The sequence below is a fragment of the Buchananella sp. 14KM1171 genome (assembly GCF_041380365.1).
In the GTDB taxonomy this organism is placed as follows: domain Bacteria; phylum Actinomycetota; class Actinomycetes; order Actinomycetales; family Actinomycetaceae; genus Buchananella; species Buchananella felis.
The window spans coordinates 1,786,849-1,844,519 of the sequence record NZ_CP159981.1 but is presented as its reverse complement, the minus strand read 5'-3'; the positions used below and the strand labels follow the sequence as shown (position 1 = coordinate 1,844,519).

47 protein-coding genes (2 of these 47 only partly in view) are annotated in these 57,671 nt (G+C 69.7%); 19 read left to right on the top strand and 28 right to left on the bottom strand.

The features are described 5' to 3' along the window. The 8 genes from ABYF38_RS07120 to ABYF38_RS07085 all read right to left on the bottom strand — a co-directional run. On the bottom strand, positions 1-226 hold the beginning of the coding sequence (locus tag ABYF38_RS07120; RefSeq protein WP_371151694.1) for an ABC transporter ATP-binding protein. Its footprint begins 497 nt before the window's first position; only the first 226 of its 723 coding nucleotides appear in the window; its start codon is at positions 224-226; the stop codon falls past the left edge of the window. Between the two features lie 3 nt (positions 227-229). Continuing rightward, positions 230-1,105 (bottom strand): ABC transporter permease, encoded by an 876-nt coding sequence (locus tag ABYF38_RS07115; RefSeq protein WP_371151693.1) that lies wholly within the window; start codon positions 1,103-1,105, stop codon positions 230-232. After that, entirely contained in the window at positions 1,102-2,265 is a 1,164-nt protein-coding gene (glf, locus tag ABYF38_RS07110) for a UDP-galactopyranose mutase (protein ID WP_371151692.1), read from the bottom strand. Before glf ends, ABYF38_RS07115 begins: the two co-directional genes overlap by 4 nt. A gap of 244 nt (positions 2,266-2,509) precedes the next feature. Further along, positions 2,510-4,423 carry a DUF6541 family protein gene (locus ABYF38_RS07105; RefSeq protein WP_371151691.1) on the bottom strand — a complete coding sequence of 638 codons (1,914 nt, stop codon included), beginning with the start codon at positions 4,421-4,423 and terminating at the stop codon, positions 2,510-2,512. After that, positions 4,424-6,304, bottom strand: a complete 1,881-nt coding sequence (locus tag ABYF38_RS07100; RefSeq protein WP_371151690.1) for a glycosyltransferase — start codon at positions 6,302-6,304, stop codon at positions 4,424-4,426. Positions 6,305-6,355: 51 nt separating this feature from the next. Beyond that, positions 6,356-8,617, bottom strand: coding sequence for an acyltransferase family protein (locus ABYF38_RS07095; protein ID WP_371151689.1), 2,262 nt, complete (start codon positions 8,615-8,617; stop codon positions 6,356-6,358). Between the two features lie 104 nt (positions 8,618-8,721). After that, the gene (locus tag ABYF38_RS07090; RefSeq protein WP_371151688.1) at positions 8,722-11,823 is read right to left on the bottom strand and encodes a cell wall-binding repeat-containing protein; all 3,102 of its coding nucleotides are present in this window, start codon (positions 11,821-11,823) and stop codon (positions 8,722-8,724) included. A gap of 211 nt (positions 11,824-12,034) precedes the next feature. Beyond that, a complete protein-coding gene (locus ABYF38_RS07085; RefSeq protein ID WP_371151687.1) occupies positions 12,035-13,324 on the bottom strand; it encodes a nucleotide sugar dehydrogenase in 1,290 nt (429 codons plus the stop codon). 93 nt (positions 13,325-13,417) lie between these two features. Here ABYF38_RS07085 and wecB point away from each other — a divergent pair, with 93 nt between their 5' ends. Continuing rightward, positions 13,418-14,488 carry a non-hydrolyzing UDP-N-acetylglucosamine 2-epimerase gene (gene wecB / locus ABYF38_RS07080; protein ID WP_371151686.1) on the top strand — a complete coding sequence of 357 codons (1,071 nt, stop codon included), beginning with the start codon at positions 13,418-13,420 and terminating at the stop codon, positions 14,486-14,488. A gap of 747 nt (positions 14,489-15,235) precedes the next feature. Here the strand turns inward: wecB and ABYF38_RS07075 are convergent. The 6 genes from ABYF38_RS07075 to ABYF38_RS07050 all read right to left on the bottom strand — a co-directional run bounded on the left by ABYF38_RS07075 (position 15,236) and on the right by ABYF38_RS07050 (position 22,910). Beyond that, positions 15,236-17,314 (bottom strand): acyltransferase family protein, encoded by a 2,079-nt coding sequence (locus tag ABYF38_RS07075; RefSeq protein WP_371151685.1) that lies wholly within the window; start codon positions 17,312-17,314, stop codon positions 15,236-15,238. Positions 17,315-17,335: 21 nt separating this feature from the next. Then, complete coding sequence (locus tag ABYF38_RS07070; protein WP_371151684.1) at positions 17,336-18,946, bottom strand: glycosyltransferase; 1,611 nt, start codon at positions 18,944-18,946, stop codon at positions 17,336-17,338. Positions 18,947-19,004: 58 nt separating this feature from the next. Continuing rightward, positions 19,005-20,147 (bottom strand): glycosyltransferase, encoded by a 1,143-nt coding sequence (locus ABYF38_RS07065; RefSeq protein WP_371151683.1) that lies wholly within the window; start codon positions 20,145-20,147, stop codon positions 19,005-19,007. A 73-nt stretch (positions 20,148-20,220) separates the two neighbouring features. Next, positions 20,221-21,198, bottom strand: a complete 978-nt coding sequence (locus ABYF38_RS07060; protein ID WP_371151682.1) for a Gfo/Idh/MocA family protein — start codon at positions 21,196-21,198, stop codon at positions 20,221-20,223. Further along, complete coding sequence (locus tag ABYF38_RS07055) at positions 21,198-22,307, bottom strand: DegT/DnrJ/EryC1/StrS family aminotransferase (protein ID WP_371151681.1); 1,110 nt, start codon at positions 22,305-22,307, stop codon at positions 21,198-21,200. The genes ABYF38_RS07060 and ABYF38_RS07055 overlap by 1 nt, the downstream gene beginning before the upstream one ends. Next, on the bottom strand, positions 22,308-22,910 hold the full coding sequence (locus ABYF38_RS07050; RefSeq protein WP_371151680.1) for an acyltransferase: 603 nt from the start codon (positions 22,908-22,910) through the stop codon (positions 22,308-22,310). It abuts the gene before it with no gap. A gap of 113 nt (positions 22,911-23,023) precedes the next feature. Between ABYF38_RS07050 and ABYF38_RS07045 the strand changes: the two genes are divergently transcribed. Genes ABYF38_RS07045 through ABYF38_RS07030 form a run of 4 tightly spaced genes read left to right on the top strand, consistent with a single transcriptional unit; the run spans position 23,024 to position 27,204 of the window. Further along, the gene (locus tag ABYF38_RS07045) at positions 23,024-23,707 is read left to right on the top strand and encodes a glycosyltransferase family 2 protein (RefSeq protein WP_371151679.1); all 684 of its coding nucleotides are present in this window, start codon (positions 23,024-23,026) and stop codon (positions 23,705-23,707) included. A gap of 11 nt (positions 23,708-23,718) precedes the next feature. Then, positions 23,719-24,276 carry a DUF2304 domain-containing protein gene (locus ABYF38_RS07040; RefSeq protein WP_371151678.1) on the top strand — a complete coding sequence of 186 codons (558 nt, stop codon included), beginning with the start codon at positions 23,719-23,721 and terminating at the stop codon, positions 24,274-24,276. Continuing rightward, positions 24,273-25,463, top strand: a complete 1,191-nt coding sequence (locus tag ABYF38_RS07035) for an LCP family protein (RefSeq protein WP_371151677.1) — start codon at positions 24,273-24,275, stop codon at positions 25,461-25,463. Before ABYF38_RS07040 ends, ABYF38_RS07035 begins: the two co-directional genes overlap by 4 nt. Then, positions 25,456-27,204, top strand: a complete 1,749-nt coding sequence (locus ABYF38_RS07030; RefSeq protein ID WP_371151676.1) for an LCP family protein — start codon at positions 25,456-25,458, stop codon at positions 27,202-27,204. The genes ABYF38_RS07035 and ABYF38_RS07030 overlap by 8 nt, the downstream gene beginning before the upstream one ends. A gap of 361 nt (positions 27,205-27,565) precedes the next feature. Here the strand turns inward: ABYF38_RS07030 and galE are convergent, their stop codons facing one another. The 3 genes from galE to ABYF38_RS07015 are packed head-to-tail and all read right to left on the bottom strand — an operon-like array spanning position 27,566 to position 30,197. Continuing rightward, positions 27,566-28,552: a UDP-glucose 4-epimerase GalE gene (gene galE, locus ABYF38_RS07025; protein WP_371151675.1), complete on the bottom strand. Its 987-nt coding sequence runs from the start codon at positions 28,550-28,552 to the stop codon at positions 27,566-27,568. Positions 28,553-28,569: 17 nt separating this feature from the next. Continuing rightward, complete coding sequence (gene purE / locus ABYF38_RS07020; RefSeq protein ID WP_371151674.1) at positions 28,570-29,073, bottom strand: 5-(carboxyamino)imidazole ribonucleotide mutase; 504 nt, start codon at positions 29,071-29,073, stop codon at positions 28,570-28,572. 2 nt (positions 29,074-29,075) lie between these two features. Beyond that, positions 29,076-30,197, bottom strand: coding sequence for a 5-(carboxyamino)imidazole ribonucleotide synthase (locus ABYF38_RS07015; protein WP_371151673.1), 1,122 nt, complete (start codon positions 30,195-30,197; stop codon positions 29,076-29,078). A gap of 40 nt (positions 30,198-30,237) precedes the next feature. Between ABYF38_RS07015 and ABYF38_RS07010 the strand changes: the two genes are divergently transcribed. Further along, positions 30,238-30,744, top strand: coding sequence for a GtrA family protein (locus ABYF38_RS07010; RefSeq protein ID WP_371151672.1), 507 nt, complete (start codon positions 30,238-30,240; stop codon positions 30,742-30,744). Positions 30,745-30,871: 127 nt separating this feature from the next. On the opposite strand, the gene ABYF38_RS07005 is transcribed toward ABYF38_RS07010, so the two are convergent. The 4 genes from ABYF38_RS07005 to ABYF38_RS06990 form a co-directional block, all read right to left on the bottom strand. Next, on the bottom strand, positions 30,872-32,170 hold the full coding sequence (locus ABYF38_RS07005; RefSeq protein ID WP_371151671.1) for a sensor histidine kinase: 1,299 nt from the start codon (positions 32,168-32,170) through the stop codon (positions 30,872-30,874). A gap of 22 nt (positions 32,171-32,192) precedes the next feature. Then, complete coding sequence (locus tag ABYF38_RS07000; protein WP_371151670.1) at positions 32,193-32,882, bottom strand: response regulator transcription factor; 690 nt, start codon at positions 32,880-32,882, stop codon at positions 32,193-32,195. Positions 32,883-32,966: 84 nt separating this feature from the next. Beyond that, positions 32,967-34,094, bottom strand: coding sequence for an adenylate/guanylate cyclase domain-containing protein (locus ABYF38_RS06995; RefSeq protein WP_371151669.1), 1,128 nt, complete (start codon positions 34,092-34,094; stop codon positions 32,967-32,969). 84 nt (positions 34,095-34,178) lie between these two features. Continuing rightward, the gene (locus ABYF38_RS06990) at positions 34,179-35,237 is read right to left on the bottom strand and encodes a biotin--[acetyl-CoA-carboxylase] ligase (protein WP_371151668.1); all 1,059 of its coding nucleotides are present in this window, start codon (positions 35,235-35,237) and stop codon (positions 34,179-34,181) included. A 164-nt stretch (positions 35,238-35,401) separates the two neighbouring features. Here ABYF38_RS06990 and ABYF38_RS06985 point away from each other — a divergent pair, with 164 nt between their 5' ends. From ABYF38_RS06985 to dapD, 12 genes are all read left to right on the top strand, one after another. Continuing rightward, positions 35,402-36,955, top strand: coding sequence for an acyl-CoA carboxylase subunit beta (locus ABYF38_RS06985; protein WP_371151667.1), 1,554 nt, complete (start codon positions 35,402-35,404; stop codon positions 36,953-36,955). Next, positions 36,952-37,161: an acyl-CoA carboxylase subunit epsilon gene (locus ABYF38_RS06980; protein ID WP_371151666.1), complete on the top strand. Its 210-nt coding sequence runs from the start codon at positions 36,952-36,954 to the stop codon at positions 37,159-37,161. The genes ABYF38_RS06985 and ABYF38_RS06980 overlap by 4 nt, the downstream gene beginning before the upstream one ends. Positions 37,162-37,243: 82 nt before the next feature. Beyond that, on the top strand, positions 37,244-38,929 hold the full coding sequence (locus ABYF38_RS06975) for a DUF885 domain-containing protein (protein WP_371151665.1): 1,686 nt from the start codon (positions 37,244-37,246) through the stop codon (positions 38,927-38,929). After that, complete coding sequence (locus ABYF38_RS06970; RefSeq protein WP_371151664.1) at positions 38,926-39,711, top strand: Maf family protein; 786 nt, start codon at positions 38,926-38,928, stop codon at positions 39,709-39,711. The genes ABYF38_RS06975 and ABYF38_RS06970 overlap by 4 nt, the downstream gene beginning before the upstream one ends. 72 nt (positions 39,712-39,783) lie before the next feature. Continuing rightward, entirely contained in the window at positions 39,784-41,556 is a 1,773-nt protein-coding gene (locus ABYF38_RS06965; RefSeq protein WP_371151663.1) for a biotin carboxylase N-terminal domain-containing protein, read from the top strand. Positions 41,557-41,616: 60 nt separating this feature from the next. After that, on the top strand, positions 41,617-42,603 hold the full coding sequence (locus ABYF38_RS06960) for an NUDIX domain-containing protein (RefSeq protein ID WP_371151662.1): 987 nt from the start codon (positions 41,617-41,619) through the stop codon (positions 42,601-42,603). Between the two features lie 873 nt (positions 42,604-43,476). Further along, a complete protein-coding gene (locus tag ABYF38_RS06955) occupies positions 43,477-44,046 on the top strand; it encodes a hypothetical protein (protein ID WP_371151661.1) in 570 nt (189 codons plus the stop codon). A gap of 68 nt (positions 44,047-44,114) precedes the next feature. After that, positions 44,115-44,699, top strand: a complete 585-nt coding sequence (locus ABYF38_RS06950; protein ID WP_371151660.1) for a hypothetical protein — start codon at positions 44,115-44,117, stop codon at positions 44,697-44,699. A 79-nt stretch (positions 44,700-44,778) separates the two neighbouring features. Then, positions 44,779-45,363, top strand: a complete 585-nt coding sequence (locus ABYF38_RS06945; RefSeq protein WP_371151659.1) for a hypothetical protein — start codon at positions 44,779-44,781, stop codon at positions 45,361-45,363. Between the two features lie 79 nt (positions 45,364-45,442). Further along, positions 45,443-46,027 (top strand): hypothetical protein, encoded by a 585-nt coding sequence (locus ABYF38_RS06940; RefSeq protein WP_371151658.1) that lies wholly within the window; start codon positions 45,443-45,445, stop codon positions 46,025-46,027. 469 nt (positions 46,028-46,496) lie between these two features. Continuing rightward, positions 46,497-47,093, top strand: a complete 597-nt coding sequence (locus tag ABYF38_RS06935; RefSeq protein ID WP_371151657.1) for a hypothetical protein — start codon at positions 46,497-46,499, stop codon at positions 47,091-47,093. Positions 47,094-47,171: 78 nt separating this feature from the next. Further along, the gene (gene dapD, locus ABYF38_RS06930; RefSeq protein WP_371151656.1) at positions 47,172-48,149 is read left to right on the top strand and encodes a 2,3,4,5-tetrahydropyridine-2,6-dicarboxylate N-succinyltransferase; all 978 of its coding nucleotides are present in this window, start codon (positions 47,172-47,174) and stop codon (positions 48,147-48,149) included. Positions 48,150-48,231: 82 nt separating this feature from the next. Here the strand turns inward: dapD and ABYF38_RS06925 are convergent, their stop codons facing one another. The 3 genes from ABYF38_RS06925 to fdxA all read right to left on the bottom strand — a co-directional run bounded on the left by ABYF38_RS06925 (position 48,232) and on the right by fdxA (position 51,308). Continuing rightward, complete coding sequence (locus tag ABYF38_RS06925) at positions 48,232-49,560, bottom strand: citrate synthase (protein ID WP_371151655.1); 1,329 nt, start codon at positions 49,558-49,560, stop codon at positions 48,232-48,234. Between the two features lie 279 nt (positions 49,561-49,839). Further along, positions 49,840-50,961, bottom strand: coding sequence for a succinyldiaminopimelate transaminase (gene dapC / locus ABYF38_RS06920; RefSeq protein WP_371151654.1), 1,122 nt, complete (start codon positions 50,959-50,961; stop codon positions 49,840-49,842). Further along, positions 50,961-51,308: a ferredoxin gene (fdxA, locus tag ABYF38_RS06915; RefSeq protein ID WP_371151653.1), complete on the bottom strand. Its 348-nt coding sequence runs from the start codon at positions 51,306-51,308 to the stop codon at positions 50,961-50,963. Before fdxA ends, dapC begins: the two co-directional genes overlap by 1 nt. A gap of 86 nt (positions 51,309-51,394) precedes the next feature. On the opposite strand from fdxA, the gene ABYF38_RS06910 reads away from it, so the two are divergent. Next, entirely contained in the window at positions 51,395-51,607 is a 213-nt protein-coding gene (locus tag ABYF38_RS06910) for a hypothetical protein (protein ID WP_371151652.1), read from the top strand. A 105-nt stretch (positions 51,608-51,712) separates the two neighbouring features. Here the strand turns inward: ABYF38_RS06910 and ABYF38_RS06905 are convergent, their stop codons facing one another. The 4 genes from ABYF38_RS06905 to ABYF38_RS06890 all read right to left on the bottom strand — a co-directional run. Then, positions 51,713-53,428, bottom strand: coding sequence for a VanW family protein (locus ABYF38_RS06905; protein WP_371151651.1), 1,716 nt, complete (start codon positions 53,426-53,428; stop codon positions 51,713-51,715). 16 nt (positions 53,429-53,444) lie between these two features. Next, positions 53,445-55,355, bottom strand: a complete 1,911-nt coding sequence (gene typA / locus ABYF38_RS06900) for a translational GTPase TypA (RefSeq protein ID WP_371151650.1) — start codon at positions 55,353-55,355, stop codon at positions 53,445-53,447. 308 nt (positions 55,356-55,663) lie between these two features. Further along, positions 55,664-56,287 (bottom strand): hypothetical protein, encoded by a 624-nt coding sequence (locus tag ABYF38_RS06895; protein ID WP_371151649.1) that lies wholly within the window; start codon positions 56,285-56,287, stop codon positions 55,664-55,666. 394 nt (positions 56,288-56,681) lie between these two features. Beyond that, positions 56,682-57,671 carry the 3' portion of an ABC transporter family substrate-binding protein gene (locus ABYF38_RS06890; protein WP_371151648.1) on the bottom strand. 684 nt of this gene lie beyond the right edge of the window, so the window shows 990 of its 1,674 coding nt (coding positions 685-1,674); the start codon falls outside the window, past its right edge; the stop codon is at positions 56,682-56,684.

Sequence of the window (57,671 nt, the reverse complement as noted above, 5' to 3'; positions counted from 1 at the left end):
CGCCGGAGATCAGCTTGAGCATGGTGGACTTGCCGGAGCCGTTGTAGCCGATCAGGCCGATGGAGTCGCCGGCCTCGACGGTGAAGGAGACCCCGTCCAGGGCCCGGAACTGGTTGGTGGTGTCACCGGTGCGGCGGGTGATCATGCGCACCAGGCGGTCCTTCAGGGTGGAGTTGTTGTGGAGTTTGAAGTCCTTGACGACGTCCTCAACCACGATCACAGACATGTTTCACAGCTCCTGAGCAAAGCGGGCGTCCGCGCGGCGGAAGTAGAGCTCCCCGACCACCAGGGTCAGCAGGGAGACCAGGGCGGCGATGGCGGTGTGGTTGAACATGCTGGGTGGGAGGGCGGAGATCTCTGGCGGGGTGGTGGCGGACTGCCAAAAGCCGTAGTGGAACAGCTCCACGGCCACGCTGATCGGGTTGAGCTGGTAGAGGTACCAGATCCACTCCATGCCCTTGGAGCTGGCTACCTCGTAGACCATCTGCCAGGTGTAGAGGACCGGGGAGATCCAGGTGACCAGCATGAGGGCCAGGTCCACGAAGTTCTCCGCGTCGCGGTAGAAGACGTTGAGGGCACCGGCGAACAGGCCCAGCCCCAGCGCGAAGCAGGAGACGATGAGGAATCCGACCAGGATGGCGGCGATCTGGGTGAGGCTGGGGGCCCACCCGAACAGGAGGGCGCCGGCCACGAGCACCACCAGTTGGGGCACGAAGTGCACTAGGGCCACCCACAGCGCCGAGACTGGGAACAGCTCCCTGGGTAGGTAGATCTTCTTCACCAGTGCGCCGTTGCCGACCACGGCGCGGGTGGCGTTGCCCAGCACCTCGCTGAAGTAGTTGATGAGGATGACGCCGGAGAACATGTAGATCACGTAGTCCGGGATGGCCTTGTTCATCCGCATGAACACGCCGATGGCGAAGTAGAAGACCGTGAACTGGGTCAGTGGCTTGGCGTAGCTCCACAGCATCCCGAACAGGGAGCCCCGGTAGCGGGCGCGCAGCTCCTTGTGCACGATCAGCCCGGTGAGGAAGGGGTTCTTGAATACCTCGAACAGGCCGCTGGAGATGCCGGGCGTCTTGTACGCCTGCTGCTCCGCGCTCACTTCGTGCCCTTTGCGGCAAACAGGGGGGCGAGCTCGTTGTCCACCATGGTCAGCGCGGAGGCGATGGCCATGTGCATGTCCAGGTACTTGTAGGTGCCCAGGCGGCCCCCGAAGAAGACCTCGGGCTGGCCCTTTTGCAGCTCGCGGTAGGTGAGCAGGCGGGCGCGGTCCTCTGCGGTGTTGATCGGGTAGTAGGGCTCGTCGTCGTGGCCGGCGAACCTGGAGAATTCGCGGAAGATGACGGTGCGCTCCTGCTGGTAGTCGCGCTCGGGGTGGAAATGGCGGAACTCGATGATGCGGGTGTAGGGCACGTCCAGGTCGCCGTAGTTCATCACGGGGCAGCCCTGGAAGTCTCCGACCTCGTGGATTTCTTCCTCGAAGTCCACGGTGCGCCAGGACAGGTCGCCGGCGGCGTAGTCGAAGTAGCGGTCGACCGGGCCGGTGTAGACCACGGGGATGTTGCCTACGGCTGCGGCCTTGCTGAGGGGGCCGTCGCCAAAGAAGTCGGTGTCCAGGAACACGTCGATGCGGTCGTGGTCCACCATGTTTTCCAGCCACTTCGTGTAGCCGTGCGTGGGCAGGCCCTCGTAGGTGTCGTTGAAGTAGCGGTTGTCGTAGTTGTAGCGCACCGGCAGGCGGGAGACGATGGAGGCGGGCAGTTCGCGCGGGTCGGTCTGCCACTGCTTGGCGGTGTAGTTCTTGAAGAAGGCCTCGAAGAGAGGGCGCCCCACCAGGGAGATGCCCTTGGACTCGAAGTCGGTGACCTCGCTGGCCGCGACCTCGGCCGCCTGCTCGGCGATCAGTGCCCTGGCCTCGGTCGGGGACAGTGCGGTGGAGAAGAACTGGTTGATGGTGCCCAGGTTGACGGGCATGGGGTAGACCACGCCGCCCACCGTGGTCCAGACCTTGTGGACGTAGGGGGTGAAGGACGTGAACTGCTGCACGTAGTCCCAGACCCGCTCGTTGGAGGTGTGGAACAGGTGCGCGCCGTAGCGGTGCACCTCGATGCCCGTGTTGGGCTCGATCTCCGAGTAGGCGTTTCCGCCCACGTGCGGGCGCCGTTCGATCACGGCGACGCGCAGTCCGAACCTGGAGGCAGCTTGCTGGGCAACGGTCAGGCCGAACAGGCCTGAGCCGACCACAAGGAGGTCGTAGTTCACTTCTTGCTTCCCTTCCTTTGTGGGGCAGTCTATGCGACCTGGCCTATTTGGCCGGTCCTACCGTGGGGTGAGGTGCGAGCCGGGGCGCCTTTATCGCCCAGCGCAAAAGGGCACCGCCCGGACTGTGGTGGTGTCCGACGTTGCCGCGCCCGCCGCCCAGAGGCCCCCGGCCGCTCCTCGCGCCGGCGGTCGGGGCGTGGCGCGCTAATCGGCCCAGCTGGCGCGGCCCTGGTGCCTGGAGTGCTCATCGGCACCCGGTGAGCTCGTAGAGGGCGGCGGTGGAGGTGTTGTCCAGTAGCTTGAGCCCGCCGTCGCGGCGCAGCTTGCTGGTCGGGTCGATGCCGTAGAAGTAGGGGTGCCACCAGTGCTCGGGCCAGAAGATCTCGGTGTCGACGTACATGTACTTCACGCCCTGGTTGCGCAGGCGCTCGCAGACGGCCTCGGTGTAGCCCTCCTGGCCCAGGTAGGCGGCCAGCCGGTCGGTGTCGACGTTCCACATGCCGCCGATGGCGGTGTGGGTGACGGGTTGGCCGTTGAGGACGTAGAAGAAGCTGGTGCCATGGAAGGGCGAGCCCAGCACGCGCCCGTTGGGGTCCAGGTATTCCTTGGAGCGCTCGATCAGGGCGAGCTCGGCGGTGTCCACCAGTTCCTCGGGGTCGTCGTCCATGACGTAGGTCTGGCGCAGCTCGTTGCGGTGGATCAGGGCGTTGAGCCCGCCGGTGGAGAGCACGAGGGCCGCGGCCACCAGGGCGGCGGCGTAGCTTTCCCGCTTGGCCCTGATGTGGTCGGTGATGTAGGCGGCCCCGAGCGCCCAGAAGACGGTGGAGAACAGGGCGGCGGTGCCTGCCAGGCGCTGCGGCTCGAAGTACCAGGCGCCCAGCAGCCAGTAGCCGGGCAGGTGGATCGCAACGGAGAGGACCCACAGGTAGCCGACCGCTGCGGCGGAGGCGATGAACCAGCGGTGCTGCTTGCCGAGCAGGAGGGCAGCGGTGCCGGCCAGCAGTAGGACGATGCCGGGCCAGAACTGGTAGGGCAGGTCGTAGGGCGAGTCGAAGCCGTCGCTGACCAGCTTGACCAGGGCTTTCTTCAGGCCGACGGTGGGTTCGCGCTCGAACTTTCGTAGCGCGTCTCCTGCCGTGGTCAGCACGAAGCGCAGGAACACCAGATCGGCCACCAGGAGCGCCCCGAAGATGGCGGCGGCGCCCTTCTGCCCCGCGTTCCAGGTGGAGTAGATCCGCACCACCAGTAGGGGAAGCAACACCATGAGCAGGGTGATTCCCGCGCTCGGGTGGGCGATCCCGCCGCTGAAGACGGTCAGTCCGATGAGGAGCAGCGCGGTTACCAGCGCGCCCCATCGGCGAACGCGCAGGCCCGTGAGCAGGACGACGGCCAGGGCCAGGGAGGCGGGTAGCAGGGTGATGCCGAGGGTGTAGGGCCACAGGGTGCCCCAGGTGAGCAGGCGGACGGGGAATGCGGCCGGGACCGCCGCCAGCAGCGCGCCGAACAGGCCGGCCCAGCGCAGCTTGGGGGCGAGCACGGTGGCCAGCGCCCCCACTCCGAGCGGGAGGACCAGGCAGACCAGCACGAAGGACATGACGTTGGCGGCCACCACGGGGTTCTTGTAGGCGCCCATCACAACCAGGTCGTGCCAGCCGGCCGGGTAGAAGGTGGCACCCCCCTGGGTGTTTGCTACCGCAGAGAAGGCCAGGGAGGAGCCCTTGCCGGTCTCGAGGATGTAGCGCAGCCCGGAGAGGTGGAAGACGGCGTCGTAGGTCTGCGCGGGCGCGTTGGGGATGACCATGCCGGCCTTGAGGGCCCAGGCCAGGAAGGGCGCAGCGATCGCGGCACCGACCGCGGTGGGGGCCAGGGGGGCCTGCCAGGGCTCCACCGGGCCGCCCAGGCGCTCCAGCAGCCTAACCACCGCCCAGGCCAGTCCCGCGCAGAGCACGCTCACGCCCAGGTAGGCGCCCCAGCCCCACGGGATGCCCAGGTACTGGGAGACGAGCGCGCCGCCGCCCGCCAGCGCCACGCTGAAGACGGGGGCGGTCGCCCATAAGAACAGTCCGCGCAGGCGGGCGGCATAGCCTAGGGCCAGTCCGGGGAGGAAGGCGGCCACTACCAGTAGCACTGCCTCCGGAAAGGCGCTGTACCAGCTCACTTAGGGTTTCCTCCTAACGACGGCGCGGTAGATAGGTTCCCTCACGCTCGTCGGGATCATTCGGTAGACGCCCCGCAGCAGCACGTTGCGGGCGGCCTGCGCCAGGGTAGTCACACCCAGCTGGCGCAGGCGCCACTGGATGCGCAGTTCGCTCTTGAGCAGCCTGAAGCCGCCGCGCCTGCCGTAGGCGCCGGCGCCGATCCGGTAGGCCACCAGCACCTGGTCGCTGTTGGCGCAGCGGGCGCCCGCGGCGAGCATGCGGGCGAAGAGCCAGTAGTCCTCCATCAGGTCCAGGTGGAGGTAGCCGCCGGCGCTTTCCACCGCCTGCTTGGTGAACACCACCGAGGGGTGGTTGAAGGGGCTGCGGGAGGCCATCAGCGCGGCGATCTGCTCGTGCTGAGTGGGCAGGCTGCGCACAAAGCCGTCCTCGGCCGGGTCCGTGTTGAACTCGCGGATTGCGCTCCCCACCAGGTCGTTGCCGGCCGCCACGAGGGGCAGCTGCGTGGCCAGCCGGGCGGCCAGCGAGACGTCGTCGGCATCCTGGCGGGCGATCACGTCGTGGCTGCAAAAACGCATGCCGGCGTTCAGGGCGCGGGCAAGGCCGACGTTGCGCTCGAGCCGCACGATCACGGCGGCCACCCCGCTCTCCCGCGCCGCCTGACTGGCCGCCTCGTTCAGGGCGCCCGGCACCGGGCCGTCCACCACGATCACCAGCTCGTCGGGCCGGTGGCTCTGGCCGGTGGTGATGGAGGCGACGGCGGCACGCAGGTGGGCCGGGTCGTCGCCGCGCCAGCAGGACAGGAGCACGCTCACGCCCGGCAGGTGGGCGCCGGTGCGCTCCCCCGGCCCGGTGGGTGCGGCCTCGAAGCGCTCGAGGCTGGCCACCTGGGCGTCCTGCCCCTCCCAGCTGGCCACCTCCTGCTCCACCGGCGTGCCGGCGAAGACGGCCGTGTTGGTCGGGGCGGGGAAGACGCCGTCGCGCAGGCCGCGCTTGCCGGCGGCCCACAGCCGGGGCCGGTCCGCGGAGGCGCGCAGGGTGCGGCCCCAGCGCAGCACCGTGGAGCCGGAGTAGGCGGCGCGCTCCAGGCAGTTGAAGGTGCGCGGGGAGCGCAGCGCCCACAGTTTGTTGCGCACCTCCCACTCGAAGCGGTCGCCCGGGTCGGCGCTGGAGTCACCCAGCACCTTGGTGGCGTGCACCACCACCGAGGCCGGCACGTAGAGGCCCACGCGGCCGCGCAGCAGGGAGGCGGTGTACTCGAAGTCGTCGTTCCACAGGAAGTAGCCGGCGCGCGGCAGCCCCACCGCGCCGATCGCGCGGGCGTCCAACAGGATGGAGACGAAGGAGGCGGTGCGCACGTGCCGCAGCCCCAGGGCGGCGGCCTGCTGGTGCAGCTCGCGACGCAGGAAGGGCCGCGAGCGGGGCTTGTTCATGGGGTGCTCGGTGCCGTCGGTCCACACCGCCTTAGAGGCCAGCAGGGCCGGGTTGCCGCCGTAGGCGCGGCGCGCGGCCAGCAATTCCTCCAGCGCGGTCGGGGTGGGGATGGTGTCGTCGTCCATCAACCACACGAAGTCGGTGGCGCCGGCCGGCACGGGCCCCTCCCCCCAGCCCAGCAGGGTCATGGCGCGCGCGATACCTGCGGTGAATCCGCCCGCCCCACCGGTGTTGCGCGGCAGGCTGAGCACCTCGGAGACGGCGGGACTGGCGGCGGCGACCTGCGCCGAGTCGTCGGTGGAGGCGTTGTCTACCACCACCAGGCCGTCCACCGGCCGGGTCTGCGCCTCTAGCCCCGCCAGGGTCTGCGAAAGCAGGTCGCGGCGGTTGTAAGCCACCACGACCGCGTAGACGCGGATGTCCTCGCCGCCCCGAGTCTGTGCTGCCATGAGCGCCATTGTGCCACCCAAGCCCCCGGCCGGCTCGCTGCGCGCGCCCGCTCAGCGCTCCAGAGCCGCCTCCAGCTCCTCGGAGAGCAGGATCGAGTACTGGCGCTGCATGTGGTCGTGGTCGAAGTAGATCTGCACCCCGCCCACTGCGGCGTAGCAGTTCTCCGCGTCGCAAAACGCCCCGGTCAGGTCCACCAGCCGCACGCCCGGGTCGTTGAAGCGCTCCACCGCGAAGTTCAGGGGCGCGGAGGGAATTGCGGCCGCGCGCGGCCGGGCGCACTTGCCCGGCTGGTCCGCGTTGGCGCTGACGCACTCCACCGGGCGCACGGCCTGGTTGAGCGGGATGTCAGCAATCACGTCCACGGCGATGCCCCGCGCGGTCAGCTCGCGCCAGAAGCGGGCCAGGCCGTCGGCGTACATCTCCTGCTCGCTGCGCCCCGTGCCGTCGTCCACCGGGTGGCCCAGGGCGTAGGCGGTCTGGATCACCCGGTCGGGCCGCTCGGCCAGCAGGTGCTCCTCCACGCTGCGCTGGATGTTGCCGGCCCAGTCGTCCGCCAGCTGCCCGTCGGGCCCGGCCGGGATGGCCCCGAAGGGGAAGCCGCCCTTCAGGATGGAGCGCAGCTTCCAGCCCCGGCGCTGGGCGATCAGGTCGATCGACCAGCGCCACTGCTCGGCGTGGGAGTCCCCCAGCAGGTAGACCAGCGGGGCGTCCGGGTCGCCGCCCGAGTGGTCGCACTCCACCACCGCCGGCATGGAGCCGCTCTCCTCGCTCAGGGTGACGCAGGCCGGCGGGGCGGTGAAGTAGTCCGCCTCCGCCCCCAGGGAGTCGGAAAAGAGCGGGTCGTCGCGGTGCTCGGCGCAGGCGGGGACCAGCAGGGCGTTGGGGCCGGCGCAGTCCTGGGTGAGCAGCTCGGCCTGCCGCTGCGCCTGCGCCGCCATGGCGGTGCGGGCGTGGCCGATGGCCAACCAGCCGGAGCTCAGCAGCATCGCCATCGCGGTCAGGGTGGCCACGATGGTCCAGCCCGTGGTCGTGCCAAGGCGCCGGCCCGGGTTCTCCACCAGGTGGTAGGTCAGCCCGGCCAGCACGAACGTGGCCGCCAGGATCCCCAGCTTGTCGGTGCGCGTGAGGTGGTGGCCGGTGGCGTGGGGCAGCAGCACGATGAACGGCCAATGCCACAGGTAGAGGGAGTACGAGACGTCTCCCACCCACCGCACCGGGCGCAGGTCGGTCAGGCGCCGCAGACCCGGCAGGTCGCCGGCCCCACCCGCGAAGATCACCAGGCCCGTGGCCGCCGTGGGCACCAGGGCCCGCCAGCCCGGGAAGGGATCCTGCGGGGAGATGAGCACCCCGGCGGCCACCAGGCCGGCCCAGCCGGCCACGGCCAGCGCCAGGCGCGCGGGCAGGGCGACGCGCCCGGCCAGGTGGACGGTGAATGCCACCAGGGCGCCGATGCCGAACTCCCAGAAACGCACCGGGGTGAAGAAATAGGCGCGGTTTACGTCCACGTGCGTGAACCACAGGTTGAACGCAAAGAACGCGGCCGTAAACAGGGCGATCGCCACGCCCAAGCGCCTCCGCAGCGTTGCGGCCTGGGCGGCAACGTCGGCCCTGCCCCTCCTGCCCAAGAACGCCCAGGTCAGGCCGGCCAGCAGCAGCGGCCACAGCGCGTAGAACTGCTCCTCCACGGACAGGGACCAGTAGTGCTGCGCCACCGTCGCGCCGTGCGCCTGGGCGTGATAGTTGACCGCCTCGGCGGTCAGGTAGAGGTTTTGCACGTAGGCCACGGAGGCCATCAGCTCGCGCATGTTGCGCTCCCACGCGTCCCACGGGGAGATAGCCACCACGGCGACCATCGAGGTGACGATGACCAAGAAGGCCGCCGGCAGCAGGCGCTTCATACGCCGCGCGTAAAACAGGCCAAAGCGCACCCTGCCGGTGGAGAAGAGCTCCTTGCCCAGGTGACTGGTGATGAGGAAGCCCGAGATGACGAAGAACACGTCCACGCCCACGAAACCGCCCGGCAGGCGCGTGGGCCACAGGTGCACCGCGATGACGAACAGCACGGCCAGTGCCCGCAGCGCCTGGATGTCGCCGCGCATGGCGGAGGGCTGCCGACGCCGCGAGCGCCTGGCGGGCACCCGCGCACGGGCACCCGCGTCGCTCTCTACCCCACCGGCGCGCCCTGCCCCGGCACCGCTCACTCCAGCGGCGCTATCTCCACCACCGGCACCGTTGGCCCCACCGGCCCGCTCGGCGGCCAAAAGCTGCGGCTGCGCGGGGGCGCCGGGTTGAGGGAGCGACGAATCGGACACGGGTTTCCTTCACAGACAGGGGCGGCGCTACAGGCGAATCCTAGGGCGCGGTGCCCCGCCACTCTACAGAGCGGCGGGGCACCGGCAGTACGGCTGTCACCTGCCTAGGGGAAGGGACGCACCACGGTCGGGTAGTAGTTGGTCCACCGCAGCGAGGTCACGTGCGTGTCCAGCGCGATCCCGCCGGCCTCGATCATCTTGCCATCGCCCAGGTAGATCGTGACGTGGTCGATCACGCCCCGGCCGTTGTGGTAGAAGATCAGGTCGCCGCGCTGGCGCTGGCTGAACGGCAGGCGCTGCATGCGCGGGTGGCCGCCCAGCTCGCGCGAGGTGCGGTACTCCGGCCACTGGTGCGCCATCACGTTGATGGGCTGCGGGTCCAGGCCGGCCGCGTAGAGCGCCTGGAGCACCAGGCCGGAGCAGTCGTAGCCGAGCTGGTAGGGACCGGCCCCACCCCAGGTGTACTCGGAGCCGCGCTGCTCCATGGCGAAGGCGATCATCGTCTCAATCCGCTCGGAGCGGGTGGCGCGGGCCCCCAGGCGCGGCTGGGTCTGCCAGGCGTCGATCGTGAACGGGTAGCCGGTGCCGAGCGCGTTCCAGGTGCGCTGGTCCACGTTGCCGGTCACCGGCAGCCCCCGACGGGCCTGGAAGGAACGCACCGCAGAGATGGTGGTGGCGTCCATGGTCTCCCAGCGCGAGCCCAGCCCCAGCGCCTTTTGCGCCAGGCTCACCTTGGTGCCGTTCCAACCCGGGTAGAGCACCTGGCCGCCGCTTATGGGAGTGACCCTGGTGGTGGGGGCCAGCAGACCCGCCGGCGGGCACCACGGGCGGATGGCGGCGGGCAGGGTGGAACGGAAACCGGCCAGGTTGGGCTCGCAGGTGGAGACGTTTTGCGGCACGCCCTGCAGGGAGCCGCAGACGTAGTAGGCCTGCTCGGTGGACAGGGACTTGCCGCCGCCCAGCAGGATGCGCCCCTTGTAGCCGCGACTCTTAACGAAGTCCAGGTGGTCGCGGGTCTGGCAGTGGTGGCCGGCATACAGGACCGGCATGGCCAGCTGGGCCGCGATCGGGGAGACCGCCAGCGCGTCGATCTGAGCGTTGTGCCCCACGAAGGTGTAGCGGGTGGCCCCGTGGATGTTGGCGGCGACGTTGCGGGCGGTGGCGAAGCGGTCGGCACCGGACTGCCGGCTCACCTGCGCGCCGGTCTCGCGGGCGATGCGACTGGCCAGCGCGGCCGAGACGTGAGAGGTACCGCCCACGACCACCACGTTGCGCACCCCCAGCTTGCGCAGGCGCTCCACCAGGGCGCCCTCGTTGCCGCCGGCCAGCAGCACGGGCGCGTCCACGCGGGCGGCGGCCACCGAGGCCGGGATCGAGTCCGGCATTGCGTTGCCGCCCACCACGTAGGCGGTCTGGGCCCGCCCGAATAGGGCCGCCACCGCGTCCGCGGTGCCCTGCCGGTTGGCGCCGGCGACGCGCTGCGTGGGGGCGACCTGGCGGGCCTGACCCAGCACGTGCTCCGAGACGGAGTTGGCGGAGCCCAGCACCAGGATGCGGCTCGGGGCCAGTCGGCGCAGCTCCGCCAGCAGGGCGGCGCTCATCGCCTTGGACCCGGTCACCAGCACCGGACCGCCCAGGCGGGTGGCCAGCGGGGCGGCGGCCGGGCCGTCCGGCACACCGTTGCGGCCCACCAGGACCACGGTGTGCACGCCGCTGCCGTAGGCGGCCTTGGACAGGGCGATGGAGGTGCCGGTGGCGTCGTCGCCCTTGTAGCGGCCGGCGGCGACGTCGTGCATCACGCCGCAGGGCAGGGTGGCCGCCGCCGTGCCGGCCTGGTCAACGCGGCCGTACAGGAGGCGGGTTCCCACGTTCGACTCGCGCAGGAAGGCCGCGCTCGCCGTGGGCAGGCAGCTGGAAGAGGTGTGCACCAGCGGGGCGCCGGTGAGGGCGGCCAGGTAGGCGGCGTCGAGCATCTCCGCTGCGGGCAGCGCGGGCACCACCACGGCTGCGCCCGAAGTGGACTTGCCAGCGCGCGCCACCTTCACGGCCGTCTCCACGCGGTCGCTGCCCGTCAGGTGCGTGAAGGCGGCCTGCGGCAGGGCAGCGCGCAGCGCGGCGCTCTGCGTGGAGTGGCCGCCCACGACCGTCACGCGCTCCACCCCGCGCTGGGCCAGGGCGGCAGCCGCGCCGGCCTCCAGGGGACGGGACAGCAAAATCGCCCCCTGGCGGGCGGCCAGGGCGGCACCGGAGGCGGCATCGACCGCGCCGCTCGCGGCCACGATCTCCTTCGCGTTCGGGAGCAGCGCCAGGTAGTCGGCCAGGCCCAGGGCGGTGGGGGTCAGGCCCGTGGCCTCCTTGACCCCAGCGGCCACCTGCGCAGAGGCGCCCACCGTCAGGACCGACAGCGGCGCCAGGGCCTTCAGCTCGGCGGCCTCGGAGGCCGAGAGCGCGGCACCCACGGGCAGGAAGGCGGCCTTGAGCTGCCCGGCCAGGGCGGCGGCCTCCGCCAGCGCACCCTCGTCGGACTTCGCCGCCAGGATCACCGTGTCCGCACCGCTGGGGAACAGCTCGCGCAGCAGGGCCGCCCGAGTGGCCGGGCCATCGGAGCCCGCGAAGCGACGCACCCCGCCCTGGCCGGCACCGGCCAGGGCCGCAGGGGCCCGGCCAGCCGGGGCGCTCGGGGTGGCCGAGGCCGCGCTGGGGGCGGCGGACGCCGAGGCGGAAGCGGAGGTAGCAGCGGAAGCCGAAGCCGAGGCGGAGCTGCCGGGGGCCCCAGAGGCGGAGCTGCCGGCGGAGGCCGCCTGGCTCGGGGTCGCGCTCGCATCGCCAGTACCGCCGGGGGTGGCCGAAACCGTGGGCGCGGGCAACTGGCCCTCCTGCCCGGTCCCCTCCCCCTGGGCGGGGGCGGCCGACTGCGAGGCCGACTGCGAAGGGCTCGTGCCCGGCCCCGTACCCGGCTCCGTGCCCTGGCCGCCGCTGCCACTGTCGCCGCCGTTGTCGGTGGCGCCGCCACCGGGCGCTGCCCCGTCGGTGGCGCCGGCGGCGCCGGCGGCCAGGCCGCCGCTGTAGGCCGCGCCGCTCGCAGCGACGCCCTGCCCAAGGTGGGGCTGGGCCGGGTTGGGCTGGGGCAGCTCTGCCGCCGTGGCCAGAGAGGCAGTCCCCAGCGCCAGACAGAGCGCAAGGAAAGCAGAAGGGATAACTCGCATGCGTAAAAAGCTACCGAAGCGGCTAGCCGCCTCCCTAAAACGTGAGAGTGATTTCAAATAAGAAACGCCCCAGGGCGTGTACGACTTTCTTGGCGCCCCTGTCAGACCACGGGATGATGCCCGGCAAACCGCTGCCCCTTAAGCGCGAGATGGCGGCGGGGAGCGGGGAAGCCCGTTTGCTTCTTCCCCGCTCCCCGCCGCCAGGTGCGCGTTAGCCGCCGATCGCGAGGCGGGCTACGCCCTCGAAGTTCTCGGGCTTGGTGACGCGGCGCCCGTCCAGCAGGGCGCGCAGGCCGGGCAGGTCTGCGGCGGTGAGCTGGGCGTACTCGGGGTGGTCGGCCTGGATGACGGCCGCGTCCACTGCCTCACCCAGCTGGTAGGCGTCCCAGCCGTACTTGGCGAGCTCCTCGGGGCTGTACATGGGGTCGTGGACCACCACGTTGGCGCCGCGGGCGCGCAGGGCATCGACGGTGGCGAAGACGCCGGAGAAGGCGGTCTCCTTGACGCGGCCGCGGTAGGAGGCGCCCAGGACGGCCACCTTCAGGCCTTCCAGGCTGCCCAGGGTGTGGGCCAGGCGCTCGACGGCGTAGTCGGGCATGACGGCGTTGGCGGCGCGGGCCACGCGCACGATGTCGGCGTCGGCGTCGGTGGACAGGTAGAGGCGCGGGTAGACGGGGATGCAGTGGCCGCCCACGGCGATGCCCGGGGAGTGGATGTGGCTGTAGGGCTGGGAGTTGCAGGCCTCGATGACGGGGGCCACGTCGATGCCCAGCTTGTCGGCGTAGATGGCGAACTGGTTGGCCAGGCCGATGTTGACGTCGCGGTAGGTGGTCTCGGCCAGCTTGGCCATCTCGGAGGCCTCAGCGGCGCCCAGGTCCCACACGCCGTTGGGGCGGGGCAGGTCGTCGCGCTCGTCGAACTGCAGCACGGCCTCGTAGAACTCGCGGGCGCGGCGGGTGCCCTCCGGGGAGAGGGAGCCGATCAGCTTGGGGTAGCGGCGCAGGTCGGCGAAGACGCGGCCGGTGAGCACGCGCTCCGGGGAGAAGACCACGTGGAAGTCCTGGCCCTCCTTCAGGCCGGAGATCTGCTCCAGCAGGGGGGCCCAGCGGTGGCGGGTGGTGCCGACCGGCAGCGTCGTCTCGTAGGAGACCAGGGTGCCGGGGGTGAGGTGTTCGCCCAGGGAGCGGGTGGCGGCGTCCATCCAACCGAAGTCGGGCTGGCCGGTCTCCTCGTCCACGAAGAGGGGGACGACGATCACCACGGCGTCGGCGCCGGGGATTGCCTCGGCGTAGTCGGTGGTGGCGCGCAGCTTGCCGGCGGGCACCAGGGCGGCCAGCTTTTCCGCCAGGAAGGCCTCGCCGGGGAAGGGCTCCACGCCTGCGTTGACGTCGGCTACCACGGCGGGGTTGACGTCCACGCCGATGACCTCGTGGCCGGATTCGGCGAACTGGACGGCCAGGGGCAGACCGATCTTGCCAAGGGCGATTACGGCGATGCGCATGCGTTCTCCTTATGTGTTGCTGCGACGCAGAGCTTGGCGCCATTTTAGAACCGGGCGCCCGCACCCACCACTGCGGCCATATACTCGGTTTTCGTGAAAATCATGTCAGTGGTGGGCGCTCGGCCCCAGTTTGTGAAGCTCGCCCCCATTGCGCACGCCTGTGCCCGCGCGGGCGTGGAGCACGTGGTGGTGCACACCGGTCAGCACTACGACCCGATGCTCTCGGATGTGTTTTTCGAGGACCTGCGCATCCCGCCGCCGGACGAGCACCTGGGGGTGGGTTCCGGTTCGCACGGCGTGCAGACCGGGGCGATGCTGGCGGCGATGGATGAGGTGATCTTGAAGCACCGCCCGGATTGGGTGCTGGTGTACGGGGACACGAACTCCACGCTGGCTGCGGCGTTGTCTGCGGTGAAGCTGCACTTCCCGGTGGCGCACCTGGAGGCGGGCCTGCGTTCCTTTAACCGGGAGATGCCGGAGGAGATCAACCGCGTGGTGACGGATCACTGCGCGGACCTGCTGCTGGCGCCGACGGACGTGGCGCTGGCGCACCTGACGACCGAGGGCTTGGCGGAGCGCACCGTGGTGGTGGGCGACGTGATGACGGACGTGTGCCTGGCTACCCGCGACGCCGTGGCCGGTAAGCCCTCCCCCATCATGGAGGAGCTGGGGCTGCCCGAGGGCGGCTACTACCTGGCCACGATCCACCGCCCGGCCAACACGGACTCTAGGGAGCAGTTGGAGGCTGTGCTGGACTCGTTGGGCGCGGTGGACGCCCCGGTGGTGATCCTGGCCCATCCGCGCCTGGTGGCGAAGGCCGCCGAGCACGGTATCGAGATTTCGCGCGGGAACCTAGTGGCACACCCGCCGCTGGCCTACCCCGACTTGGTTGCTTCCGCGCTGCACGCGCGCGGCGTGATCACCGATTCCGGCGGCCTGCAGAAGGAGGCCTTCTTGCTGCGCACTCCTTGCACGACGGTCCGCCCGCAGACGGAGTGGGTGGAGACGGTCGAGCTGGGCTGGAACGTGCTGGCAGAGCCCGGCCCGGCGCTGGTGGCCGCAGCGCAGCGCCCGCGCCCGGCCGACACGCAGGAGGCCCCCTACGGTGACGGCGCCGCCGCCGACCGCGTGGTGGCGGTGCTGCAGGAGCGCTGCCGCGCCTGAGCGGAGGGTGCTGGATGGCGGGGGCGGGGCCGGACGGTCCCGCCCCCGCCTGCTGTGCGCGGCTTTCCCGGCTCCTCACGGATGAAGGCGGGGACGGTGGCGGGTGGTGGCGCGTTGCCCCCGAACGTACAAGCGTGCGGTCGGGGTACATACGACCGCTTCGTGCCACGGCACCAAGCGGTCGTATGTACCCCGTTGCAACATTTGCGAGGCCGGGCTGAGTTGGCCGCGTCCCCTCTTTCGCCGCGTGCACGCGGCAAGCTCCGCCAGGCCCGCTAGCGTTGAGCGGGCCCGCTAGCGTTGAGCGGGCCCGCTAGCGTTGGGCGGCCCACTGCGACCGGCACAGCAGATCGCTTCGGTCCTATCCGCCACCGGGCGGGGGCCGCCACCGGCCAGGGGTCTTGCGCAAACGATTGAGCCTTTCTTGCAGCTCTTAAGCCTTTGCTGCTCCTCTTGCGCCTTTGTGCGACCTATCGAGGCGTTAATCGTCCCCGTAGCGCCACAAGAGGTACAAGAAAGCCATGACCGCTACAACAAAGGCGAAACAGGAACCACAAAGGCTCAACCGGTTGCGCAACAACCACCGGCCCGGCAAGCGCCGGCCAAGAGCCCTGCGGCCCGGCAAGCGCCGGCCAGGAGCCCCGCAGCCCGTTCCTGCGCGCTGGACATCCTGGCGGGCTCCCTCACGCGCCGGCCAAGAGCCCTGCGGCCCGGCACGCGCCGCCCAGGAGCCTGCGGCCCGCTCCCCTATTTGCTCCCGAGCAGGCGCTCGCGCATGACGTCCACCAGCTGGCCGGTGTACTGGCGCTGTAGGTGGTCGTAGTCGTAGTAGATCAGCACCCCGCCCACGGCCTGGTAGCAGCTCTTGGCGTCGCAGAAGGCGTCGGTGAGGTCCACCAGGTTGACGCTCGGGTGGTCTGCCTGCGCCACTGCCGCGTTGAGCGGCCGGGCCGGGATGGCCACGTCCCGAGGCGCGGCGCAGACCTGCGGGTCGTCCTGGTTGACGGCGGCGCACTCCACCTGGCGCACGGCCCCGTTGAGGGGGCTGTCTGCGATCACGCTGACCTGGGCGCCGCGCTCGGCCCACTGCGTGAAGATCGGGGCCAGGCCGTCGGCGTACTGCTGCTCCTGGCTGTTGCCGGTGCCGTCGTTGACGGCCCAGCGCACCGCGAAGGTGGTGTAGATGATCCGGTCGGGGTGGGCCTGCTCCAGGTGCGCCAGCACGGCGCGCTGGGTCTGGGCGCACTGCTCTTCGAGCTGAGCGTCTCCCATCTCCAGGGGCAGGTTGCCGATCGCGCAGCCGCCCTTGAAAACCAGGTAAAGGTCCCAGCCTTCCTCGCGGGCGATCTCGTTGATGACGTGCTGCCACTGCTGGGCGTGGGAGTCCCCCACCAGGTAGACGCGCTGGGCCCCGCTCGCCCCGCCGGAGTGCTTGCAGCTGAGCACGCGCGGCATTCCCCCGCTGGCGGGGCTTTCTTCCGCGCAGCCGGCGGGGACGGCGTAGTACTGGGCGCTGTCGCTCAGGAAGGGCTTGAACAGGGGCGCGTTGATCTGCTCCCCGCAGGCCGGCTCCAGCAGGGCGCGCGGGCCCGCGCACGCCCCAGTGAGGAACTCCTGCTCGGCGGCCTCGAATCGCTCCTTGGCGGCATTGGCGTGGGCGATGAGCGCCCAGCTGGCGGCCACGGCCGCGGCCACCGCCACTGCCATGACGCTCAGCACGCGCCCCGGTGCCCAGCCGATCCGCTGCCCGGGGTCCTCGATCCAGCGCTTGGTGAGCGCGGCCAGCAGGATGGTGAGGGCCAGGATCCCCAGTTTTTCCGGGTAGCGCGGGGCGTAGCGCAGCGCGAAGGGGGCCAGCACGATCAGGGGCCAGTGCCACAGGTAGATGGAGTATGAGGCGTCCCCCAGGAACTGGATGGGGCGCAGCGAGGTCACTGCGCCGAGCGCGGGCAGTTCTCCGCCGCTGCCGAGCGCGATGAGGGCGGCGGTGGCGGTCACGGGTGCCAGCGCCCACCAGCCCGGGAAGGGCTGGGCGGGGGTGAGCAGGAAGGCGGTGGCCAGCAGGGCCAGCCAGGCCACCGCCGCGCCGAGCGCCGCCAGGCGCCTGGCTCGCTGCCCGGCCAGCGCGCGGGTGAGGCGGGGCAGGGCCACGGCCACGCCCGCGCCGGCGGCGAATTCCCAGAACCGCACCGGGGTGAAGAAGTAGGCCTGGCGCAGGTGGGCACCGGTGAACCACAGGTTGAACAGGAAGAAGCCCGCGCCGAATGCGCCGAGCGCCCAGCCCAATCGCGCCCGGTTGAGGCGCCGCCCCGCGAGCGCGAAGAAGGCGAGCATGAGGGCCGGCCAGAGCAGGTAGAACTGCTCCTCTACGGAGAGGGACCAGTAGTGCTGCACTACGGAGGCGCCCTGACCTTGGGCGTGGTAGTCCACGGCGTCCCGGGCCAGCAGCAGGTTGTGCACGTAGGCACTGGCTGCGGCGATCTCGCGGAAGTTGCCCTCCCACCGGTCCCAGGGCATGAAGGCGGCCACGCCGGCACCGGCGGCGGCGATGACGGTGAAGGCGGCGGGCAGGAGGCGCTTGACGCGACGGGCGTAGAAGCGCACCAGTCGGATCCGCCCGGTGGCGTCCAGTTCCTTGAGGAGGTGGGAGGTGATGAGGAAGCCGGAGATGACGAAGAAGACGTCCACGCCCACGAATCCGCCCGGGAGGAACTCGGGCCACAGGTGCACCCCTACGACGATCAGCACCGCGAACGCGCGCAGCGCCTGGATGTCGGGGCGAAATCCCTGTCGGCGCCGAGGGGCGGTGTGGGCGTTGGTTTGCACCGGCTCAGCTTACGCGTCGCGTCAGGGCAGCCTGGCTGCGGCCTCTAGGATGTCCGCCACCGCGCGGCCCACCGCGGCCGTGGAGCGGTGGCGCGCCACCCACTGGTGGCGGTATTCCTGGGCGGCCTGAGCGCTCGCGGACGCCGCTTCTTCGCTCTGCGGGGTGGCCGACGTCGCCGCCTTGCCCCGTCCTCCCCTGCAACCGCCCGGTGTCGGCCCCGTGCCCGGCCCGCCGTTCGGCTCGCCAGCCTGCCCTGTGGCCGTACCGCCGCACGATTCTCCCGCCGCCTCCGCGCCCAGGTGCTCCATCGCGGCGGCCACGGCGGCAACGTCGTAGGCAACGGCCTGCCCCAACAGGGGGTCGGTCAGGTCGGCCCGGACGGGTCCCACGCCGGCGTAGAGGACCGGCACGCCGCTGGCCAGGGCGGAGAGGACCTTGGTGGGGTAGGCGAAGTCATAGCCCTGCCCGGGCACTATCGAGACCAGCGCGCCGCTGGCGCCGGCCTGCCACTTGGCGGCCTTGGCGGGGCTGAGCTGGCCTAGCAGCACCACGCGCGGGGCGCCGCCGGGCAGCGGGGGCAGTTGCGCGGCCAGCTCCTCCAGGAGCGGCCAGGCGCTGCCCTGCCCCAGGTAGACCAGCTGGACCTCGCGGTTGAGCAGGGCGGCGGCGCGCACAAAGACGTCCGCGCCCTGCCATTCCGAGGCGGTGCCGGCGTAGACCAGGTAGGGGCCCACCACGCCGGCCGCCGCCAGCTCGGCCCGGCCCGGGCCGTCCTGGTGGGGGGTGAAGATGGCGGTGTCCACGCCGTTGGGCACCACGCTGACCGCCCGCGCGCCCAGCTGCGTGACCCGCTGCGCCACCCCGCCGGTCACGGCCACCACGTGGGCCGCGCCGCGCAGGGCGAAGCGCTCCAGGGCACGCACCACGGCCACCACGGGACGCGGGGCGCCGGCGGTGGCGGCGGCGTCGGACCACACGTCGGCGGCGTACCAGACGTAGGGGCGGCCCAGCAGGCCGGCCAGCACGCGCATGACGGCGCCGGTGGTGGGGGGTGGCTCCACCAGGAAGGCGCCCGGGCGGCGCCGGCTCAGCACGCGCGCCAGCAGGGGCAGGTCGAAGGACAGGTAGGGCAGGTAGCCGCGCAGCTGCCCGTCGGCGGCGCGCAGCACCGGCCACCGCGACACCTCCACCGCGCCGGGGGTGGGGGCCACGGCACGGCCCGGCGCCAGGGCAGGGCCCGATACCACGGCACGGCCCGGCGCCACGGCAGCGCCCGATACCACGGCAGGGCCCGGCACTCCGGCAATGCCCTGCACTCCGGCAATGCCCTGCACTCCGGCAGGGCCCGCCGCCGCGCTCGGACCAGACGCCGCGCTAGGGTCAGCCGCCGCGCCCGCCCCCGGGACCGCGTCTGAGCGCGGGGGGCGGGAGGTGAGCACGCGCACCCGGTGGCCGCGCGCGCTCAGCTCGGCCTCCACCGCCGCCAGGCGCAGGCAGGCCGCCGCTGGCTCGGGGGCGTAGATGCGTGAAACGAGCGTGAAAGAGCGCCGCCGCTCCGCGCCGCGCCCCGGCAGTTGACCGGTGCCGTCGGCAGGCCCAGGCGTCCGCGCGCCGCTGCCCTGGTCGCTCACGTCGTCCCCTCCCCGCCCCGTGCCGGGGGCGCGTCCGCTCTCCGTCAGCGCCTCCCCGCTAGCGGGCGGCGACTTCCAGTACCTTCGCGGCCGCCAGGCGGCCCACGGAGCGCAGCGAGGCGTTCTCACGCACCCAGGCCACGCGCTGCGCCTTGCACTCGTCGGCGGTGCTCAGCAGGTCAACCATCGCGGCGGCCACGGCGGCAACGTCGTACTCCACCACGGGCCCCAGCAGGTGGGCCGGCCAGCGCTCCTCGTGCTTCTCCCCCACCCGCAGCACGCGCGTACCGCAGGCGCCGGCCGCAAACGCCTTGGAGGGCATGGCGAAGCTGTAGTCGCCCGGCGCGATGGAGGCCAGGGCGGCCGTGGCGCCGCGCATCAGCTCGCTGATTCGGTCCGGGCTGACGTGCCCGTTGATCTCCCAGGACTGTGCCGGCAGCTTCTCCAGCTCGGCGCGGATGGCGGGAAACTCCTCGCCCTGCCCGTAGAACACCAGGCGGGCGGTGGGGAACTGCTCCAGCACGCGCGCAAACGCCTTGGCAAAGATCACCGCGCCCTGCAGGTTCCCGGCCGTGCCGGCGTAGAGGAAGGTGGGGGCGTCAAACTGCTCCACCGGGCCGTCGGGGGTGAACTGGTCGGTGTCCACGCCGTTCCACACCAGCTCGGGGTGGCCGCCGCGCTCGGTGACGCTCTGCGCGATCTGCGGGGCCACGGCCAGGGTGCGGGCCGCGCCGGCCAGCACCCGGCGCTCCACCCAGCCGATCACCTTCTCCGCGATCGGCGGGTAGCCGCCGGCGCGGGCGGCCTCCTCCCACAGGTCGGCCGCGTAGTAGACGTAGGGGATGCGCCGCAGCTTGCAGGCGGCGCGCACCATGAAGCCGGTGGTGGGCGGCAGCTCACTGACCACCACGTCCGCTCGCTTAGCGAACAGCAGGCGCCAGAACAGCGGCAGATCGAAGCTGAAGTAGGGCAGGAAGCCCTGGATGTAGCCGTTCTTGTCGCGCAGCACGGGCGCGCGGGACACGCCGCGCTCGTCGCACTCGGCCCCGGCCAGCTTGGCCGGGCGGGCGGCGGTCAGCACGCGCACCTTCGCCCCGGCCTCCAGCAGCGCGCGGCGCAGGGCGGACAGGCGGAAGGCGGCGGCGGCGGGCTCGGGCGCCCAGATCCGGGAGGCGATGACTACGCGGGGAGACTGGCTCATTCCACTAACCCTAATCGCTCCCAAACGCGGGTGTGGGCCGGGGCCGGCGGCCCCGGCCCACACAGACCGGCGTCTAGAACCTCACCATCTCGCCGTTGGAGGCCACCATCGCGTCGATCACGTCCAGGGTGTGCACGGCCTCGGCCATCGTGACCACGTTGCTGGGGTCGCCGTTGATGGCGTCGCGGAAGCCCTCCTGCTCCACCAGCAGCGGCTCGCGCTTGGGGATGGCGTAGCGGATCACGTCCCCCTCGGTCACCCCCCGGAACTGGGCCACCTGGTCCCACTCGGTGCGGATCGTGCCGTTGGCGTAGAAGGTCAGGTCCCCCAGGGCCGTGTCCGCCACGAAGGCACCGCGCTCACCGATCGCCACGGTGATGCGCTCCTTCAGCGGGGAGAGCCAGTTGACGGTGTGGTTGACGATCACGCCGCTCTCCAGGCGGCCGGTGGCCACCACCATGTCCTCGTGCTCGCGGCCGGAGCGGAAGGTCGTCTGCGCGCTGATCGACTCATAGCGCGAGCCGGCCAGCCAGGCGGTCAGGTCCACGTCGTGGGTGGCCAGGTCCTTGACCACGCCCACGTCCGCGATGCGGGCCGGGAAAGGGCCCTGGCGGCGCGTGGTGATCTGGTAGAGCTCCCCCAGCTCGCCCGCGGCGATACGGCGGCGCATCTCCCGCAGCGCCGGGTTGCAGCGCTCCACGTAACCGACGGCGCCCACCAGGCCGGCCTCGGCGAAGGCGGCGGCCACGCGGCGGCCCGCCTCAGCGGAGTGCGCAATCGGCTTCTCCACCATCGTGTGCACGCCCGCCTCGGCCAGCTTCAACGCCACCGGCTCGTGGTAGATGGTCGGCACGGCCACCATGGCGGCATCCAGCCCTGCCTCGATCAGCGCCTCCACGTTGGGAAGCACCTCCAGGTCACCGGCCACGCCGAACTTGTCGCCGAACTCGTCGGCAACCGCCACCAGCTCAAAGCCCTCGGTGGCGCGGATGACGCGGGCGTGGTGACGCCCCATCGAGCCCAGGCCGATCAGGCCAACGCGAATCGCCATCACGCACCAGCCTTAACGACCGTGTTCACGGACGTGACGATGCGCTCCAGGTGCTCCTGCGTCAGCGAGGGGTGCACCGGCAGCGAGATCACCTGGGCGGCGGCCTGCTCGGTCACCGGCAGCTCCAGGCCCGGGGCGTAGGGGGCCAGGGACTCCAGGCGGTGGTTCGGGATCGGGTAGTAGACCCCGGAGCCCACCTGGTGCTCCTCACGCAGGGCGGTAACGATGCGGTCGCGCTCGGCGGCACCGGCCTCCACGCGGATCGTGTACTGGTGGTAGACGTGCACTGCACCATCGGCCACCGGCGGGGTAACGACCCCCTCCAGGTTGGCGTTCAGGAACGCGGCGTTCTCCTGGCGCTGCTTGGTCCAGGCGTCCACCTTGGTCAGCTGCACGCGGCCGATGGCGGCGTGGATGTCAGTCATGCGGTTGTTCAGGCCCACCAGCTCGTTGGCGTACTGGCGCTCCATGCCCTGGTTGCGCAGCAGGCGCACGCGGCGGGCCACCTCGCCGTCGACGCAAGAGACCATGCCGCCCTCGCCGGAGGTCATGTTCTTGGTCGGGTAGAGGGAGAACATGGCGAACGTGCCGAACGCACCCACCGGGGTGCCGTGCAGGGAGGCGCCGTGCGCCTGGGCGGCGTCCTCGAAGATCATCAGGCCGTGCTCCTCGGCGATCTTGCGCAGCTCGTCCATGTTGGCGGGGTGACCGTACAAGTGCACCGGCATGATCGCCTTGGTGCGCGGGGTGATGGCCGCGCGCACGGAGTCGGGGTCAAGGCAGAAGTAGTCCAGCTCGATGTCCGCGAACACCGGGGTGGCACCCGTCAGGGCCACGGAGTTGCCGGTGGCGGCGAAGGTGAAGGAGGGCACAATCACCTCGTCGCCCGCGCCGATGCCGGCGGCCAGCAGGCCCAGGTGCAGGCCGGAGGTGCCGGAGTTGACCGCCACGCACTCGCGGCCGGGCACGAAGTGGGCAGAGAACTCCTCCTCGAAGGCCTTTACCTGCGGACCCTGCGCCACCATGCCGGAGCGCAGCACCGCGTCTACGGCCGCGCGCTCCTCATCGCCGATGATGGGCTTAGCTGCCGGGATGAACTCGATAGACATTCACTTGACCTTTCGAATGGAGGAGCCGGTCTCCTCGTAGACAGAGCCGGAGGCGGGGCAGAGCCAGCGACCCGGCTCTCCCTCGACGGGGGTCAGGCGGGCACCGGCGTGCCCCACCCACCCGATCTGCTTGGCGGGAACGCCCGCCACGAGCGCGAAAGGCGCCACGTCCTTGGTGACCACGGCGCCGGCGGCCACGGTGGCCCACGCGCCGATCGTCACGGGGGCCACGCACACCGCGCGGGCGCCGATGGCGGCGCCCTCCTCGATGGTCACGCCCACCGGCTCCCAGTCGTGCGCCGACTTGATGGAGCCGTCCTCGTTGACCGCGCGCGGATAGTGGTCGTTGGTGAGCACCACCGCCGGGCCGATGAACACGCCCGGGCCCAGCTTGGCCGGCTCATAAACCAGGGCGTAGTTCTGCACCTTGCAGTTGTCGCCCATCTCCACGCCGGTGCCGATATAGGCGCCGCGGCCTACGATGCAGTTCTTGCCCAGGCGGGCATCCTCACGGACCTGCGCCAGGTGCCAAATCGAGGATCCCTCCCCGATCTGGGCGGCGGGAGAGACGTCGGCGCTGTCAACAATTCGCGGTTCGGCCACGGTGTTCCTTCCGTTTACTGGGCACAGTCTAGCCACCACAATGGCGGGATGTATCGAGGCACACCCCGCGTTGGTGGCGCGCCTTGCCGCCTTCGCCTGGGATACTCGTTTCCATGTCCGTGACTACTCCGGTGACCGATACGTGGCTACTGATCCCGCTTTACAACGAGGCGGCGGTCATTGGCGACGTCATCACTGAGGCCCGCAAGGTCTTCCCGAACATCATCTGCGTGGACGACGGCTCTAAGGACGCCTCCGCCAAGATCGCCGAGCGGGCTGGCGCCGTGGTGATCTACCACCCGATCAACCTGGGCCAGGGGGCGGCGCTGCAGACGGGGCTGGAGTTCTTCCACACGCGCACGGACGGCAAGTACTGCATCACCTTCGACGCCGACGGCCAGCACCGCGTGGAGGACGCCCTCCACATGGTCAAGACTGCGCGCGACGGCGACCTGGACATCGTGTTCGGTTCGCGTTTTCGCGGCACGAAGGTGGAGGCGAACTGGCTGAAGTCCATCGTGTTGCAGGCCACGGCGCGCGTGTCCAACCGCAAGACGGGCCTGAAGCTGACCGATTCCCACAACGGCCTGCGCCTGCTGAGCCACGAGGCCGCCGGCCGGGTGCACCTGATGCACAACCGGATGGCGCACGCCTCTGAGATCGTGCACCAGCTGGCGGACTCCAAGCTGCCGTGGGCTGAGGTCCCGGTTCACATTCGTTACACCGACTATTCGCGCTCCAAGGGGCAGTCGATGCTCAACAGCATCAACATCCTCGTGGAACTGCTGTTTTCCTAGGGAGGGGCGCAATGTACGGCACTCAACAGATCATCATCAAGGCGATCCTGGTAGTCATCTTGACCTTCATTTCGTTGAAGGTGATTCGCACGCGCTCCCAGCGCAGCGAGGCCCTGCGTCGCATCGGCATCGTCTTGTTCATCATCGGTGCGTTCGTGTCGATTTTCTGGCCGCGCACCCTTTCGCTGATCGCCAACAAGGCCGGCGTGGGCCGCGGCACCGACCTGCTGCTCTACCTGCTTATCGTGGCCTTCCTGGCCAGCCTGGCTAACCAGTACCGCCGCGCCCAGGTGCTGGAGCGGCAGCTGACGAAGCTGGCCCGCCAGATCGCGTTGAGCGATTCGCCGCGTTTCGTGCAGTCCAAGACTGGCAAGGCGGGCCTGGTGCAGGCTGGGTTGATTGCCGGCCCGCTTCCCCCCGACGTGGCGGGGATGGACGACGCTGCCGCCGACTGCCCCCATGCCGCGCCCGTCTCCGGTCCGCCTCCCTCCGGCGCGCCCGCGCCCAGCTCTCTGCCAGGAAAGGGTGCTGCAATGGGCGAGGTCGGATCGGAGGATACGGATAAGTGAGCAAGCGTTACGAGTCTCGCCACGCGCTCGTCAAGCGCAGGAAGCGGCGGATTTTTGGCCCTGCCTTCTTCTCTGTGCTGGTCTTTCTTGTCTCCGGCGTGCTGTTCGCGCTCAACGACCTCAACCGCGCGGAGATCGTGGACATATCTGACCTCTTGGAGCCGAACCGCCCGTCGTTCTCCCCTCCGCAGGGGGAGCCAAACGGCCCTGGTGACGTTTTTCGGGGCACGGGGTTGAACATCCTGGTGATCGGTTCGGATCACCGCACCGCAGAGCAGGCGGACGCCGAGGAAGTGGTGGGCATGCGTGGCGACACCACGATGCTGATGCACATCGCTGCAGACCGTTCCCGCGTGGAGGTGGTCTCCATTCCGCGTGACACGCTGGTGGAGATTCCCAAGTGCAAGTTCTTCGACGGCACCTCCACCGACCCCCAGGACGGGCAGTTTAACGCGGCCTTCGCCATCGGTGGACAGAACAACAACCCTGCCGAGGCGGCCGCCTGCACCCTGGTCACGGTGGAGAACATGTCCGATGTTCTGGTCAACGAGTGGATGGTGATCGAGTTCGATTCCTTCCGCACCATCGTTGACTCTCTGGGCGGGATCCCGATGTGCTTCTCGGAACGGCTGCGGGACAAGCGCGCGGACCTGTCGATCGAGCCGGGTTGCCAACGTCTGAACGGCACGCAGGCGCTCAGCTACTCGCGGGCCCGCTACGCGCTGGGGGACGGCTCCGATCTCTCCCGCATCGGCCGCCAGCAGCAACTGGTCGGCGCGATCGCGGAGCAGGCGCTCAGTTCCAACCTGCTGACCGACCTGCCCAAGCTCTACAACTTCCTGGGCGCCTCCCTAGAGGCGCTGACCTCCTCCGAGATCGGGGAGCTGACCCGCCTGGCGGGGCTGGCGCAGTCCCTGGCCGGGGTGGACCGAGACAAGATCCGGTTCGTGACGCTGCCGGTGGAGCTGGTGGCGGGCGGGGCGCGCGTGGTGCCCACCGCCGACGCCGAGCTGGTGTGGGACGCGATCCGCGCCGACCAGCCCATCCCCGACTTCGTGGGTGGCACCACCGCCACCGGCGCCCCGTGGCCCACCGGTCTGGCGGGGGCTTCACAGACCCCGGACGACTCGGCCAGCCCCGAGGGCAGCGCCGAGGAGGGCACTACCGAGGAGGGCTCCGGTGAGTAATCCTCCGTCCTTTCCCCCGCGCAGGCGGCCCAACCCCGGCCAGTACGCGCCCGGGAGCGCGGGCTTCCCGGCGCAGGGGAGCCAGCCCCAGAGCGGGGCTCGGCGCGTGCCGCCTGCGGCGCCCCGCGCCGCCGGGTCTGGCGGCCAGCCCGGGCCGGGCGCTCGCCCCGCCCAGGCGGGGCAGTACCCGCGCGGCGGCCAGCCCGCGCCCTCCTCTCAATCCACCCCCGCATCCCAGCCTGCGCGCCTGCCCGGCTTCCTCGCTGCGGGGGCTTCTTCTTCCGCCTCTCCTGCTTCCGCAGGCACCGGGCAGGCGGCCCGCCCCGGCATGCCGCGCTCGATCCCGCCGCGCCGCCGTTCCATCACGGGCGCAACCGCGCGGGGCGGCCAGGGCGGCAACGTCGGCCACCAGGAGGCCGCCGCGAACGCGGGTTACGGCCCGCAGGGCGGCCAGGACGGTTACGGCCCACAGGGCACGTCCGTCTACCCGGTCTCCCCCGCGCGGCAGGCTTCGCGCGCCAGGCCCCCGCGCCCGCAAGAGGGCGCCCAGGCAGCCATGCCGCCGTCCTACGCACCCGGTTCCGGCGCTGCCCGCGCGGGCTACGGCTCCTGGCCGGGCGGGGGCGGTGCCACCAGCCAGTACGGCGGCTCCTCCTACGGGGGCGGGGCGCAGTACGGCGCACAGCACGGCGGCTCTCACGGGTCTTACGGCGGCCCGGCTCAAGCCTCTTCGCCTGCTGGCGCAGGCTCCTCGTTCGGCGGCGGGCAGCCGCCAAGACCGCCTCGCGCCGCCGGGGCTCGCCCGCGCATGCGCTTTGGCCGCATGGTGCTGCTGTTCCTGCTGGTGTTCGCGCTGATCACCGGTGGCTGGGTACTGCTGCTGCTGGGCCGCGTCAACGGCTCGCTCAACCGCACCTCCGCGCTCACCGGGGCTGCCGACACCCCCGGGCGCACCTACCTGCTGGCCGGCTCCGACGAGCGCGGGGCGGACACCTTCCAGGACGGCACGGAGGGCAAGCGCACCGACTCCCTCATGCTGCTGCACGTGGCGGAGAACGGACAGACCTCGCTGACCTCCCTGCCCCGCGACACCTACGTGGAGATCCCCGACTGGGGCTGGGACCGCATCAACGCCGCCTACGCGGCCGGCGGCACGCGCGCGCTCGTGGCGACCGTGGAGTCGCTGTCCGGCCTGACCGTGGACCACTACGTGGAGATCGGCATGGGCGGCCTGGCCGGGGTGGTGGACGCGATCGGCGGGGTGGACCTCTGCTACGACGCCGACGTCAACGACCCCGAGAGCGAAATGGTGTGGAGCGCCGGCTGCCACCACGTGGACGGGCGCCAGGCCCTGGCGTTCGCGCGCATGCGCAAGGCCGACCCCCAGGGGGACATCGGCCGGGCGCTGCGTCAGCGCCAGCTGTTGGCCGCGATCTCCAAGCAGGCCCTGTCTGCGGACCTGGCCTCGCCGTTCCACCAGTGGGACATCGCCAAGCAGATTCCCGCCGCGCTCACCGTGGATGAGGAGATGGGCGCGCTGGACCTGGCTCGCTTCGCCCTGGACTTCAAGAACACCCAATCCGGTGGCCTGACGGGCGCCCCGCCGATCGCGGACCCGGCCTGGGTGACCGACTCCGGCGCCTGGGTGGTGCTGCTCGAGGAGGAGGGCTACGCCACCACCTTCTTCCGGGACCTGCGCGACGGCAAGCTCACCCCGCAGTCCTTCAACCAGGCCGAGTAGGCCGGGGCGGCGGCGGGCGGTGGCCGGCCCCGACGGCCAGCCCGAAGTCTCCGCGCTCGGCTAGACGTTCGCCCGTTCAACTCGACGTTCGCCCGTTCAACTCGACGTTCGCGCGTTCAACTCGACGTAAGTACCCCTGCGAACGTCTAGATTCGACCGCCTTCGTCGAGTTCAAGATGCTTTCGTCGAGATTCGCGCCCGCCAAGTGCTCAGTCACGCGGTGCCGCTAGGCGCCCCACCGCGTAGCCCGGCCCTGCGGCCCGCCCGCAGACAAGCATGGGGGTGGCGGGGCAACTGCCCCACCACCCCCAACAGCAGCGGTCTCGAGAACGCCCAGGCCCACCCCGGGCCTACGCCCCCCTTAGACGTCGATGCGGCGATCCCCGGCCTGCCAGGCGGACCACGCGGAGGCCACGATCTCGGTCAGGCCGTGCTCGGCCTTCCAGCCCAGGTCCTGGCCGATGCGCGCGGCGTCGCCGATCAGCTGCGGCGGGTCGCCGGCGCGGCGCTCGCAGATCTCCGGGGTGACGTCCAGCCCGGAGACCTCGCCGATCGTGTCGATAACCTCACGCACGGAGGAACCGGCGCCCGTGCCCACGTTGAAAACGTGGTGCTCCAGCGGAGCCTCGCCGCCCAGCGCGTCGAGGGCCGCGATGTGCGCCTTGGCCAGGTCCAGCACGTGGATGTAGTCGCGGATGCAGGTGCCGTCCGGGGTCGGGTAGTCGGTGCCGAAGATCTTGGGCTTCTGCCCCTGGGCCAGGCGGTCCAGCACCATCGGGATCAGGTTCAAGGTGGCCGGGTCGCCCAGGTCGTCCCAGCCGGAGCCGGCCACGTTGAAGTAGCGCAGGCCGGCCCAGTTCAGGCCCCAGGCGCGCTCGGAGTTGGCCATCATCCACTCGCCGATCAGCTTGGTCTCGCCGTAGGGGTTGATGGGGCTCTTGACGATGTCCTCGCTGACCACCTCAACCGGCGGCATGCCGTAGACGGCGGCGGAGGAGGAGAAGATCATCTGCTTGACCTCTGCGGCCTCCATGGCCTCGAGCAGGTTGGCCATGCCGCCGATGTTCTGCTGGTAGTACCAGGTCGGCTTGGCGACGGACTCGCCCACCTGCTTGCGGGCGGCGAAGTGGATGACGGCGGTAACGCCGCCCTCGCGCATCACGCCCTCGAGCACGCCGGGTGCCTCCGGGGCGGCCAGGTCCAGCTCCACCAGCTTGGCGCTCCCGATGCGGGAGGCCTTGCCGTAGCTGAGGTCGTCAACGACGATCACCTCCTCGCCACGCTCCAGCAACAGACGGACAACGTGGGCGCCAATGTATCCGGCGCCGCCAGTGACGAGGATGCTCATGTGAGAAAGCCTAGTTGCTAGCCGCGCAGGGCTGCTACCTCCGCTCGCAGGGACTCGCCCTTGCGGTGGGCAACTTCCCGCAGTTCGTCCTGGAACTGGGCCATCCGTCCCGCAATCCCCTCATCGAAGGCGCCCAGCATGCGCGCGGCCAGCAGGCCGGCGTTGCGGGCTCCGCCAATCGAGACGGTGGCGACCGGTACCCCGGCGGGCATCTGGACGATGGAGAGCAGGGAGTCCATGCCGTCCAGGGTCTTGAGGGGCACGGGCACGCCGATTACGGGCAGGGTGGTGACGGAGGCGAGCATGCCGGGCAGGTGGGCCGCCCCGCCGGCCCCGGCGATGATGACCTTCAGGCCCCGGGCGGCTGCCTGCTGCCCGTAGGCGATCATCTCGGTGGGCATGCGGTGGGCGCTGACGACGTCGGCCTCGAAGTCGATCCCGAACTCGGTGAGCGCCAGCGCGGCCTCGCGCATGACGTTCCAGTCGGAGTCGGATCCCATGACGATTCCTACCTGGGCCATTGCTACTTCCTTCCCATGATGAGGTTTGCGGCCGCGCGCGCGGCCTGGAGCGCCTGCGCCAGGTCGCTCCCGGTCGCGTTGACGTGCCCCAGCTTGCGGCCGGGGCGCACTTCCTTGCCGTAGAGGTGGACCTTGGCCTGCGGGTAGCTCTCCCACACCTGCGCTAGGTGGCTGGCCGGGTCGGGCACGTCGCTGCCGAGAATGTTGACCATGACGCTCACCGGCGCGGTCATCTCGGTGGGCCCGAGCGGCAGGTCCAGGGTGGCGCGGATGTGCTGTTCGAACTGGCTGGTGGCGCACCCGTCGATGGTCCAGTGCCCGGAGTTGTGGGGGCGCATGGCGAGCTCGTTGACCAGCAGGCGCTGCCCGGCCTGGAACATCTCCACGGCCAGGACTCCGGTGACTCCGAGCTCGGTGGCGATCTGGCGGGCGATCTCCTCGCCCTGCTGCGCCAGCTCCTCGCTCAGCTCGGGGGCCGGCGCGATCACGGTGTCGCACACGCCGCCCACCTGCTGGGTCTCCACCACGGGCCAAGCGACGCACTGGCCGCTGGGGCGCCGCGCCACCAGGGCGGCCAGCTCGCGCTGGAAGTCCACCTTTTCCTCCAGCAGCACTCCCCCGCAGGCGGGGTCGTTGACCCAGGCCTCGATCTGGGCGTAGCTGGAGACGATGGCCACGCCCTTGCCGTCGTAGCCGCCCACGGCGGTCTTGGCGACCACCTCGCCGCCGCCCACGCTGGCCCAGAAGCGCTCGAAGTCGGCCGGGCCGGTCACCTGCGCCCACCGGGGGCAGGGCACGCCGATCTCGGTGAGTTTCCTGCGCATCTCCAGCTTGTTGCGGGCGTATAGCAGCGCCTCCTGGGCGGGCCTGGCCTCCACCCCGGCCGCCGCGAACAGGGAGGGCGGGATGTGTTCGTGTTCGAAGGTGACGGCGTCGGCGCCAGCACACACGGCCTGAACGGCAGCGTCATCCTTCGGCATGCCGACTATCGAATCGGGGATTGCCCTGCCGGCGCTCCCGTCGGCGGCCTCGACTAGGACCTGCAGTTTCACGCCTAGCGCCGTGGCCGGGGCGTGCATCATGCGGGCGAGCTGCCCGCCTCCAATAACGGCGAGAGTAGGCATGGTGGAAGCCTACCCGGCTCGGTGGCCTAGACTTGCGCGGGTGACTAACACCGCGAAGCAGCACAGTGACTCCCAGCGCCGCGCCACGTGGACTCGTCGACTCTTTGAGGTCGGCAAGTTTGGCATCGTGGGTGGTATCGCGTTCGTGGTCGACGTCGGCCTTTTCAACCTGCTGTCGCAATTCAGCTTCTCGCCGTTTATCGGCCAGTCGGTGCGCGCCAAGATTCTTTCCGCCGCCGTGGCCACCGTGGTGTCGTGGGTCCTGAACGCCGCCTGGACGTTCTCTGCGCAGAAGACCACGAAGAACAAGTTCCGCGAATTCATGGAGTTCGCGATCATCAACATCATCGGCATCGGGATCGCGGCTGCGTGTCTCTACATCAGCCGCTACGTGCTGGGTTACACCTCGACGCTGGCGGACAACATTTCCGGTAACGGCGTCGGCCTGGTGCTGGGCATGATTTTCCGCTTCCTGGCCTACAAGTTCATCGTGTTTGCCCCGTCGAAGTCCGCGCAGGAGCGCAAGCGGGCCCTGGCCGGCGAGTGACGTGGGCTTGCCGCCCCTAGCGGCGCTCTAGGCGGGGACGACGTTCCGCTCGTTTTCCGCCAACACGCCAGGCCGCCCCCAGTTGGGGGATTTGGGCAGGGACGACGTTCCGCCCGCGCCCAGCTTCCTATCGGCGCCGTCTGCGCGCCACCGAGACCAGGGCGCCGCGCGGCATGACGACGTCGGGGTCCAGGGCCTTGGGCACGGTGTTGAGGTAGACGGAGAAGACGGGAGGGCGGCGCTGGCTTAGCTCCAGTCGCCCGCCGTCTGCGGCGATCAGGTCTCGGGCCACGGCCAGGCCGATGCCGGTGCCGCCCCGGAAGGAGACGTGCTTGTCGAAGATGCGGTCGGCCTCGTCGTCGGCCACGCCCTGCCCCTCGTCGGTGACGTCGATGTAGAGGCCGCGCTGGGAGGAGGCCCGGCGGGTGGAGACGGTGGTGGTGCCCGCGCCGTACTTCAACGAGTTTTCCACCAGGGTGGCGATGGCCTGGCCGATCGTGCCCGGGGAGGCGAGCACGGGCAGTGCCAGCTCGTCGGAGAACTTCAACTCCCGGCCGGCGGCCGCGAAGGGCCCGCCCCACTCCCGTTCCTGCTGCTCGAACACGTCGCTGAGGTGGATGGCCTCGGTGGTGCCGCCGGCCTTCTGCCGCGAGGTGGCCAGCAGCTCGCTGACCACGCCGGTGAGGCGCTCTACCTGTTCCAGGCAGAGCCTGGCCTCCTCCTGCACCTCGGGCTCGGTGGAGACCAGCTCGATCTCCTCTAGCCGCATCGACAGGGCAGTCAGGGGGGTGCGCAGTTGGTGGGAGGCGTCCGCAGCGAACTGGCGTTCGGCAGCGATTCGGCCGGCCACGCGCTCGGCGGAACGCACCAGCTCGGCCTGGACCAGGTCGATCTCCTCGATGCCGGATGTGCGCAGCTGAGGGCGGACCTGGCCGGAGCCGATCTGTTCGGCCTCTGCGGCCAGGTAGATGAGGGGGGCGGATATCTTGCGGGCCTGCCGCAACGCCACCGCCAGCCCAACCACGAAGGCGGTGGCGATTCCCAGCCCCACCAGGCCGATCACCTTCAGCGCCCCGGGAAGGGGGGAGGTGGCGGCGATGGACATGCCCACGGTCGCCCCGTTGGGGGTGCGGTGGGTGCGGGTGATCAGGGGCGCGTCGATGCGCACGGTCGACTCGACGCGATACCCGCTGGGCATGAGCACGTAGGACTCCGCCAGCGTGGTGGTCTCGCCGCCCGCCCTCAGGTCGAGCATCTCCGGGTCCACGTCCCGGCCCGCGTCGATGGAGCGAGACACCACCAGCGCCAGGCTCTCCACGCGCACGTCGAGCTCAGCGATCTCGCTGCGCCAGGACTGCATCACGCCGAGCACGGCCGCAGGGATCCCCAGGATCAGCACCGCCACCAGGACCGCGGTGACGGTCATGCGGATCGCGCGGCGCCGCACCTCAGTTCACGCGGCCGGAGGTTTCGAACCGGAAGCCCAGTCCGCGCACCGTGGTGATGTAGTGGGGGTTGGCGGCGTCGTCGCCCAGCTTGCGGCGCAGCCAGGAGACGTGCATGTCCAGGGTCTTGGTGGAGCCGGTCGGGTCGGAGCCCCACACCTCGCGCATGATCTCGTCGCGCTCGATGACGGCACCGGCGTCACGCACCAGGACCCGCAGGAGCTCGAACTCCTTGGCGGTCAGGTGCAGCTCGCGGTTGCCCTGGAAGGCGCGGTGTGCGGCCACGTCGACGCGGACGTCCTGGGCCTTCAGTTCGTCCTCGTCGGTGATGTCCCCGCCCACGCGGCGCAGCAGCGCCCGGACGCGGGCCAGGAGCTCCGCCAGGCGGAAGGGCTTGGTGACGTAGTCGTCGGCGCCCGCGTCCAGGCCCACCACCATGTCCACTTCGTCGGTGCGGGCGGTGAGAATCAGGATCGGCACCGTGGATCCCTGGGAGCGCAGGTGGCGCGCCACGTCCAGGCCGTCCATGTCCGGCAGTCCCAGGTCCAAAACCACCAGGTCAACACCGGCGGAGTTCTCGATCGCTCCACGGCCAGTTCCGTGGGGGCGAACCTCATACCCCTCTCGGCCCAGCGCGCGGGCAAGGGGCTCGGCAATAGCGGGGTCGTCTTCAACCAGGAGTACGGTAGTCACGCGGTCAGCTTACGCCAAAGGTTGACAAAGCGCTCCCAAAGGGCGGCCGCGATATGGACTTTAGCCCTATTGGGTGCGGCCCCTTTAGCCGCGCTTGAGATCGACTAGCACGGTGGGCCCGATTCCGCGCAGATCGACCTCCCCGATCTGGTCCAACCGGTAACTCCCGGGGGCGCATTTGGTTGCGATGGCAGCCGCTGTGCCGGAGTCGGTGAGCAGCTGGCCGGGCTGGGACTCGTTGACCAGACGGGAGGCCAGGTTGACGGTGGGCCCAAAGACGTCGCCGAACCGGGAGACCACCCCGCCTTCCACCACGGAGGCACGCACGGGCAGCAGGTTCGGGGTGGCGGCCAGGCGCTCGGCGAGGGTGACTGCCACCTCGGTGCCGGTCTGCAGGTCGTCGGCGATGAAGAGGACGGCGTCCCCGATCGTCTTGACCACGCGCCCGCCCAGTTCGGAGATGACGTCTCTTACCACTCCCTCGAACTTGGAGATCAGCTCGGCTAGGGCGGCGGAGCCGATGCGCGCAGAGTGGCGGGAGAAGCCGGCCATGTCCACGAACCCGAGGGTGCGCTGCAGCGGGTAGGACATTTCGTCGGCCTCCGCCAGGCCTGCCTGGGCGTAGTCGGCGTCCATGCGGGTGAGCAGGGCGAGCATCTGGCGGCGCCAGGTGTAGACCAGTTGTTCCTCGAACGCGGCCAGGAAGTCCTCGAGCCGGTCCAGGGCGACGATCCTGGCGGTGGTGTCGTCCAGTCCTTCGCGCCGAATGACGTCGTCCACGTAGGCCTCTACCTGCCAGAGCGCCAACCGGTCGGTGGTCTGTGAAGCGCGCAGTAGCGTGCGGGCGGTCTCGGCATCCACTTTGCCCGTGGAGATCAGGGAGCGGTAGGTGCGAAGCGCGTGGACGTCCTGGAGACCGAACTGGGGGGTTTCGGTGTGGGAGACCACCTGCCCGATCCCGCGCCAGAACTCCTCGGCCTGCTCCCGGGTGGCACCCGCCGCCCGGGCGAACTCCGACATGGTCAGCGGGGTCTCGCCCACTAGCTTTTGGGCGTAGCGCTCGATGGTGAGGGCGGGCTGCTTGCCCGGAGCGCCCTGCTCCGGGTTCGATCCGGCGCCGGAATTGGCGCAGGAGCACCGGTGCGGCTGAGGCTCAGGCAGCTGAGGGGTCACCCCACTCATCGCCGCGCTGTTGCCTGCCTCACTATTCACTAGCCCTACGCTACTCCTACAGGGCGATTCCCGTCACCTTCTGCCGCCCCTACCGCCCTGCGGGTGGCCGTGGATGCACGACGCTCAGCCGCACCGCACCGAGACGTCGCCCGCCACCACCTCCTTTAGCCCGTCTCGCGTCGCCACCAGCAGGGCGCCGCTCTCGGCGATGCCGGTGGCGGTGCCGGCCAGGTCGGCCGGGCCCGGCTCGCCGGAGGCCGCCAGGGTCACCTGCACCCGGTGCCCGACGGTGGCGCACCTGTCTTGGTAGCGTTCGCGCACCTCGCGGGCCGGCAGCGCGAGAGTTGCGGGCAGGTGATGCAGGATGCGCCTGGCCAGCTCGGCCGGCTCCTGCCGGGAGAGCCGTTCCAGCTGGTGGTCACCCAGCGCGCGCGCCGCCCCGGCGGCACTCATAGCCCAGGCGGCCGGGGCTCCCTGCTCGCTTCCCTCCCCGCCAGCCTCCTGCCCGGGCGGGGCACCACCGCCCTGCGGGGCCTGGGGCGCAAACGGGGCCAGGTTTATCCCGATTCCCGCCAGCACCACGTCTCCTGCTGCCCCTGGCCCGGTCCCGGCGCCACCAGTCCCATCCTCAACCTCGCCGCCCGGCCCGGCGCCGGCGCCCCCGGCGCCGCCGGCCAGCGCATCCCCGGCGCCGCTTCCGGCGGGCGCCTGGTTCACCTCGCAGAGGATGCCGCCCAGCTTGCGCAGCGCGCCCCACCCGGGCAGGTGCCCAACTAGCCCATGGCCCGCCTCGCGTTCCCGAGGCGCGCCCCCGCCCGGCAGCGATTCGGCGTCGCTGAGGACGGGCAGCGTCACCACGATGTCGTTGGGCCACTTCAACTCCAGCGCCTCACAGCCGCAGGCATCCAGCACCGCCAGGGCCACGCGCAGCGGCACCAGCCCAGGCTCCCCGCCCGTTCCTGGCCACTGCCCCGAGGCGGCACAAGGTGCGGGCAACACCACCGTCAGGGCCAGGCTGCCCGGCGCCAGCGCCCACTGCCGCCCGCGCCTGCCCCTGCCCGCGCTCTGCCTGCGGGTCAGCACCCCGCCCCACAGGGGCAGGTGCCCGGCACGGTAGAGCGCCAGGGCAAGCTCCTGCGTGGATGCGCATTCCTCTACCTCCACCAGCACCGGTTCGCTCATGCCTCCACCATATGCACGACCACCAACATTTCGTGCCGGCGCCTGGGGGCGGCGGGCGGAGCGTCGTCCCCCGGGCCGCTTTAGAGGAAAGCTCCAAAGGCGGCGCGGCAGGAGGCAACGTCGTCATTACTGAAATTAGGCGCCGGGCCGGTTACGGTGGACGGGTGACTGAAGGAACCCACCTCTCCCCGGCGCAGCAGCTGGACGCGCGCGCCGCCGCCATCGCCGCCCACGAGCGCAGCGCGGCCACCAAGCAGCACGCCAAGGGCCGCCGCAGCGCCCGCGAGCGCGTCGAGGCCCTGCTGGACGAGGGCAGCTTTGTGGAGCTGGACGCGTTCGTGGAGCACAACTGCCACGACTTCGGCATGGACGCCAAGACCCTGCCGGGCGACGGCGTGATCACGGGCTACGGCACGATCGACGGGCGCAGGGTGTGCGTCTATTCGCAGGACTTCACGGCGTTTGGCGGCTCGCTGGGCGAGGCGCACGGGCAGAAGATCACCAAGGTGATGGACCTGGCGGTGCGCACGGGCGTGCCGATGATCGGCCTGAACGACGGCGGTGGCGCCCGCATCCAGGAGGGAATCGGCGCCCTGACGCAGTTCGCGGAGATCTTCCGTCGCAACGTGGCGGCCTCCGGCGTGATCCCGCAGATCTCGGTGATCCTGGGGCCGTGCGCGGGCGGGGCGGTCTACTCCCCGGCGCTGACGGACTTCACGGTGATGGTGGAGGGCACCTCCCAGATGTTCATCACTGGCCCGGAGGTGATCCGGGCGGTCACCGGCGAGGACGTGGGTCTGGAGGAGCTGGGCGGGGCACGCGCCCACGCCCAACGCAGCGGCGTGGCCCACTACGCCGCCCACGACGAGGACGACGCCTTCGAGTACGTGCGCGAGCTGCTGTCCTACCTGCCGGAGAACACGCTGAGCGAGCCGCCGCTGACTCAGCCGGAGGAGCCGGGCGAGGTGGACTTGGACAGCCTGGTGCCGGCCTCCTCCAACCAGCCCTACGACATGACCGAGGTGCTGGAGGCGATCGCGGACGGCGGCTCCTTCCTGGAGGTAATGCCGGCCTACGCGGGCAACGTGATCACGGCTTTCGCGCGCGTGGACGGCCGCAGCGTGGGCATCGTGGCCAACCAGCCGATGGTGATGGCCGGCGCGCTGGACATCGCGGCTTCTGAGAAGGCGGCGCGCTTTGTGCGCCTGTGCGACGCGTTCAACCTGCCGGTGCTGACCTTCGTTGACGTGCCGGGCTTCCTGCCGGGCACCTCCCAGGAGTGGGACGGCATCATTCGCCGTGGCGCGAAGCTGATCTACGCCTACGCGGAGGCCACCGTTCCGCTCATCACCACGATCACGCGCAAGGCCTACGGTGGCGCCTACATCGTGATGGGGTCTAAGAAGCTGGGGGCTGACATCAACCTGGCTTGGCCCACGGCGCAGGTGGCGGTGATGGGGGCCTCCGGTGCGGTGAACATCCTGCACCGCCGCGAGTTGGCTTCGTTTTCTGCCGACGACGCTGCCGCCCGCCGCTCCGAGCTGATCGAGGCCTACGAGGAGAAGCTGGTTTCCCCGTGGGAGGCTGCCCGGCGTGGGTTCGTGGACGCGGTGATCAAGCCGAGCCAGACGCGCGCCCAGCTGGTGGCGGCGCTGCGGGCGCTGGAGACCAAGCGCGTGGCCTCCCCGGTGCGCCGGCACGGGAACATTCCGCTGTGAACGCGCTGCGGGTGGTGCGTGGGGCGCCGAGCGAGGCGGAGCTGGCGGCGGTGGTCGCCTCCATCACGGCCTTGCAGGCGGCGGTGGACGACGCTCCACCGGCGGACGCCTCGGTGCGCCCGTCGGCGTGGAGCGACCGGGACCGCGTCACTCGCGGGGCGGGTGGACTGACCGGCGCGCGGGGTTGGCGGTTGACCGACCGCTGACGGGGCTGGTGGGCGCGCGGCGAATTTCGGCGGCTCACCGCGCCTACCTGGGATGTTGGTGGCAGGGCATATCGTTAGGGGCATGACTTCACCGCGCCCCGCCACCGCCATCGACGCGATCGCAGAGGACTACCTCGCCTCGCTCCTGCCCCTCTCCCCCACCTTGGCCACCGAGATCGGCTTGCCCGGGTACGACGACCAGTGGGACGACTTCTCCCCCGCCGGCCAGCAGGCGCTCGCCGACCTGGCCCGACAGGCCCTGGCGCGCCTGGATGGGGTGGAGCCGGTGGACGACGTGGACCGCGTGACGGTTGCCGCCATGCGCGAGCGCCTGGGCGTGGACCTGGACCGCCACGCGGCCGGCTGGGCCCACGGCGACCTGAACGTGCTGAACAGCCCGCTGCAGTCGATCCGGGACGTTTTTGAGGTGATGCCGCAGGAGAGCGCCGACGACGCCGCGGTGATCGCCCGGCGCCTGCACGGTGTGCCCGCCGCCCTGGCCACCTACACCGAGGCGCTGCGCGAGCGCGCGGCTGCCGGGACGCTTTGCGCTCGCCGGCAGGTGGAAAAGTGCATCAAGCAGGCCCAGGAGGCGGCCGGCGAGGCGTCGTCGTTCAAGGCGCTGGAGCCGCTGGCCGGCAGGCTGGAGGGGGCGGCTGCTCAGGAGCTGCTGGACGGGATCGAGGTGGCGCGGGGCGGCTTCGCCCAGCTGGCCGCAGATCTTGCCGACTTGTTGCCGGCCGCGCGCGAGCGCGACGGGGTTGGTGAGGAGGCCTACCGGTTGGCGCTGCGCACCTTCCTGGGCGCGGACGTGGACGCCCGCGAGGCCCACGCGTGGGGCATCGAGGAGCTGGCCCGCATCGACGCCGAGCAGCAGCGGGTGGCCCGGTTGCTGTTCCCGGGCGCCAGCGTGGCGCAGACCATCGAGCGTCTAAACAACGACCCGGCGCGCCAGCTGCACGGCACCAAGGCGTTGCAGGAGTGGATGCAGCAGGTCTCCGACGCCTCCATCGCGGCCCTGAACGGGACGCACTTTGACATTCCCGAGCAGCTGCACCGCCTGGAGTGCCGCATCGCGGCCTCCGGGACGGGCGGGATCTACTACACGCCGCCGTCGGCGGACTTCTCCCGCCCGGGTGCCATGTGGTGGTCCGTTCCCCCGGGTGAGGAGACCTTCGTGACGTGGCAGGAGAAGACCACGGTCTACCACGAGGGCGTACCCGGTCACCACCTCCAGCTCGGCACCGCCGTGGCGCTGGGCGACCAGCTCAACAGCTGGCGCCGCCTGGTCTGCTGGGTCTCCGGGCACGGCGAGGGCTGGGCGCTCTACGCCGAGCGGCTCATGGAGGAGCTCGGCTTCCTGTCCGACCCGGGCGACTACTTCGGCATGCTGGACTCCCAGCGGCTGCGCGCCGCCCGCGTGGTGCTGGACACCGGCGTCCACCTGGGCCTGGACGTGGACCCGAGCCTGGAGAAGGCCGGGCTCATGCCGGGCGGCGTGGGCAAGGTGTGGGACGCGGACGTGGCGTGGGCCTTCCTGCGCCACAACGTGGCGATGGCGGACGCCTTCTTGCGCTTCGAACTGGACCGCTACCTGGGCTTCCCGGGGCAGGCGCCGTCCTACAAGCTCGGCGAGCGCCTGTGGCTGGAGCTGCGCGAGCAGTGCCAGCAGCGCGAAGGCGCCGGCTTTGATCTGAAGGGCTTCCACTCCCGGGCGCTCGCCCTGGGCGGGGTGGGGCTGGACGTGCTGCGCGAGGCTCTGCAGTGAGCCTGTTGCCCCCGCCCGCCGGGCTGTGGGAGGAGCCGGTGCAGTTCGTGCTGGCCTCCGCCTCCCCGGCGCGGCTGGCCACGCTGCGCGGCGCCGGGGTGGCGCCGCTGGTGCGCGTCAGCGACGTGGACGAGGACGCGGTGCTCGCCCGGCTGCTGGCCGAGCAGCCGGCCGCCGGGCCGGGCGTGCAGGTGCAGGCCCTGGCAGAGGCCAAGGCCGCCGACGTGCTCGCCCGCCTGCGGGCGGACGGCGTAGACCGGGCGGGCTCCGCGCCGGTGCCGGGCGCGCCTGCGGGCCTGGACCTCGCGGCTCCCACCATCGTGGTCGGCTGCGACTCCATGCTGGAAATCGGCGGGAAGGTCGTGGGAAAGCCCGCAGACGCGAGCGATGCCCGCGCGCGCCTGCGCGCCCTCTCCGGCGGCAGCGGGGTACTCCACACCGGGCACAGCGTCCACTTCTACCCCACCGGCCTGACCGGACCCGCCGCCACGGAGGGCGGCGCACCCGTGAGGGGCGCGGGCGGGACGTCGGCTACCACCGTCCACTTCGCCACACTCACCGAGGCTGAGATCGAGGCGTACGTGGATAGCGGCGAGCCGCTGCACGTGGCCGGGGCGTTCACGATCGACGGGCTGGGCGGCCCGTTCGTGACCGGAATCGAGGGCGATCACCACGGCGTGGTGGGCATTTCCCTGCCGCTGCTGCGCCTGCTCCTGCTCGAGGTAGGCGTGGGCTGGCCCGCTTTGTGGAAGTCCTTGCGTCAGCCGGAAGAATCGTTGTAGTCGCACGAGAATCGCCGGGCACCACGCCGCGAAGGTTGTGCCTATCCTCCAAAGGCCGGTTAGGTTGAGCCCATGACTGTGCTGCCCACCTCCGTCCTCATCGCCAACCGTGGCGAAATCGCGGTGCGCGTCGCGCGCGCCTGCAAGGACTCCGGTATCCGCTCCATCGGCGTGTACGCCTCCGGCGACCGCGATGCCCTCCACACCCGCGTGGTGGACGAGGCCTACGCCCTGCCCGGGGCCAGGGCGGCAGACACCTACCTGAACATCCCCGCCATCCTGGAGGTGGCCGAGCGCTCCGGTGCCCAGGCCGTCCACCCCGGCTACGGCTTCCTGGCGGAGAACGCGGACTTCGCGCGCGCCGTCATCGCGGCCGGGCTGACCTGGATCGGCCCGCCGCCGGAGGCGATCGAGGCACTGGGAGACAAGGTCACCGCCCGCCGCATCGCGGCGGAGGTGGGCGCCCCGCTGGCCCCCGGCACCCCCGGCCCGGTGGCTGACGGCCAGGAGGTGCTGGACTTCGTGGACCAGCACGGCCTGCCCGTGGCCATCAAGGCGGCCTTCGGTGGGGGCGGGCGCGGCCTGCGCGTGGCCCGCAAGCGCGAGGAGGTGGTGGAGGCATTCGAGTCCGCCTCCCGCGAGGCCATCGGCGCGTTCGGGCGCGGCGAGTGCTTCGTGGAGCGCTACCTGGAGCGGCCCCGCCACGTGGAGACCCAGTGCCTGGCCGACGCCTACGGCAACGTGGCCGTGGTCTCCACCCGCGACTGCTCGCTGCAGCGCCGCCACCAGAAGCTACTGGAGGAGGCCCCCGCCCCGTTCCTCACCGAGGAACAGGAGCGCGTGATCTACGAGTCCTCCCGCGCCATCCTGCGCCACGCCGGCTACGTGGGGGCCGGGACGTGCGAGTTCCTGGTGGCCGCCGACGGGCTGGTCAGCTTCCTGGAGGTCAACACGCGCCTGCAGGTGGAGCACCCAGTCTCCGAGGAGGTCACCGGCATCGACCTGGTGCGCGAGCAGATCCGCCTGGCCGCCGGGGAGAAGCTGGGCTACGAGCGGGCGGAGGTGCGCGGCCACTCCATCGAGATGCGCATCAACGCAGAGGACCCGGCGCGCGGCTTCCTACCCACCCCGGGGCGCGCCACCGAGATCGTCTGGCCCGGCGGCCCGGGCGTGCGCGTGGACGCAGGCATCGCGCAGGGCGACGAGCTCTCCGGCATGTTCGACTCCCTGGTGGCCAAGGTGATCGTGTGGGGCCACGACCGCCAGTCCTGCCTGGCCCGCGCCCGCCGCGCGGTTGGCGAGATGAGCGTGACCGGCCTTTCCACCACGCTCTCCTTCCACCGCGCCATCCTGGAGCACCCGGCCTTCGTGGGCACCGAGGGGCTGGAGGTGGACACAACCTGGATCGACGCGGGCAACCTGAACCTGATGGACTCCCTCTCAGACACCGAGGCGAGCGCGGGAGTGGAGGACGACGCCCCCACCGAGCGCGTGGTGGTGGAGGTGGGCGGCAAGCGCCTAGAGGTCATCCTGCCGGCCGCGCTGCTCTCCCCCCGCCCGGCCGCCACCGGCCCTGTCAAGACGCGCACGGCGCGTCCCTCGCGCGGCTCCAGGCGCGGACCGGCCTCCCCCGGCGCCGTCACCTGCCCCATGCAGGCGACCGTGATCGGAGTCGAGGTGGCAAACGGCGCCGAGGTCCAGGAGGGCCAGGTGCTGGTGGTCATCGAAGCGATGAAGATGGAGCAACCCATCAAGGCGCCGCGCACCGGAGTAGTCAGCGAGCTGACCGTCAAGGTGGGTGACCAGCTCAGCGCGGGCGCGGTGATCTGCGAGGTGGAGGGCTAAGCGATTTTTAGGCGCTCCGAGCCCCGGCGCGCCGGCGGCCTAACTGGCTAGGCTGGCTACGTGGTGAAACGCGGGGCAGACGGCTGGCTGGAATGCGCGTGCGGCAAGCGGCACTGGGGGCTGCTGGGGGCCGCAGGGCTCTACCTGTGGCGCGAGGCGCCTGGGCAGGAGGCTGAGGCGGGCCCGGGCTCTGCGGCGAGCGTGGAGCGCGCGGAGCCTGCTGGGAGCGCCCTGCCCCACGAGTACCTGGGCCAGCTGCGCGCGCCTGGCACGCACCTGGGCCGCATGTGGGGGCTGCCCGGCGGGGCGCGCGACTACGGCGAGAGCGCCGTGAGCGCGGCGCTGCGAGAGGCGGCGGAAGAGACGGGACTGGCCCCCGACGCGGTGCGCGTGTGGGGCTGGCGCCGCCTCACCCACCCGGGGCCGGCCCACCAAACGTGGTCCTACACCACTGTCGTGGCGGAGTTGAGCCGCGCGCAGGCGGTCGACTCGATCGGTGCCCAGGACTGGGAGTCGGAGGTGGTGGAGTTCGTCTGCCCGGGCCAGGAGGATGGGCTGGTGCTGCCGCAGCTGGCGGAGGTGGCCGGAGAGCTGGCGGCGATGGTGGTGCGGCCGCTGGTGATCGTGGACGCGGCGAACGTGGTCGGTTCCCGCCCGGACGGCTGGTGGAAGGACCGCGCCGGCGCGGCCGCCCGCCTGCTGGAGGATTGCGCGCGGGCACTTTCGAACGGGTTCTCCGCCCAAGAGCTTTCGCTGCCCGGCGCGCATTGGTACCCGGACATCCTGGTGGTGTTGGAGGGCAAGGCACGCCCTGCCGGCTTCCCCGGCGAGGTGACTTCGCCCTACGGCGCAAATCTGCGGGTGGAGTTGGCGGCAGGCGAGGGGGACGACGCTATCGCCGCCCACGCCGCAAACGAGGCCGCCACCCCGGGCCGCCACGTGGTGGTGCTGACGGCGGACAAGGCACTGTCCGCCCGCTGCCGCGCGGCGGGGGCGCTGGTGGCGCCGCCACGGACCCTGATCCGGCAGGCGCGCACCGTGCACTAGCGCAGAGCACCCCGGTGCAGCGAAGCAGCGACGTCGCACAAAGGCGCCGACCGGCGGGGCGGCACCGTGGCGGCACCGGCTCGGAAAAGACGGCAGCGACAGGCGTGAGTCGTCCTGGCGTTTCCGCAGGTTCCACACGGCGGGGTGGCTGGTTGCCCCGTTCAAGCGGGGAAGGCTCTAATTGAAACTCGATGGAACCACGAGGAGGTGTGCGTGTCAGAGCGTCCGAGTGATTGGTCTGCGGTGGGTTGGGAGCGGGACCCGGTCCCGGGCGACCCAGCCGTTGTCCGCCAAGGCGGTAGGAACTACATCGAGGTAGCTGACCGGATCAAGCAGAGCGCCCAATCCTTGCGTGCGCTGGAGGCTGGGGCCTCCACCCGTGCCCAATCAGTCACGGCACTACTGGAGCAGCGCGACGAACTGGTGGACGGCATCTGGCAGGTCGAAGGCCGCTACCGCGGCGCGGGCGAGGCACTGGAGGCATACGCCAGCGCTCTAGACCTCGCTCAGTCCCAATCATTGACCGCACTGTATGCCGCCCGGAACGCGCAAGACGATCTTGCCGAGGCCAGGCAAAGGAGAGCGTTCTACCAAGAACTGGCCGAAGACTACGACCCCGGCACCGAGGAGCCGGGAGCTTATTCTTCGAGAAGGCGGCCTCAGGCAAGCGGAAATGGATTTCACAGAGCTAACCCGCGGACACCAAACGACCATAGATATAAGCAAAGGCCCAGCAGTGCAGATCTGCAACATATCCAATGGGCCAACAATCAACCTCAGGCAAGTCAGCACCCAAGGAAACGCAACCCTAGAAATACAATACGCGACTAAGAGAAAAATCAAGTTCAGGTACCCATAATGCTAACAACAATATTGGACCGAGACACCATTAATCACGCTCGCGCACTGCGCGACCACATCTTCACCGACAGCCAACACCTGAACCCCAAATGGGTGGAAGAGACGGATGCCACAGTGATCGCCCAGGAGAACGAGTCTTCGCTCCATCCAGACTATTTCCCGGCCATCATCCGCGCCTGCAACACCATCAGCCCAGGCGTCACCTGGTGGGCCATCTCCCACGACTTCACCCCTGAGGGCAGGCACCAACCCACGTCCCCAAAATGTTGGAGGATTACCCCTACCGAAGAAAGCCTGGATTCACTCTCGCTTAACATCTTCCCGTTCGACTGCATGATATTCACCGATGACCTCAATGCCGCATTCTCGTTTGTAAACGCCTACGAATTCACTCTGGTCGCAGGACCACGCAGATTCATCGACGCCTACGCAGGGTCATACGCAACCGCATTGAAGGACATTTCCGAATATATCGACTACTGCGTACAACAAGAATTAGAACTTGGATTTCCCAAGGCTGCAGAGACAATTCGCGCCACCTATGCCGTTCCCATGTCACAGATGAGGCTGGGCAACGCCTAGTTCCCGCCCGGACTTCCTCACTAGGCGAGGCAAAGGATTGACACAACCGAACCCGATCGGAGCCGACCATGCTGAACCGAATCACCGATCCCGCACTCATTGGTCACGCCCGCGCAATGCGCGACACAATTTTCCTGGACAGCATGCATCTGAGGCCCGAATGGCTTAGAGAAACGGACGCTACTGTAATCTTTCAGGAGAACGAATATTCGCTCCATCCCGAATATTACCCGGCCATTATCCGCGCCTGCAACATCATCAACCCCGGGGCAACCTGGTGGGCAATCTCCGAAGATGTCGAATATGGCGGAATGCCCCGACCCACGGATCCAGATTGTTGGAGGATTATACCCAACGAGGAAAGCTTGAAAACACTTTCATTCGACATCTCCCCATTCGACTGCATGATATTCACTGACGACCTCAATGCCGCATTCTCGTTCGTAAACGCCTACGAATTCACCCTGGTCGCGGGGCCACGCCGATTCATCGACGCCTACGCGGGCTCATACGAGGCCGCAGTAAAAGAGTTCTCAAGGTTCGTCGACGACTACATCCAACATGACCAAAAACTCGGGTTCCCGAAGGCCACAGAGGCGATTCGCACCAACTACGGCACTCTCTTATCTCAGGCGAGGCTGGGCAACGCCTAGCCCCCACCCCGCTCCCGCCCGGACTTCCTCACTAGGCGAGGCAAAGGATTGACACAATCGAACCCGATCGGAGCCGATCATGCTGAACCGAATCACCGATCCCGCCCTCATTGATCGCGCCCGCGCAATGCGCGACACGATTTTCATGGACAGCATGCACCTGAGGCCCAAATGGGTGGAGGAAACGGATGCCACAGTGATCGCCCAGAAGAACGAGTCTTCACTCCATCCGGACTATTTCCCGGCCATCATCCGCGCCTGCAATATCATAAGCCCAGGCGCCACCTGGTGGGCAATCTCCGAGGATTTCAACTCCGGAGGCGAGCCACGCCCCACAGATCCAAAATGCTGGCGGATCATACCCACCGAAGAAAGCCTAGATATGCTTTCATTCAAGATCTTCCCATTCGACTGCATGATATTCACTGACGAGCTCAATGCCGCGTTCTCGTACGTAAACCCCTCCGAATTCACCCTGATTGCAGGCCCGCGCCGATTCATCGACGCCTACGCAGGCTCATACGAGGCCGCAGCGAAAGAGTTCTCCGAGTTCGTAGAAGACTGCATTCAGCAAGAGCAGGAGCTTGGATTCCCACGGGTCGCAGAGGCCCTCCGCGCCAACTTCGCCATCCCCATGTCACAGATGAGGCTGGGCAACGCCTAGCCCCCACCCCGCCCCCACCCGGACTTCCTCACTAGGCGAGGCAAAGGATTGACACAATCGAACCCGATCGGAGCCGATCATGCTGAACCGAATCACCGATCCCGCCCTCATTGATCGCGCCCGCGCAATGCGCGACACAATTTTCCTGGACAGCATGCACCTAAATCCCGCATGGGTATCACAAGAGGACGCCACTGTCATTGCCCAAGAAAACGCATACTCGCTTCATCCTGCATACTATCCATCTATCATCCGAGCCTGCAACACCATCAGCCCAGCCGCCGCATGGTGGGCGATAACCGAGGACCGCTGCATTTCGGACCCACGGGAAGATATGCGCTCAATGTGCTGGAAGATTCTCCCAACGGAGGAGGCCTTGTCCGAGATCGAGCGCGCGGTTACCCCTTTTGACTGCATGCTTTTTTCAGGCGAACTCAATGCAGCGTTCTCATTTGTGCACCACCAGGAGTTCACGCTAGTAGCTGGACCGCGTAGATTCATCGACGCCTACGCAGGCTCATACGAGGCCGCAGTAAAAGAGTTCTCCGAGTTCGTAGAAGACTGCATTCAGCAAGAGCAGCAGCTTGGATTCCCACGGGTCGCAGAGGCACTCCGCGCCAACTTCGCCATCCCCATGTCACAGATGAGGCTGGGCAACACCTAGGTCTCCCGGAATCAGAACCGGGGCGGGTAACCCTTCGGAAGGTGCACCAATCCCTCGAATGGTCGCGCAACCCTACAAAAGGGCCTGCATCTACTGGCCACTCCGAGGCCCCCAATACACTCCCCTTTGGGAAGAGCTGGATATCCGCACGCCCTTCTGCTTCTCCCTCTCCCCTCCTTCGTCAACACTAGGATGGGGGCATGCAAGCAGGATCTACTCCCGACCAGCCCTTTGAACAGGGCACCGAGATATGGATACGTAACGGGGGCCTGCCGCAGGCCGAAGCGGACTTCGGCGAGCTAACTCGCGGACACCCGATCGTTTCCGAGTTCAATCAGGGCAACCCGCTCCGCGTCTGCAACGTACCCAGCGGTCCCACGATCATCCTTCGCGGCCTCAGCTCTTTGGCAAGCCCCAGGCTCGACATCATCCAGCCCTCCGGTGCGCGCGTAAAGTTCAGGTACCCCTAATGCTGACCAGAGTCCTCGCTCCCTCTACCGTCGACCACGTTCGCGCGCTACGGGACCAGATCTTCGCCGACAGCACGCACTTCAATCCAGAGTGGGTTTCCCGGCAGGACGCGACGGTCATTGCGCAAGAGAACGACGACATGCTCTGCGCTGCCTTCTACGGGGACCTGATCCTGGCTTGTAACATCGCCAACCCGGGGGCCACCTGGTGGGTCATCACCAACGACTACCTGCACCAAGCCCCGCCCAGACGGCCGGCTCCCTATTGCTGGCAACTGATTCCCACCGAGGAGAGCCTGGCGCAACTGCGCGGCGAAGTCGCGCCCTTCGACTGCATGCTAATCACGGACGACCTCGGTACCGCCTTTTCGTTCTCAGACGAGGCGGAGTTCACCCTCATTGGCGGGCCGCAACGCGTAATCAACGCCTACGCCGGTTCCTACGAGGCAGCCCTCCAGGACTTCTCCACCTACACGCAGGAGTGCGTTGACGTATTGACGAACTCCCAGATTTCGAATGGGCGGCCCGCGACCCCGGAGCGGTTCCACCTGCAGTTCCAAACGGCCATGTCGCAGTTCCGACGCGGCAACAGCTAGCACAGCCGTACACCAACCCGCTGTCCACCCCTCGCCTTCGCCTGCCGGGGCTCGAGACCTGCCCATAGACTTGCAGACATGACTTCTCGACTCGCATGGGGATACGGACTGGCAACGATCTCGCAGTCCGGGCAGACGCTCGATGTTTGGTATCCGGCCCCGCAGCTGGGGCCACTGCCGCAGGAATCTGGCAGCGAGCTGCGTCAGCAGCTGACCTCGATGGAGGCCAAGGACGAGGCCCGTGGGGTTTACACCTCCGTGGTGCGCACTCAGGTGGACCTGGACGACGCCCCGCAGTCCACGGCGGACGCCTACCTGCGCCTGCATCTACTGTCGCACCGCCTAGTGCAGCCCAACACGGTGAATCTGGACGGCATCTTCTCCCGGATGGCCAACGTGGTGTGGACCTCTGCGGGCCCGTGCCCGGTGGAGGGATTCGAGGAGACCCGCCTGCGCCTGCGCCGCAAGTTCGGTGCCGTGGAGGTGCGGGGCATCGACAAGTTCCCGCGCATGGTGGACTACGTGGTGCCCGCCGGCGTCCGCATCGGTGACGGCGACCGCGTGCGCCTGGGCGCCTACCTCTCCGAGGGAACCACCGTCATGCACGCTGGCTTCGTCAACTACAACGCCGGCACGCTGGGAGTCTCCATGGTGGAGGGCCGCATTTCCCAGGGCGTGGTGATCGGCGACGGCTCGGACATTGGTGGCGGCGCCTCCACGATGGGCGTGCAGTCCGGCGGTAGTGGGCGCAAGGTGAGCGTGGGCGAGCGCTGCCTGCTGGGCGCCAACTCCGGTCTGGGCATCGCGCTGGGCGACGACTGCGTGGTGGAGGCCGGTCTCTACCTCACCGCGGGCACCAAGGTGTCCTTCCTGCCCACCGGTGGCGTGGTACCCGGCCAGCACGGCCTGTTCCGCGACCCCAAGATCGTCTCCGCCCGGGACCTGTCCGGCGCGTCGAACGTGCTCTACCGCCGCAACTCGGTCACCGGTGCCGTGGAGGCGCTGGCCCGCGGCGGCAAGGCCATCGAGTTCGCTCCGGACTCGCCGCTCGCCTGACGGCAAACACTGCCTCCGCACGCAGGCGTGGGCCCGGGGAAGGAAACCGCTTCCCCGGGCCCACACTCCGTTTCGCGCCGGCTCAGTCCTTGGCGACGCGCTCGCGCAGCGGAACGTAGTCGCGCTCGGCGTAGCCGGTGTAGACCTGCCGCGGGCGGCCGATGCGGGTGGTCGGGTCGTTGATGAGCTCGCGGTACTGGGCGATCCAGCCGGGCAGGCGTCCCAGCGCGAACAGCGGGGTGAACATCTTGGTCGGGAAGCCCATGGCCTTGTAGATCAGGCCGGTGTAGAAGTCCACGTTCGGGTAGAGCTTACGCTCGATGAAGTAGTCGTCGCTGAGCGCGATCTCCTCGAGCTCCATCGCGATGTCCAGCAGGTTGTCGCGGGCGCCCAGACGCGAAAGCACGTCGTGGGCGGTCTCCTTGACGATGGCGGCGCGCGGGTCGTAGTTCTTGTAGACGCGGTGCCCAAAGCCCATCAGGCGCACGCCGTCTTCCTTGTTCTTCACCTTGCGCATGAAGTCGGCCACGGTCATGTCGGACTCGTTGATCTGGCGCAGCATGCGCAGCACGGCCTCGTTGGCGCCGCCGTGGAGCGGGCCGGACAGGGCGCCCACGCCGGCGGCCACGGAGGCGTACATGTTGGCGTTGGAGGAGCCCACCAGGCGAACGGTGGAGGTGGAGCAGTTCTGCTCGTGGTCTGCGTGCAGGATCAGCAGCATGTCCAGCGCCTTCACCAGGGCCGGGTCGATGTCGTAGCTCTGGTAGGGCAGGCCGAAGGTCATGCGGATGAAGTCCTCGACGTAGGAGCGCTGGTTGTCCGGGTAGAGCAGCGGCAGGCCGGCGGCGCGCTTGGCGATGTAGCTGATCATGGTGGGCACCTTGGCCAGCAGGAGCACGGTGGCGAGCTCCACCTGCTGCGGGTCCTTGGGGTCAAGGGTTTGCTGGTAGTAGGTGGCCAGGCCGGCGATTCCGGCCTGCAGGATGGCCATCGGGTGACCGTTGGCGGGGAAGGCGGTGAAGAAGGCCTTGAAGTCCTCGTGCAGCAGGCGGTGGCGCTTGATGCGGCGGATCACGGCCTCCAGGGTGGCGGCGTCGGGCAGCTCGCCGAAGATGAGCAGGTAGGCCACCTCCAGGAAGGAGGACTGCTTGGCCAGCTGCTCAATCGGGTAGCCGCGGTAGCGCAGGATGCCGGCGTCGCCGTCGATGTAGGTGATGGACGACGCTGCCGGGGCGGTGTTCATGAAGCCCGGGTCCAGCGTGATCAGGCCGGTTTCCTTCAGCAGCGGCGCGATCTGCAGGCCGTCGCTGCCTTCGGTGGCGGCGACGCGGGGCAGGTGGAGCACCTTTTCCCCCACGGTGAGCTGTCCGTCGGGGCGGGCGTCTTGGGTGCGCTCTTCGATTTCAGACATGGTTCCTCGTTTGCTTCTCGCCGCCCCGTGGGGCGCAACCTCGGTCCTGGGCACAAGGTCCCAGTAGCTTCCCTCACTGTAGCGGCACGCCCCGCCTATCGCACAGGTTTGCGGCATTTGGGCGCTCTTGCGCCCCGGGTTTGGACGGCGTTTGGACGACGCTGCCGCCTGCCCCTCTTTCGACCGTTGGCCGCGCGGTTTTGCGGCCGATGGGAGCTGCCCGCTCGGCTCCACCGACCGGGCAGCACAGGCTCGGGCGGCCCGAGCCCGGTAGCCGGTTCAGGCCAGGCTGGCCCCGGCTAGGCGTTCGACGGCGGCGTCGATGCGTTCGTCGCTGGCGGTCAGGGCGATGCGCACGTAGGGGGCGGCCTGTTCCCCGTAGAAGTCGCCGGGGGCGGCCAGGATGCCCAGCTCGGCTAGGCGGTCCACCAGCTCGCGCCCGCTCAGGCCGGGCACGCGGCCCCACAGGTAGAGGCCGGCCCGGCTGTCCGGGTCCAGTTCCATCCCGGCGGCCTTGGCGGCGGGCACTAGGGCGTCGCGGCGGCGGCGGTAGACCTCGCGCTGGGCGTCCACGTGGCCGTCGTCCCCCAGGGCGGCCACGAGGGCGGCCTGGACGGGGCCGGGCACCAGCAGGCCCAGGTGCTTGCGGGTCTCGACCACCGCGGCCACGGCGGCCTCGTCGCCGGCCAGCAGGGCGGCGCGGTAGCCGGCCAGGTTGGACTGCTTGGACAGGGAGTAGAGGGCCAGGAGGCCGGTCAGGTCGCCGTCGGTCACCCGGGGGTCCAGCAGGGAGGGAACGTCGTCCACCTCCCAGGCCAGCTCGGCGTAGCACTCGTCGCTGACCACCATGGCGCCGCGCCGGCGCGCCCACGCCACGATGCGGCGCAGCTGCTCCACGCTCAGCACGTGCCCGTGGGGGTTGCCGGGGCTGTTGAGCCAGACCAGGTCGGCGTCGGGCCACTGCTGCGGGTCGTCGCCCACGGGAATGGGGGTGGCGCCCACCAGGCGCGCGCCCACGTCGTAGGTGGGGTAGGCCATGGCGGGCAGCAGCACCGTGTCGCCGGCCGCCGCGCCCAGCAGGAGCGGCAGGAGCGCCACGGCCTCCTTGGAGCCGATGGTGGGGATGACCTGGCTGGGCTTGAGCCCGGGCACGCTCCGCCTGCGCGCAAACCAGTCGCAGATCGCCTGCCTCACCGCAGCGGTGCCCACGGTGAGCGGGTAGCCGGGCGAGTTCGCTGCGGCGGCCAGGGCCTGCGTGGCCACTGCGGGGCTGTCGTCCACGGGGGTGCCCACGGAGAGGTCAACGATCCCACCGGGGTGGGCCTGGGCACGCAGCCTGGCGCCCTCCAGGGTGTTCCACGGGAACTCGGGCAGCGGTAGCGCTCGGGGCAGGCGGGCCATCAGTCGAGCCCGTGCTCTGCGCGGTACTCGAGGTTCTGCGGCGGCAGGGCGGCGATCATGGCGTCGTCGTGCGCGATCTTGCCCATCGAGGCGGCGCCTCCCGGCGAGCCGATCTCGCTGAAGAAGTCGGCGTTGGCCCGGTAGTAGTCGCTCCACTCCTCGGGCAGGTCGTCCTCGTAGAAGATGGCCAGCGTGGGGCAGACGGGCTCGCAGGCGCCGCAGTCCACGCACTCGTCCGGGTGAATGTAGAGCGAGCGTTCGCCCTCGTAGATGCAGTCCACCGGACACTCGTCAACGCAGGCGCGGTCCTTGACGTCCACACACGGCTGGGCGATGACGTAGGTCATGAGGTAGTTCCTCTCCCGGTTGGTTCAACTGTTCTCTATTATCCCCCACCATGGAAAGCTCGCAGCGGAGGAGTGCGCCACGCCCCTTGCCTTGGTTGGAATGGCGCGTCGGCGAGCGCGTCACCCTGCTCTACCGCGAGGCGGGAAATCTGCAAGAGGTGGTGGGTGAATTACTGGAGTGCGGCCCCCACGGGGTGCTGATCCGCTCCCGGCGCGGCGACGTTTCCGTCCACGCCACCCAGATGGTGGTGGGCAGGCGCGTGCCTTCTTTGCCCGACGTTCCGCCCCGCGCCCCCTAGAGGTTCACGCCGCCCAGTGGCGGCCAGACGCCGGGGCGGGGCGCGGCGGTCCCGGTGCTCTGTTGCAGGGGCGGGGCGCGGCGGTCCCGCGGCGGGGAGCCGGGCCTACTTGCAGACGATCTCGTCCACCGCCTGGTAGTGGGTGGTCCAGTCCTGGCTCTCCTTGACCTCGCCGTGGCTGCGCACGCGCGTGACGGTGACGGAGAATCCGGCCCCGCCCTCCTCCTGCGGCTCGCACGGCTTGGTGAAGACCTCGCGCTTGGTGGGCGGACGATAGCTAAAGCGCTCTGAGGTCCAGTGCTCCACGTTCCAGTGCTTGGTGGACCAAACCTTGATCCAGGCGACGTCGTCCGTCACCCCCGCCTCCAGCAGGGCGGCGTAGGGGGTGTCGTTAGTCCACTTCACGTCCAGGTGGCCGGTCCACAGCGTGGCCTCCCGCCCCTCCGGGTAGCGGGAGAGGTACTCGGTGTGGGGGCGGTGCTCCACGTCCACGAAGCCGGCCAGGAAGCCCGCATTGAAAACGTTGGTGGCAAGCTGCGAGAGTCCACCCCCCATGGAGTCGGTGTGGATGCCGTTGATGATCACCCCGGCGTCCACGAAACCGGTGTGCGCGTCCACCTCGCCGAGGGTCTGCTCCAGGGAGAAGGTCTCCCCCGGGCGCACGATCGTGCCGTTGACCAGCTCGGAGCCGCGGGCGATGTTGGCGGTGCGGCGCGTCTCCCAGGTGAGCGGGGTGGAGAAGTCCGCGATCACCTCCTTGATGCCCAGGGCCTCGGCGTCCTTCGTGCTGAACTCGGCCGGCTTGGCCTCCGGGCTGACCGGGGCGTTGCGGTTCTGGTTAGACACGGCGGCCTTCTCGATGGCCTCGGCCAGGGCCTGCGCCGTGACCTGCTTGCCGTCCACGGCGGGCACCACGCGCGGCTTGCCGTCCGCGATCTCCACCTTGGCGTCCTTCGGGGCCACGTTGTGGGCAGCAAGCTGGGAGGCCAACAGCTGCTGGACCGCCTCGCCGTCCACCTTGGCCACCAAATCCCCGTCCACGGGCTCGAAGGAGACCACCTGCCCCAGCTGCTCGGCGGAGAGCTGCAGTGCGGAGCCGTCGATCTGCACCGTCACCGGCGCGCCCAGCACCACCTTTGCCTGCGCGGCGGCGCTGTCCACCGCCGCCTGGCCCACCTGCGGCTCCACTGCGTCCCCCGGCAGGGGCAGGTGCTGGCCGGTCATCCAGTCGTTACTGAGCGTCTCGACGGCCCCCGCGATGTTCGGCTTCAACCCGGCGGCTGCGTCGGTGACCTGCACCTGTCCCGCCACCAACGCAACCGCGCCCTCGGTGGGGGCGGTGGTCAGAGCGTCGGACACCTGCTCCAGGGCGGTCGTGAGGGCGGCCGCGTCAGCACCGGTGGCCACCTCAACGGACGCGCCACCAAAGAGGTGCTGCCACAACACCACCGGGGAGAAGGACAGGCCGGTGTAGGGGGCCAGGGTCGCGGCGGCGTCGAAACGCAACCCCGCCTGCGCGGGCACGATCTGCGCCCCCTTCTCCCCCAGCGTCACAGTGAGCGGGTCCTGCAGCCGCGCGGCCAGGGCCTCCTCGATAGCGGCGGCCGCCTCCCCCGGCTCCATTCCACCCACCGGCACACCGCTCACCGTCATGCCGTTGGGCAGCTCGTCGGAGACCGCGAACGCGGTCCCCACGTAGCCGGCCACCAGCGCGGCGCCCGCCACGGCCCCACCGATCAGCCAGCGTCGGCCGTGCTTGCGCGCGGGCTCACCGCTAGCGTCGCCGCTCTGCTGCGCCGCTACCTCGCCAATCTCCGCCACTGCCGTCATCGTGTCCTCACCCGCGCCGCTTGCGGGCGGCAATCTTGGCGCGCTCGGTGGCGTCCAGCACCACCTTGCGAATGCGCACGTCCTCGGGGGTGACCTCCACGCACTCGTCGTCGGAGGCGAACTCGATGCACTCCTCCAGGGTCAGCGTGCGCGGCGGCACCAGGTTCTCAAAGGAATCGGCCGTGGAGGAGCGCATGTTCGTCAGCTTCTTTTCCTTGGTGATGTTGACGTCCATGTCCTCGTTGCGGGAGTTCTCGCCCACAACCTGGCCCTCGTAGACCTGGGAGGTGGGCTGCACAAAGAACGAGCCGCGCTCCTGCAGGTTGATCATCGCGTACGGCGTCACGGCCCCGGCGCGGTCAGCCACCAGCGAGCCGGTGTTGCGGTGCTCGATGTTGCCGGCCCACGGCTCGTATCCCTCCGCGATGGAAGAGGCGATGCCGGTGCCGCGCGTCTCCGTCAAGAAGCGGGTGCGGAAGCCGATCAGGCCGCGCGCCGGCACCAGGAACTCCATGCGGATCCAGCCGGTGCCGTGGTTAGACATGGTTTCCATGCGGCCCTTGCGGGCGGCCATCAGCTGCGTGACCGCGCCCAGGTGCTCCTCCGGCACGTCGATGGTCATGCGCTCCACCGGCTCCATGACCTTGCCGTCCACGGTCTTGGTCACCACCTGCGGCTTGCCCACCGTGAGCTCGAAGCCCTCGCGGCGCATCTGCTCCACCAGGATCGCCAGCGCCAGCTCGCCACGGCCCTGCACCTCCCAGGCGTCGGGGCGGTCCGTGGGCAGCACGCGCAGCGAGACGTTGCCGATCAGCTCGCGATCCAGGCGGTCCTTAACCTGGCGCGCGGTGACCTTGGCGCCCTTGACGCGCCCGGCCAGCGGGGAGGTGTTGATGCCGATCGTCATGGAGATGGCCGGGTCGTCCACGGTGATCAGCGGCAGCGGACGCGGGTCCTCCACGTCCACCAGGGACTCGCCGATCATGATGTTCTCGATACCGGCCACGGCCACGATGTCACCGGCGTGGGCCTCCAGGGCGGGCACCCGCTCCAGGGCCTCGGTGCGCAGCAGCTCGGAGATGCGCACGGTCTGGCTGGTGCCATCCTGGCGGTACCAGGCCACGTTCTGGCCCTTCTTCAGCGTGCCGTTGTGGATGCGCAACAGCGCCAGGCGGCCCAGGAACGGGGAGGCATCCAGGTTCGTGACATGCGCCTGCAACGGCGCGCCCTCCTCATAGGTGGGGCCAGGAATGCGCTCCAGGATGGTGGCGAACAACGGCTCCAGGTCAGTGTTGGTCGGCAAGGTGCCATCTGCTGGCTGCACCGTGTCTGCCCGCTGTGCCTTCGCGGAGGCGTAGATGACGGGCACGTCCAGCAGGGCGTCCAGGTCCACCTCGACCTCGTCGGCCAGGTCGCTGGCCAGGCCCAGCAGCAGGTCGGTGGCCTCACCCACCACCTCGGTGATGCGGGAGTCGGGACGGTCCACCTTGTTCACCACGATGATGACGGGCAGGCGGGCGGCCAGGGCCTTGCGCAGCACGAATCGGGTCTGCGGCAGCGGCCCCTCTGAGGCGTCCACCAGCAGTACCACGCCGTCCACCATGGACAGGCCGCGCTCCACCTCGCCACCGAAGTCGGCGTGGCCCGGGGTGTCGATCACGTTGATGGTGACGCCCTCGGTCAGGCCCCGCTCCAGCGCCGACGGCCCCGTGTAGTGGATCGCCGTGTTCTTCGCCAGGATCGTGATGCCCTTCTCGCGCTCCAGGTCACCGGAGTCCATCACGCGCTCGCCGGCCTTCTCCGCGTCGTGCGCCTTGAAGGCACCGGCCTGCCAGAGCATGGCGTCGACGAGCGTGGTCTTGCCGTGGTCGACGTGGGCGACGATGGCTACGTTGCGGAGGTTTTCGCGCTGGGGCATTGCTTTCCTTGTTGTATTGAGGCGGTTCTTTTTACTCCGCCATAGGCAGATTAGTGGTTGGGGGCCGTGTGCGCCCGGTGAGCCTGCGGCCTGTGGAGGCCCGGCCCTGGCGCGGGGCGTGCCGCCCGGTCAGGCCCGGTCAGAGGCGGCGAGCGCACGCCCCCGAGAGGATCGGTTCACTGCGATCCCGCTCGCCACGCGGCCGTTCTTCGTGGCGGCAAGAATTGGGGCGGCCGGTTGGTTTGTGCGGCTTCGTGGCCGACGTCGTCCATCCCGCGCCACTCCCGCCTTACCGCCATTCGTTGCGGCTAGAAGATCGTGGCCACGCGCACGGCGATGGCCGCGAGCGCGGCGGCAAGGACGGCCAGGGCCGCCCAGTTCCAGGTGGAGCGCACCTCGGTGCCAAGCGCGTTGGCGTTGGTGGTCTTCACGCGGGGGCCCAGGCCCTCCTCCTGCCACCGCGGGGAGCGACGCTCGATGAGCATGCCGGCGGCGCGGGCGTCGGCCCCAAAACGCAGCTGGGGCAGGTCGCTGTAGAAGTAGGCCTCGGGGATTTCCGGGGCCACGTGGTCGCGGCGGGTGATGCCGCCAGTGGCGGCGCACGCGGTCGCGGTGATCGGGCGGCGGCCCTTCAGCTTGATCTTCAGGGCCCACCTAGTGTCAACGCCGTCGTACGCAGCCCAGGGGATCACGTGCGTGCGGGCCAGGTTGCGCACCAGCAGGCCGCCATCTTCCAGCACCACCACCGGCCACAGCCACCACAGCACGGCCCCGACCAGAGCCGCCACGGGCACCACGCCGTCACGGGCCAGCTCGCTGAAGCCGCCATGACGCACCTGCAGCACCCACACCACCACGGCCGCCACGGCCACAACGGCCGGGCCGGCCACGGCGAAGCGGGAGCGCATCACGACTCGGGGGCTGCTGGACATGCCTGTAATTCTCCCACGCCCGCCGCCGCGTGCCGTGGTGAGCCTGCCCACCCCGGGTGTGGGCTGACCCGACCCCGCCGGGCCCCGCGTAGAACCCGCTGAACTGCCCACCCCGGGTGTGGGCTGACCCGACCCCGCCGGGCCCCGCGTAGAACCCGCTGAACTGCCCACCCCGGGTGTGGGAGGGACGCCCGGTTTCGTCGTAGATCGGGGCCGCCGGGCCGGGGCCCACCCCGGGTGTGGGTGGGCCGCCCCAGCTTCTCCAGGACACAGCAAAGCGCGGGGGATGAAGCGTGTTTGCTTCATCCCCCGCGCCGCTCAGGCTGCGGGATCACCCGGACCTACCGGGCACTTCCCTTTCGCCTAGATCATGGCTCAGCTTGCGCTGGCTAGATCACTTGGCGTCAGCCACGTAGCCGCGAACCTCGGGCGTGTTGGAGGAGATACCGAAGGAGCCGTAGTTGGCCAGGTCCTTCGGGACACCCACGAACAGCACGCGGTTGTAGATCGGCAGGGTGTGGACGTTGTCCCAGATCTTCTGGTCAACCTCGTTGGTGAGCTTGATGCGCTCGGCCTTGTCGAGGGTGGTGGAGATGATGTTGGCCTTCTCGATGATCTCCGGGTCGTCGATCTGAGCGTAGTTGGAGCCACCGTTGCCGTAGATCTGGTTGATGTTGTTCATCGGGAACGGGGTGCCGATCCAGGTGAACGCGATGATCTCGAACGCACCGCTGGACAGGGTGGTGGAGAAGGTGGCCGGGTCGATCGGAACGAGCTCGATCTCGACACCGATCTCCTTCATCTGGGCCTGCAGCAGCTTGCCCTCGTTCTCGGAGGTGAAGACACCGGTCATCATGGCGTACTTGATGGTCAGGCGCTTGCCGTCCTTCTCGCGGATGCCGTCGGCGCCCGGCTTCCAGCCCAGCTCCTCGAGGTCGGCCTTGGCCTTCTCCTGGTTGAAGGCGTACTCACCAGCGTTGTCCTGGTAGCCCTCCTGGCCCGGCATGAAGAAGTGGTTGTTCAGCATCAGGGTCTCGGGCTTCACCGGCAGACCAGCCAGGTCGGACTCGGCGATGGCGGCGCGGTTGATGCCCTTGACGATGGCGCGGCGCAGCTCGACGTCCTGCAGCAGGCCGGCCTTGGAGTTGAAGGTGAAGTGACGCCACTGCGGGGACAGCGCACCACGCAGGTCAGCGTCGGCGCGGCCCTTAAGCAGTTCGTACTGGGAGGAGTCGATGGCCTGGGCCACGTCGAGCTCCTTGTTGGCGAAGGCGTTGCCCTGGCCCTCGCCCGGGACGACCTTGATGACCATGGAGTCCAGCTTGGCCGGCTCGCCCCACCACTTCGGGTTGCGGCCGTACTCAACGGTCTTGGCGCCCTTGTC

Bases quoted from the DNA above. Each gene is read 5' to 3' on its own strand.
- ABYF38_RS07100 (WP_371151690.1), bottom strand. From the start codon at position 6,304: ATGGCAGCACAGACTCGGGGCGGCGAGGACATCCGCGTCTACGCGGTC.
- ABYF38_RS07090 (WP_371151688.1), bottom strand. From the start codon at position 11,823: ATGCGAGTTATCCCTTCTGCTTTCCTTGCGCTCTGTCTGGCGCTGGGG.
- ABYF38_RS07085 (WP_371151687.1), bottom strand. From the start codon at position 13,324: ATGCGCATCGCCGTAATCGCCCTTGGCAAGATCGGTCTGCCCCTGGCC.
- ABYF38_RS07065 (WP_371151683.1), bottom strand. From the start codon at position 20,147: ATGAGCCAGTCTCCCCGCGTAGTCATCGCCTCCCGGATCTGGGCGCCC.
- ABYF38_RS07060 (WP_371151682.1), bottom strand. From the start codon at position 21,198: ATGGCGATTCGCGTTGGCCTGATCGGCCTGGGCTCGATGGGGCGTCAC.
- ABYF38_RS07055 (WP_371151681.1), bottom strand. From the start codon at position 22,307: ATGTCTATCGAGTTCATCCCGGCAGCTAAGCCCATCATCGGCGATGAG.
- ABYF38_RS07045 (WP_371151679.1), top strand. From the start codon at position 23,024: ATGTCCGTGACTACTCCGGTGACCGATACGTGGCTACTGATCCCGCTT.
- ABYF38_RS07040 (WP_371151678.1), top strand. From the start codon at position 23,719: ATGTACGGCACTCAACAGATCATCATCAAGGCGATCCTGGTAGTCATC.
- galE (WP_371151675.1), bottom strand. From the start codon at position 28,552: ATGAGCATCCTCGTCACTGGCGGCGCCGGATACATTGGCGCCCACGTT.
- purE (WP_371151674.1), bottom strand. From the start codon at position 29,073: ATGGCCCAGGTAGGAATCGTCATGGGATCCGACTCCGACTGGAACGTC.
- ABYF38_RS07015 (WP_371151673.1), bottom strand. From the start codon at position 30,197: ATGCCTACTCTCGCCGTTATTGGAGGCGGGCAGCTCGCCCGCATGATG.
- ABYF38_RS07005 (WP_371151671.1), bottom strand. From the start codon at position 32,170: ATGACCGTCACCGCGGTCCTGGTGGCGGTGCTGATCCTGGGGATCCCT.
- ABYF38_RS06990 (WP_371151668.1), bottom strand. From the start codon at position 35,237: ATGAGCGAACCGGTGCTGGTGGAGGTAGAGGAATGCGCATCCACGCAG.
- ABYF38_RS06975 (WP_371151665.1), top strand. From the start codon at position 37,244: ATGACTTCACCGCGCCCCGCCACCGCCATCGACGCGATCGCAGAGGAC.
- ABYF38_RS06965 (WP_371151663.1), top strand. From the start codon at position 39,784: ATGACTGTGCTGCCCACCTCCGTCCTCATCGCCAACCGTGGCGAAATC.
- ABYF38_RS06950 (WP_371151660.1), top strand. From the start codon at position 44,115: ATGCTGAACCGAATCACCGATCCCGCACTCATTGGTCACGCCCGCGCA.
- ABYF38_RS06945 (WP_371151659.1), top strand. From the start codon at position 44,779: ATGCTGAACCGAATCACCGATCCCGCCCTCATTGATCGCGCCCGCGCA.
- ABYF38_RS06940 (WP_371151658.1), top strand. From the start codon at position 45,443: ATGCTGAACCGAATCACCGATCCCGCCCTCATTGATCGCGCCCGCGCA.
- ABYF38_RS06935 (WP_371151657.1), top strand. From the start codon at position 46,497: ATGCTGACCAGAGTCCTCGCTCCCTCTACCGTCGACCACGTTCGCGCG.
- dapD (WP_371151656.1), top strand. From the start codon at position 47,172: ATGACTTCTCGACTCGCATGGGGATACGGACTGGCAACGATCTCGCAG.
- ABYF38_RS06925 (WP_371151655.1), bottom strand. From the start codon at position 49,560: ATGTCTGAAATCGAAGAGCGCACCCAAGACGCCCGCCCCGACGGACAG.
- dapC (WP_371151654.1), bottom strand. From the start codon at position 50,961: ATGGCCCGCCTGCCCCGAGCGCTACCGCTGCCCGAGTTCCCGTGGAAC.
- fdxA (WP_371151653.1), bottom strand. From the start codon at position 51,308: ATGACCTACGTCATCGCCCAGCCGTGTGTGGACGTCAAGGACCGCGCC.
- typA (WP_371151650.1), bottom strand. From the start codon at position 55,355: ATGCCCCAGCGCGAAAACCTCCGCAACGTAGCCATCGTCGCCCACGTC.
- ABYF38_RS06895 (WP_371151649.1), bottom strand. From the start codon at position 56,287: ATGTCCAGCAGCCCCCGAGTCGTGATGCGCTCCCGCTTCGCCGTGGCC.